At 62.1% G+C, this 57,083-nt stretch carries 50 protein-coding genes and 1 pseudogene (1 of these 51 only partly in view); 24 read left to right on the forward strand and 27 right to left on the reverse strand.

The window, feature by feature from the left end; translation table 11 throughout:
• Together QCE88_RS28685 and QCE88_RS28690 are read left to right on the forward strand one after the other, a co-directional pair.
• On the forward strand, nt 1-221 hold the end of the coding sequence (locus tag QCE88_RS28685) for an MlaD family protein (RefSeq protein ID WP_309908263.1). The gene continues 1,384 nt to the left of window position 1, outside the view; only the last 221 of its 1,605 coding nucleotides appear in the window; the start codon falls outside the window, past its left edge; its stop codon occupies nt 219-221.
• On the forward strand, nt 218-805 hold the full coding sequence (locus tag QCE88_RS28690; protein WP_309908264.1) for a PqiC family protein: 588 nt from the start codon (nt 218-220) through the stop codon (nt 803-805). Before QCE88_RS28685 ends, QCE88_RS28690 begins: the two co-directional genes overlap by 4 nt.
• On the opposite strand, the gene QCE88_RS28695 is transcribed toward QCE88_RS28690, so the two are convergent.
• The 3 genes from QCE88_RS28695 to QCE88_RS28705 all read right to left on the reverse strand — a co-directional run bounded on the left by QCE88_RS28695 (nt 799) and on the right by QCE88_RS28705 (nt 3,951).
• Nucleotides 799-1,278 (reverse strand): hypothetical protein, encoded by a 480-nt coding sequence (locus tag QCE88_RS28695; RefSeq protein ID WP_309908265.1) that lies wholly within the window; start codon nt 1,276-1,278, stop codon nt 799-801. The genes QCE88_RS28690 and QCE88_RS28695 overlap by 7 nt on opposite strands.
• A 142-nt stretch (nt 1,279-1,420) precedes the next feature.
• Nucleotides 1,421-2,653, reverse strand: a complete 1,233-nt coding sequence (locus QCE88_RS28700) for a Zn-dependent hydrolase (RefSeq protein WP_309908797.1) — start codon at nt 2,651-2,653, stop codon at nt 1,421-1,423.
• Entirely contained in the window at nt 2,653-3,951 is a 1,299-nt protein-coding gene (locus tag QCE88_RS28705) for an L-fuconate dehydratase (RefSeq protein ID WP_309908266.1), read from the reverse strand. Before QCE88_RS28705 ends, QCE88_RS28700 begins: the two co-directional genes overlap by 1 nt.
• A gap of 195 nt (nt 3,952-4,146) precedes the next feature.
• Between QCE88_RS28705 and QCE88_RS28710 the strand changes: the two genes are divergently transcribed.
• The 4 genes from QCE88_RS28710 to QCE88_RS28725 are packed head-to-tail and all read left to right on the forward strand — an operon-like array spanning nt 4,147 to nt 8,530.
• The gene (locus QCE88_RS28710; protein ID WP_309908267.1) at nt 4,147-4,908 is read left to right on the forward strand and encodes a GntR family transcriptional regulator; all 762 of its coding nucleotides are present in this window, start codon (nt 4,147-4,149) and stop codon (nt 4,906-4,908) included.
• Nucleotides 4,909-4,966: 58 nt separating this feature from the next.
• Nucleotides 4,967-6,481, forward strand: coding sequence for a sugar ABC transporter ATP-binding protein (locus QCE88_RS28715; RefSeq protein WP_309908268.1), 1,515 nt, complete (start codon nt 4,967-4,969; stop codon nt 6,479-6,481).
• Between the two features lie 19 nt (nt 6,482-6,500).
• A complete protein-coding gene (locus QCE88_RS28720) occupies nt 6,501-7,529 on the forward strand; it encodes an ABC transporter permease (RefSeq protein ID WP_309908269.1) in 1,029 nt (342 codons plus the stop codon).
• A gap of 59 nt (nt 7,530-7,588) precedes the next feature.
• A complete protein-coding gene (locus QCE88_RS28725; protein WP_309908270.1) occupies nt 7,589-8,530 on the forward strand; it encodes an ABC transporter substrate-binding protein in 942 nt (313 codons plus the stop codon).
• Between the two features lie 180 nt (nt 8,531-8,710).
• Here the strand turns inward: QCE88_RS28725 and QCE88_RS28730 are convergent, their stop codons facing one another.
• Genes QCE88_RS28730 through QCE88_RS28745 form a run of 4 tightly spaced genes read right to left on the reverse strand, consistent with a single transcriptional unit; the run spans nt 8,711 to nt 15,479 of the window.
• Nucleotides 8,711-9,553 carry a hypothetical protein gene (locus tag QCE88_RS28730; RefSeq protein WP_309908271.1) on the reverse strand — a complete coding sequence of 281 codons (843 nt, stop codon included), beginning with the start codon at nt 9,551-9,553 and terminating at the stop codon, nt 8,711-8,713.
• 40 nt (nt 9,554-9,593) lie between these two features.
• The gene (locus QCE88_RS28735; protein ID WP_309908272.1) at nt 9,594-10,931 is read right to left on the reverse strand and encodes a hypothetical protein; all 1,338 of its coding nucleotides are present in this window, start codon (nt 10,929-10,931) and stop codon (nt 9,594-9,596) included.
• 34 nt (nt 10,932-10,965) lie between these two features.
• Nucleotides 10,966-12,651, reverse strand: coding sequence for a CHAT domain-containing protein (locus QCE88_RS28740; protein WP_309908273.1), 1,686 nt, complete (start codon nt 12,649-12,651; stop codon nt 10,966-10,968).
• On the reverse strand, nt 12,648-15,479 hold the full coding sequence (locus QCE88_RS28745) for a PAS domain-containing protein (RefSeq protein ID WP_309908274.1): 2,832 nt from the start codon (nt 15,477-15,479) through the stop codon (nt 12,648-12,650). Before QCE88_RS28745 ends, QCE88_RS28740 begins: the two co-directional genes overlap by 4 nt.
• A gap of 491 nt (nt 15,480-15,970) precedes the next feature.
• On the opposite strand from QCE88_RS28745, the gene QCE88_RS28750 reads away from it, so the two are divergent.
• The 5 genes from QCE88_RS28750 (at nt 15,971) to QCE88_RS28770 (ending at nt 20,745) form a co-directional block, all read left to right on the forward strand.
• Nucleotides 15,971-17,038: a DUF3616 domain-containing protein gene (locus QCE88_RS28750; RefSeq protein WP_309908275.1), complete on the forward strand. Its 1,068-nt coding sequence runs from the start codon at nt 15,971-15,973 to the stop codon at nt 17,036-17,038.
• A 103-nt stretch (nt 17,039-17,141) separates the two neighbouring features.
• Complete coding sequence (locus QCE88_RS28755; protein WP_309908276.1) at nt 17,142-17,801, forward strand: glycoside hydrolase domain-containing protein; 660 nt, start codon at nt 17,142-17,144, stop codon at nt 17,799-17,801.
• Nucleotides 17,802-17,870: 69 nt separating this feature from the next.
• Complete coding sequence (locus QCE88_RS28760) at nt 17,871-18,761, forward strand: hypothetical protein (RefSeq protein ID WP_309908277.1); 891 nt, start codon at nt 17,871-17,873, stop codon at nt 18,759-18,761.
• A gap of 4 nt (nt 18,762-18,765) precedes the next feature.
• Nucleotides 18,766-19,587 (forward strand): peptidoglycan recognition family protein, encoded by an 822-nt coding sequence (locus tag QCE88_RS28765; protein ID WP_309908278.1) that lies wholly within the window; start codon nt 18,766-18,768, stop codon nt 19,585-19,587.
• 198 nt (nt 19,588-19,785) lie between these two features.
• The gene (locus tag QCE88_RS28770) at nt 19,786-20,745 is read left to right on the forward strand and encodes a hypothetical protein (protein WP_309908279.1); all 960 of its coding nucleotides are present in this window, start codon (nt 19,786-19,788) and stop codon (nt 20,743-20,745) included.
• 122 nt (nt 20,746-20,867) lie between these two features.
• On the opposite strand, the pseudogene QCE88_RS28775 reads toward QCE88_RS28770, so the two are convergent.
• The 4 genes and pseudogenes from QCE88_RS28775 to QCE88_RS28790 all read right to left on the reverse strand — a co-directional run.
• Nucleotides 20,868-20,963, reverse strand: a pseudogene (locus QCE88_RS28775) (DNA-binding response regulator); the annotation flags it as partial.
• A 3-nt stretch (nt 20,964-20,966) separates the two neighbouring features.
• A complete protein-coding gene (locus tag QCE88_RS28780) occupies nt 20,967-22,364 on the reverse strand; it encodes a class II fumarate hydratase (RefSeq protein ID WP_309908280.1) in 1,398 nt (465 codons plus the stop codon).
• 56 nt (nt 22,365-22,420) lie between these two features.
• A complete protein-coding gene (locus QCE88_RS28785; protein ID WP_309908281.1) occupies nt 22,421-23,833 on the reverse strand; it encodes a cation:dicarboxylate symporter family transporter in 1,413 nt (470 codons plus the stop codon).
• 31 nt (nt 23,834-23,864) lie between these two features.
• Nucleotides 23,865-25,235 (reverse strand): adenylosuccinate lyase family protein, encoded by a 1,371-nt coding sequence (locus QCE88_RS28790; RefSeq protein ID WP_309908282.1) that lies wholly within the window; start codon nt 25,233-25,235, stop codon nt 23,865-23,867.
• A gap of 151 nt (nt 25,236-25,386) precedes the next feature.
• Here QCE88_RS28790 and QCE88_RS28795 point away from each other — a divergent pair, with 151 nt between their 5' ends.
• Together QCE88_RS28795 and QCE88_RS28800 are read left to right on the forward strand one after the other, a co-directional pair.
• Entirely contained in the window at nt 25,387-26,121 is a 735-nt protein-coding gene (locus QCE88_RS28795) for a GntR family transcriptional regulator (protein ID WP_309908284.1), read from the forward strand.
• Nucleotides 26,122-26,264: 143 nt separating this feature from the next.
• On the forward strand, nt 26,265-26,999 hold the full coding sequence (locus tag QCE88_RS28800) for a hypothetical protein (protein WP_309908285.1): 735 nt from the start codon (nt 26,265-26,267) through the stop codon (nt 26,997-26,999).
• A gap of 22 nt (nt 27,000-27,021) precedes the next feature.
• Here the strand turns inward: QCE88_RS28800 and garD are convergent, their stop codons facing one another.
• Nucleotides 27,022-28,614: a galactarate dehydratase gene (gene garD / locus QCE88_RS28805; RefSeq protein ID WP_309908286.1), complete on the reverse strand. Its 1,593-nt coding sequence runs from the start codon at nt 28,612-28,614 to the stop codon at nt 27,022-27,024.
• Nucleotides 28,615-28,816: 202 nt separating this feature from the next.
• On the opposite strand from garD, the gene kdgD reads away from it, so the two are divergent.
• Nucleotides 28,817-29,734, forward strand: coding sequence for a 5-dehydro-4-deoxyglucarate dehydratase (gene kdgD / locus QCE88_RS28810; RefSeq protein WP_309908287.1), 918 nt, complete (start codon nt 28,817-28,819; stop codon nt 29,732-29,734).
• Nucleotides 29,735-29,881: 147 nt separating this feature from the next.
• Nucleotides 29,882-31,234, forward strand: a complete 1,353-nt coding sequence (locus QCE88_RS28815) for an MFS transporter (protein WP_309908288.1) — start codon at nt 29,882-29,884, stop codon at nt 31,232-31,234.
• A 54-nt stretch (nt 31,235-31,288) separates the two neighbouring features.
• Here QCE88_RS28815 and QCE88_RS28820 read toward each other — a convergent pair whose 3' ends face one another.
• The gene (locus QCE88_RS28820; RefSeq protein ID WP_309908289.1) at nt 31,289-31,621 is read right to left on the reverse strand and encodes a DUF2322 family protein; all 333 of its coding nucleotides are present in this window, start codon (nt 31,619-31,621) and stop codon (nt 31,289-31,291) included.
• Between the two features lie 134 nt (nt 31,622-31,755).
• Between QCE88_RS28820 and QCE88_RS28825 the strand changes: the two genes are divergently transcribed.
• The gene (locus QCE88_RS28825; RefSeq protein WP_409018234.1) at nt 31,756-32,298 is read left to right on the forward strand and encodes a hemerythrin domain-containing protein; all 543 of its coding nucleotides are present in this window, start codon (nt 31,756-31,758) and stop codon (nt 32,296-32,298) included.
• Between the two features lie 48 nt (nt 32,299-32,346).
• On the opposite strand, the gene QCE88_RS28830 is transcribed toward QCE88_RS28825, so the two are convergent.
• Nucleotides 32,347-32,523 carry a DUF2934 domain-containing protein gene (locus tag QCE88_RS28830; protein WP_309908291.1) on the reverse strand — a complete coding sequence of 59 codons (177 nt, stop codon included), beginning with the start codon at nt 32,521-32,523 and terminating at the stop codon, nt 32,347-32,349.
• A gap of 171 nt (nt 32,524-32,694) precedes the next feature.
• Here QCE88_RS28830 and QCE88_RS28835 point away from each other — a divergent pair, with 171 nt between their 5' ends.
• The 6 genes from QCE88_RS28835 (at nt 32,695) to QCE88_RS28860 (ending at nt 38,460) form a co-directional block, all read left to right on the forward strand.
• Nucleotides 32,695-33,108, forward strand: a complete 414-nt coding sequence (locus tag QCE88_RS28835) for a DUF3597 domain-containing protein (RefSeq protein WP_309908292.1) — start codon at nt 32,695-32,697, stop codon at nt 33,106-33,108.
• 119 nt (nt 33,109-33,227) lie between these two features.
• Entirely contained in the window at nt 33,228-35,507 is a 2,280-nt protein-coding gene (locus tag QCE88_RS28840; RefSeq protein WP_309908294.1) for an FdhF/YdeP family oxidoreductase, read from the forward strand.
• A 14-nt stretch (nt 35,508-35,521) separates the two neighbouring features.
• Nucleotides 35,522-36,580, forward strand: a complete 1,059-nt coding sequence (locus QCE88_RS28845) for an FUSC family protein (protein WP_309908295.1) — start codon at nt 35,522-35,524, stop codon at nt 36,578-36,580.
• Between the two features lie 54 nt (nt 36,581-36,634).
• Nucleotides 36,635-37,303, forward strand: a complete 669-nt coding sequence (locus QCE88_RS28850) for an HAD family hydrolase (RefSeq protein WP_309908296.1) — start codon at nt 36,635-36,637, stop codon at nt 37,301-37,303.
• Between the two features lie 78 nt (nt 37,304-37,381).
• Complete coding sequence (locus QCE88_RS28855; protein ID WP_309908297.1) at nt 37,382-37,846, forward strand: GNAT family N-acetyltransferase; 465 nt, start codon at nt 37,382-37,384, stop codon at nt 37,844-37,846.
• A complete protein-coding gene (locus QCE88_RS28860; RefSeq protein ID WP_309908298.1) occupies nt 37,843-38,460 on the forward strand; it encodes an NAD(P)H-dependent oxidoreductase in 618 nt (205 codons plus the stop codon). The genes QCE88_RS28855 and QCE88_RS28860 overlap by 4 nt, the downstream gene beginning before the upstream one ends.
• 2 nt (nt 38,461-38,462) lie before the next feature.
• On the opposite strand, the gene QCE88_RS28865 is transcribed toward QCE88_RS28860, so the two are convergent.
• A complete protein-coding gene (locus QCE88_RS28865; RefSeq protein WP_309908300.1) occupies nt 38,463-39,929 on the reverse strand; it encodes a PLP-dependent aminotransferase family protein in 1,467 nt (488 codons plus the stop codon).
• Nucleotides 39,930-40,032: 103 nt separating this feature from the next.
• On the opposite strand from QCE88_RS28865, the gene QCE88_RS28870 reads away from it, so the two are divergent.
• Entirely contained in the window at nt 40,033-40,800 is a 768-nt protein-coding gene (locus QCE88_RS28870) for an NAD(P)H-binding protein (RefSeq protein WP_309908301.1), read from the forward strand.
• Between the two features lie 5 nt (nt 40,801-40,805).
• Here QCE88_RS28870 and QCE88_RS28875 read toward each other — a convergent pair whose 3' ends face one another.
• From QCE88_RS28875 to QCE88_RS28930, 12 genes are all read right to left on the reverse strand, one after another.
• A complete protein-coding gene (locus tag QCE88_RS28875) occupies nt 40,806-41,912 on the reverse strand; it encodes a porin (protein WP_309908303.1) in 1,107 nt (368 codons plus the stop codon).
• Between the two features lie 120 nt (nt 41,913-42,032).
• Nucleotides 42,033-43,385: an MFS transporter gene (locus QCE88_RS28880; RefSeq protein WP_309908305.1), complete on the reverse strand. Its 1,353-nt coding sequence runs from the start codon at nt 43,383-43,385 to the stop codon at nt 42,033-42,035.
• 19 nt (nt 43,386-43,404) lie between these two features.
• On the reverse strand, nt 43,405-44,640 hold the full coding sequence (locus QCE88_RS28885) for a LysR family transcriptional regulator (protein ID WP_309908307.1): 1,236 nt from the start codon (nt 44,638-44,640) through the stop codon (nt 43,405-43,407).
• Nucleotides 44,641-44,657: 17 nt separating this feature from the next.
• Nucleotides 44,658-45,431 (reverse strand): SDR family NAD(P)-dependent oxidoreductase, encoded by a 774-nt coding sequence (locus tag QCE88_RS28890; RefSeq protein WP_309908309.1) that lies wholly within the window; start codon nt 45,429-45,431, stop codon nt 44,658-44,660.
• A 32-nt stretch (nt 45,432-45,463) separates the two neighbouring features.
• Nucleotides 45,464-46,789 (reverse strand): Rieske 2Fe-2S domain-containing protein, encoded by a 1,326-nt coding sequence (locus QCE88_RS28895; RefSeq protein WP_309908311.1) that lies wholly within the window; start codon nt 46,787-46,789, stop codon nt 45,464-45,466.
• 156 nt (nt 46,790-46,945) lie between these two features.
• The gene (locus QCE88_RS28900) at nt 46,946-48,610 is read right to left on the reverse strand and encodes a GMC family oxidoreductase N-terminal domain-containing protein (protein ID WP_309908800.1); all 1,665 of its coding nucleotides are present in this window, start codon (nt 48,608-48,610) and stop codon (nt 46,946-46,948) included.
• Between the two features lie 42 nt (nt 48,611-48,652).
• Nucleotides 48,653-50,161, reverse strand: coding sequence for an aldehyde dehydrogenase (locus QCE88_RS28905; protein WP_309908313.1), 1,509 nt, complete (start codon nt 50,159-50,161; stop codon nt 48,653-48,655).
• A 59-nt stretch (nt 50,162-50,220) separates the two neighbouring features.
• The gene (locus QCE88_RS28910; protein ID WP_309908315.1) at nt 50,221-51,480 is read right to left on the reverse strand and encodes an MFS transporter; all 1,260 of its coding nucleotides are present in this window, start codon (nt 51,478-51,480) and stop codon (nt 50,221-50,223) included.
• A gap of 36 nt (nt 51,481-51,516) precedes the next feature.
• The gene (locus QCE88_RS28915) at nt 51,517-52,635 is read right to left on the reverse strand and encodes a porin (protein ID WP_309908316.1); all 1,119 of its coding nucleotides are present in this window, start codon (nt 52,633-52,635) and stop codon (nt 51,517-51,519) included.
• A 100-nt stretch (nt 52,636-52,735) separates the two neighbouring features.
• Nucleotides 52,736-54,061, reverse strand: coding sequence for a Rieske 2Fe-2S domain-containing protein (locus QCE88_RS28920; protein WP_309908318.1), 1,326 nt, complete (start codon nt 54,059-54,061; stop codon nt 52,736-52,738).
• 38 nt (nt 54,062-54,099) lie between these two features.
• Nucleotides 54,100-54,531, reverse strand: coding sequence for a hemerythrin domain-containing protein (locus QCE88_RS28925; RefSeq protein ID WP_309908320.1), 432 nt, complete (start codon nt 54,529-54,531; stop codon nt 54,100-54,102).
• Nucleotides 54,532-54,567: 36 nt separating this feature from the next.
• Entirely contained in the window at nt 54,568-55,602 is a 1,035-nt protein-coding gene (locus tag QCE88_RS28930; RefSeq protein ID WP_309908340.1) for an aromatic ring-hydroxylating dioxygenase subunit alpha, read from the reverse strand.
• 220 nt (nt 55,603-55,822) lie between these two features.
• Between QCE88_RS28930 and QCE88_RS28935 the strand changes: the two genes are divergently transcribed.
• On the forward strand, nt 55,823-57,055 hold the full coding sequence (locus QCE88_RS28935; protein WP_309908342.1) for a LysR family transcriptional regulator: 1,233 nt from the start codon (nt 55,823-55,825) through the stop codon (nt 57,053-57,055).
• Nucleotides 57,056-57,083: the final 28 nt, after the last annotated feature.

Here is a 57,083-nt window from a genome sequence, read left to right on the forward strand (position 1 = left end):
ATACGGATGTGCTGCCGCAAGCGGCAGCGACGCTCAATGCCGCCCGCAGCGCGCTCGATGCCGCGCACGCCACGCTTAGCCCGGATTCAGGCTTGCAGCAGGACACGGCCGAAGCAGTCCGCGAACTGACGCGCACGGCGGCCTCGTTCCGCAATCTCGCCGATTATCTTCAGCAACATCCTGAAGCGCTGCTGCGCGGCAAGCCGGAGGAGAAAAAATGATGCCGCGCGTTCTCATGGTGCTTGCGGTCGCGGTGGTCTGCGCAGGATGCGCGTCGCCGCGTGCGAGCTTCTATCGACTGAGTCCGGATGCGGCTTCGGCCACGGCGGGCGCAAGTCCGATTCAGCAGGCGGTGATCGTCGGTCCGGTGACGGTGCCCGAACTCGTCGACCGCCCGCAGATCGTCACGCGCAGCACGAACAACGAAATCGCGATCAACGAATATGCGCGCTGGGGTGAACCCTTGAAGAGCGGCATCGCGGATGCCATTGCCGGCAATCTCGGCCTGATGCTCGGCTCGGACCGTGTCGCTGTGGCGTCGCGCGCAGCGGCCGATGCGCGGGCGTGGCGCGTGCGCGTCGATATCCAGCAGTTCGAATCCGTGCCTGGCGAAGCGGTCGTGATCGACGCGCGCTGGTCCGTGCGCCGCGACAACGACGGCAGCACTGCAAGCAATGCCAGTGGCCGCACATTCGTGCGCGAACCGGTGAACGGCGGCGACACCGACGCGCTGATCGCCGCGCATGACCGTGCGCTGGCACAAGTGAGCCGGGATATCGCGGCGGCCATCCGCAACAGTCACTGAATCGTGTAGCCGCGTCCCTGCATGCACGCCGACCACGCGCGATAGTACGTCGACATCGCGCCCTGACTTTGCGATTGCGCGTTTGCCTGCTCGGCGCGCTTCGCCTGACGCGCACGCGCGCCGCCCGCCATCGTGCCCGCTACCGCGCCGGCGGCTGCGCCCTTGCCTGCATCGCCCGCGATGGCGCCAATGGCCGCACCACCCGCCGCTCCACGCGCCGCGCCTCCGAGACGCTGGCCGCCGTGCCCGGCTTGTGCGCTCTGCGAGCTTTGCGCGCCGGTCGTGGCGGGATTGGCCGGATCCACGCCCGTGTTGCTCTTTGCCCAGCTATAGCAGGCGCCGTCGTCGCTCTGCTGCTTCTGCGCGCTCTGCCCCTTGGCGGGATAGGCGATCGGCTTGCTCTGGGCGATGACATCGAGCGCGATCATGACCAGCACGATCGCGCAGCACGTCCGTACGTTCCTTGCTCTCATGGCGACTCCTTGCGTGAGTGGCGGAGGCTCGATGGTCTGTCAGGATGGGATGGATTGAACGGCGCGGCGGGTCGTGCGCGCCTGTGTGTTGTTGAACTGATAGTGCCGTGCGCCGCCCATGTCAATGGGCGACGCAGTGAGGTCAGCGCGCCATGCCGCGCGGTATGTGCACTGCTGCATGAGCGGCCACTTCGCAGCCCAGCACGAGATCCGCCTCGGACGTGTCTTCGATGAAATCGTGACTGACGCCGCCGATGCTCGGCACGAACAGCATGCACGCCGGAAGATGCGGCGCGATCACCTGCGCATCGTGCGACGCACCGCTCGGCATGGCCTCCCAACGCCCGGGCGCGAGCGCTTCGGCGGCATCGGCGAGTTGCGCTTGAAGCGCTGCATCCATCGTCACGGGATCTTCGGGCGGTTCGGTATCGAGGAATTCGACTTTTACTTTTTCCTTTGCGTTGAAGTCGCTTATTAGCGCAGCGAGTGCAGCTTCCATCGCGTGCAGACGAGCCAGGCTCGCATCGCGGAATTGCAGCGACAAGTCAGCGCAGCCGGGCACGATGCTGAACGATCCGGGATCGAGATCGATGCGGCCCACTGTCCACACGGTATCGGCATCGGCGAGTTGCCGGAACGCTTCGTCCATGCGCCCGATGAAGGCCACCAGTGCGGCGCCCGCGTCGCGGCGGATCGACATCGGCGTGGTGCCCGCATGGTTGCGCTGTCCGGTAAAGCGCAGCCTGAGTTCGCGAATACCGACGATGGTCGTCACCACGCCAATCGACTTGCCATGCGCCTCCAGTCGACCGCCCTGCTCGATATGCGGTTCCAGGTAGGCGCTGTGGCGCGTCTTGTTGAGCTGCACGCGTGGCCGGCCTGCGAGTCCCGCCTGTTCGATTGCATCGCGCAGCAGCAGGCCGTCGCGGTTGCGCGCGTGGTCGAGTGCATCGTCGATAGAGGCACCCACGAAACTGCGGCTGCCCAGAAAGCCCGAAAAGCTGCCTTCTTCGTCCATCCATGACGCGACATCCAGCGCGAGATGACGCGTGCTGTCGCATTCGGCCAGCGCCCGCACGATCTCCAGCCCGTAGATCACGCCGAGCGCGCCGTCGAGCCAGCCGCCGGTGGGCTGCGTGTCCGTGTGCGAGCCGATCAACAGCGCCGGGCCCGGATTGCGTGATTGCCCGAAGACGTTGCCGACGCCGTCGATGGTCGCGGACAGCCCCGCTTCCTCCATACGCCGCGCGAGCCAGCGCCGTGCGTCCATATCGATTGGCGACAGCGCCAGACGCACAACGCCCGTTCCCGTCGCGCCGAAGCTGCGCAGCCGTTCGAGATCGTCGATCAGCCGCTTGCCATTGATCTTCGGCATCAGCTTTGCCATGCGGCGCCGTCCGGATAGCGATGATGCGCGAGCGACTCCGCGTGCATCTCGATGCTATAGCCCGGACGCTGCGGCGGCATGTAGCGGCCGTTACGGATTACGACAGGATCGAGAAAATGCTCGTGCAGATGATCGACATATTCGAGTACGCGGTTTTCCAGCGAGCCCGACACGCAGATGTAATCGAACAGCGAAATGTGCTGCACGTATTCGCACAGTCCCACGCCGCCCGCATGCGGGCAGACGGGCACGCCGAACTTCGCCGCCATCAGCAGCACGACGATCACTTCGTTCAGTCCGCCGAGACGGCAACTGTCCACCTGACAGAAATCGATGGCCTGCGCCTGCAACAATTGCTTGAACAGCACGCGGTTCTGGCAGTGCTCACCCGTTGCCACACCGATGGAACCCAGCCGCCGACGAATCGACGCGTGGCCAAGGACATCGTCGGGACTTGTGGGTTCTTCGATCCACCATGGGTCGAACTCCGCTAGACGTCGCATGTTCGCCACGGCTTCATCGACTTCCCAGACCTGGTTTGCATCCATCATCAGCTTCGAACCGGGACCGATCTCTTCACGCAGGATGCGTGCGCGCCGCACGTCTTCTTCGAGATTGCCGCCGACCTTCTGCTTGAAATGCGTCCAGCCCTGCGCGACGCCTTCGCGCGCGAGGCGGCGAATCTTGTCGTCGTCATAGCCGAGCCAGCCCGCCGATGTCGTGTACCCCGGATAGCCTTGTTCAAGCATCTCCTTCTCGCGCTGGCCGCGCGTCTTTTCATGGCGTCGCAGCAACGCAATGGCTTCGTAAGGCGTGATGGCGTCCGTCACGTAACGGAAGTCGAGACAGCGCACGAGCTGTTCCGGTGTCATGTCCACCAGCAGCTTCCACACGGGCTTGCCTTCCGCCTTCGCCCACAGGTCCCATGCAGCGTTCACGACCGCAGCGGTGGCGAGATGGATCGCGCCCTTGTCCGGACCGATCCAGCGCAACTGACTGTCCGATGTGAACGCGCGCCAGAACGCACCCATGTCCGACGTGATCTCCTCCAGCGTCTTGCCGACGATCAACGGCGCAAGCGCCTGCACCGCCGCCACGCAGATCTCGTTGCCGCGTCCGATGGTGAACGTGAGACCGTGACCCATCAGGCCCTGGGGCGCATCGGTGGCGAGCGTGACATAGGTGGCCGAGTAGTCCGGCGCGGCGTTCATGGCGTCGGAGCCATCGAGTGAACGCGATGTGGGAAAGCGGATGTCCTGAACGGACAGGCCGGTGATCGTAGTCATCTGAAAGCGCTCCTGAGCGAAGACCTGAACGAAGACGAAGCGGAGGAACCGGATTGAAGCTGCGGGAAAACACCATGTATCGTGCGCCGAATCACCCGCTTTCCCAAACTGAGAGATGCACCATGACTTCGATCATGTCTTAGCGGGTTTATACGCATTCGGCACGCGTTGACAAGGCTGCTCCGGCTTCCTAGCATGCTAGCATCTTCATCGCAAAGCAAGCATGCCGTGAGTACTTCCTCCGATACCGCGAGCGTCATCAGCAATCCCTACGATGCCTTGCACAAGATCAAGAGCGGCGACCGGGGCAGCCTCACCGACGCCGTCGAGGCCGCGTTGCGTGAAGCCATCGTGACGCTTGCGCTGGAGCCCGGCTTGATGATCGACAAGCTCGCGGTCTGCGACCGCATGGGCGTGTCGCGCTTTCCGGTATCCGCCGCGCTGGCGCGCCTCGAACATGCGGGGCTCGTCGAAGTCCTGCCGCAGCGCGGCACGCGGGTGAAGCCCATCGCGCTGGAAGATATCCGTCAGCATCTGTTCATTCGCAGCGCGCTCGAAGTCGAGACCGTGCGCGGTGTCGCGAAGCTGCGCGACAGCGCCGTGCTCGATGCCCTCGCGCTCAATCTCGATCAACAGCGCAGCACGATTGGAAACGGCGAGCGTCTCGCGTTTCATGAACTGGACCTTGCTTTTCACGAGATCCTGCTCGACGCCATCAAGCTGCCGCGCGTAAAGGAAATCGTCGCGGTATCGCGCAGTGCGCTGGATCGCGCGCGGCAGTTGCTGGCGAGTCCCGAGCGTGTTGCGCATACGTTCGCCGAACACGAGCGCATCTTCGAAGCTGTTCGCAGCGGCAAGGCTGAAGCCGCCGGGCGGGCCATGCATGACCATCTGGATCAGGTGGTGGCCGAACTGCGGCGTTCGGCAGCGGAACGGCCGGACCTGTTCGCGCCGTGAGCCTGCATGAGCGCCGCCCTCGACGATGCCAACCGGAACAGGACCCGAAGCCATTCCCATGACACCCCCGCTCATATCGGTCAGCAAGCTCTGCAAGCGCTTTCCCGGCGTGCGCGCGCTGCACGAGGTTCAGTTCGATCTCAAGCCAGGCGAAGTCCACGCGTTGATGGGCGAGAACGGCGCAGGCAAGTCGACGCTCATGAAGATTCTCGCAGGCGTCTACACGCGCGATTCCGGCGACATGTTGCTCGACGGCCAGCCGGTCGAGTTCACGAGTCCGCGCGAGGCGCAGGCGCTGGGCATCGGCATCATTCATCAGGAACTGCAACTGATGAATCACCTGAGCGTCGCGCAGAACATCTTCATCGGGCGTGAGCCGCGCAAGTGTCTCGGCCTGCTGCTCGACGAAGACACGCTCAATGCCGCCGCGCGCGAGATCCTTGCGCGCATGCATGTGAAGCTCGATCCGCGCACGATCGTGGACACGCTCACCGTCGCGAGTCAGCAGATGGTGGAGATTGCCAAGGCGCTGTCGTTCGATTCGCGCGTGCTCATCATGGACGAGCCGACCTCCGCGCTCAACGATGCCGAGATTGCCGAACTGTTCCGCATCATTCGCGAGCTGAAGGCGCATGGCGTGGGCATCGTCTATATCTCGCACAAGATGGACGAGCTCAAGCAGATCTCCGACCGCGTCACCGTGATGCGTGACGGCGAATATGTCGCCACGGTTCACACGGCGGAGACGAGTGTGGATACGATCATCGGCATGATGGTCGGGCGCACGCTCACGGATCTGACCTCGTTCCTCGGCGGATCGGATCAGGGCGAGGTCGCACTCGAAGTGAAGCATCTGAACGCGGGGCCGCTGGTGCGCGACGTGAGCTTCACACTGCGCCGCGGCGAGATTCTCGGCTTCGCGGGCCTGATGGGCGCGGGGCGCACCGAGGTCGCGCGGGCGGTGTTCGGCGCGGATCCGATCCAGTCCGGCGAGATTGTCGTGAAGGGCGTGCCGGCGGCCATCAGGAAGCCGAGCGATGCCGTGCGGCGCGGCATCGGCTATCTCTCGGAAGACCGCAAGCGCTTTGGCCTCGCGACGGGCATGGACGTGGAATCGAACATCGTCATGTCCAATCTCGGCAAGTTTCTCAGCGGACGCGTGTTCCTGCGCCGCTCGAAGATCCGCAAGACCGCCGCGCATTTCATTCGCCTGCTCGCGATCCGCACGCCCTCGCCCACGCAACCGGTGCGGCTGCTCTCGGGCGGCAACCAGCAAAAAATTGTTATCGCGAAGTGGCTTGAACGCGATTGCGACGTGCTGTTTTTTGACGAGCCGACACGCGGTATCGATGTCGGCGCGAAGAGTGAAATCTACAAGCTGCTGCGGTCGCTGGCGCAACAGGGCAAGGCGATCGTGATGATCTCGTCGGAACTGCCGGAAATCCTGCGCATGAGCGACCGCATCGTCGTGATGTGCGAGGGGCGCATCACTGGCGAACTGTCTTCGGGCGACGCGACGCAAGAACGCATCATGGAACTCGCGACGCGGCGCGAATCTTTGCAAGCGGCGTGAGCCGCAAAGGGTCGATCACATGACACAACCAACGGATAGCGCCGCGCTCGCCAGCGAGGGACGCACAAGCAGCCTGCGCGCGCGGGTCTTCACACCCACGGCGCTGCAAAAGCTGCTGGCGTTCGCCAGCCTGATCCTGTTGCTGGTTTTCTTCAGCTTCGCGTCGCCCGCCTTCATGCAGATGGACAACATCCTCGGCATTCTCCAGGCAACGGCAGTGAACGGCGTGCTGGCCATTGCGGCCACCTTTGTCATCATCACGGGCGGCATCGATCTCTCGGTGGGCACGCTGATGACCTTCACCGCCGTGATCTGCGGCGTGTTCCTCACGTACTGGCACATGCCGATGGCCATCGGCGTGATTGCGGCCATCATCACTGGCGCGATCTGCGGCACGGTGTCCGGCACGCTGACCGCGAAGATGAAGATTCCGCCGTTCATCGCGACGCTCGGCATGATGATGCTGCTGAAGGGGCTTTCGCTGGTGGTGTCGTCGGACAAGCCGATCTACTTCACCGACACCGAGAACTTCTACATGATCTCGCAGGACTCGCTGATCGGCTATTTTCTGCCGAGCGTGCCGATTCCCAATGCAGTGCTGATCCTGTTCTTTCTCGCCATTGTCAGTTCGATCACGTTGAATCGCACTGCGCTGGGACGCTATACGTTTGCGCTCGGCAGCAACGAGGAAGCCGTGCGCTTGTCCGGCGTGAACGTGGACCGCTGGAAGATCGCCATCTATGGGCTAGGCGGCGCCATTTGCGGCATTGCGGGGCTGCTCATCGCGTCGCGGCTGAATTCGGCGCAACCGGCGTTGGGCCAAGGTTATGAACTCGATGCCATCGCCGCCGTGGTGATTGGCGGAACCTCGCTTTCCGGAGGCTCGGGGACGATTCTGGGAACCATCATCGGCGCGTTCATCATGAGCGTGCTGACCAATGGCTTGCGCATCATGTCCGTCGCCCAGGAATGGCAGATCGTGGTGACGGGCCTCATCATCATTCTCGCGGTGTACGCGGATATCTTGCGGCGCAGGAAAAGCAGCTGAACTTTAATTGCCTGTCAGACCAACAAAGGGAAGCATCGAACCCAAGGAGGAGACTTACCATGCTGAAAAGAACCATCACCGGAGTGCTGGCGGGCGTATTTGCCTTGGCTGGAACGGTTGGCGTCGCGCAGGCGGACGAGCCGTACATTCCGCTTATTTCCAAAGGATTCCAGCATCAGTTCTGGCAAGCCGTGAAGGCGGGCGCGGAGCAGTCGGCGAAGGAACAGAAAGTCCGGATCACGTTCGAAGGACCGGAAACGGAAGCGATGGTCGACAAGCAGATCGATATGCTTTCGGCGGCGCTCGCGAAGAAACCGCAGGCTATCGGCATTGCGGCGCTCGATAGCAAGGCCGCGCTTCCGTTGCTCAAGCGCGCGCAGAACAACAAGATTCCGATCATCGCGTTCGACTCGGGCGTGGATAGCGATATTCCGTTGACTACTTGCTCAACGGATAACCTGGCGGCTGCGGCGCTTGCTGCGGACAAGATGGCCGAGGCGATCGGGAATGCGGGGGACGTTGGGGTGATCGTGCACGATCAGACGAGCCGCACGGGGATTGATCGGCGGGATGGGTTTCTGAATCAGATGAAGGCCAAGCATCCTGGGATCAAGATCGTTTCCGTTCAATACGGTGGAGGCGATCACTTGAAATCCGCTGAGATCGCTAAAGCCATGATTCAGGCCAATCCGAATATCAAAGGCTTGTTTGGGGCGAATGAAGGGTCGGCAGAAGGCGCGGCAATCGGCGTGAAGGAGTCGGGCAAGAAGCTCGTGCTGATCGGCTATGACTCCGGCAAGGAGCAGAAGGAAGACATCATGTCCGGGTTGATGTATGGGGCGATTACGCAGAATCCTGTTGGGATCGGCAAGTGCGTCGTGGATTCGGCCGTCAAGGCGATGAAGGGGGAGAAGCTGCCCAAGACGGTCGATACCGGGTTTTATTGGTACGACAAGGGGAATATGAACGATCCGAAGATCAAGGCGGTTTTGTATGATTGAGTTGGGTTGATCGTAGTCGGTCGTGCCGAGGGAACGCATCGGGGCCGACTGGGCTGATGAGATGGCCATCTCCACCCTGCAGGCGAGTCACGCTGCAGGGTGCTTTTCCTTCAAAAAAAGCATCGACAACACCTTGGCGCTCGACAGCGAGCACGCCTCGCTCCGGCTGCGTGGGCGGGCTCAATGTCCGTCGGAAGACCAATGAGGGGGATCGCCCGCGAACATGGCCTTCACCACGCCAAAGGTCTTGCCCACCTTCACGAGCTTGCGATTGGTACCGTCGCGCGGGCCGGAGTCGATCGTCACGCGTGTGCCATCGCCATCTACCAACGTGAGCGTGCCGGCCCAATAAATGGTCATATCGATTGCCTTGTGTTCGGTGTGCCGGCTATGCAGCGCCGGCTCCTTCGCGATGTCATAGGCATCGACCATGGCCTGTGCCGCTCTCTTCGACGCCGCCGGGTCGCCATGATCCCACACGATATCCACGCCTGACTGGGCAGGTACATCCTTCGGTTTCACCTCATCATGCGCGAGCGCGTAGGCATAATGCATCAGATACGCGCGTTCAAGCGGACGATATGTCGACGACACCTTGACGGTCGCGTGGCCGTCCTGCATCGACTTGATGAACGCGTCCACGCCGGTCTTGAAGGTACGTTCCAACTCCGCCGTGGATCGGCTGTCGGGAAAGCGCTTCACCCACTCGGGGCCGCTCAACTGCGGAAGAGTCAACGCGTCGGCGTCCAGGCCGTGGACGGACGCGAGTTGCCGAAGTATGGAATGTCTGACGCCCGCGAGTGTCGCCTGCTGGTTCGAAAGGCCCTTGCGTTGCATGAGGTCGTCGACGACACCCAGGCTCTCCAGAAGCGATTTTGAATCGACGCCTGCTCCAGGGCGCACCACGTCGATCCCGGAGGAGCGCTTCCGTGCGCCGGCACCACCAGCGCCATCGAGCGCGTTCGCCCCTGCGATTCCCGCCTGCACAGGGGCCGCGTTTGCGATCCGCTTGCTGGTGGCCATGATGATCTCCAATGCTCGCCCGTTTTCCCATACCTGCCGTCTACTCGATTCGCGATGACAGGTTTGCAATGACGAGGTCGGTTGATACTCTCGCCAGCAGATCGGAATCGATCTCGGCGCCATCGAGCGCGACCCTGACCCGGTTCGATCTTGCTGACAAGGCTTCGCTGGAAAGCAACGGTGTCTGCGTCGCGGCGGGCAGGTCCTCGTTGCCCATCATGCTGGCGGCGCTAGCGTCCAGCGTATCGCGCAGAACTCGCGGCGCATCGGACTCTTGCGACAAACGCAGCAGATAGCTCGCCGAACTCTCAGTGGCCGTAGAGCCCTTGAGCACGCCCGCTTCCTTCAACCTTCTGGTCCAGCGGGCGATCTCCTCGATATAGCCGACGATCATGCTCAGGCGATCCGACTCGATCAGGTCGTCAGACCGCGCGATCGCTTCGAACAGCTTCTTTCTGGGCTCGTCGGCGGCAACCAGGCTGCCTCCTGCAAGCGCCGCTTTCACTTCTTCCCACAGCGCATTGAACGGCAGGCGCGAGTCGATCGTGAAGACATCTTCGCATTGCGTCTTGCGATACTCGTACGCAACAAGCAAATAGTCGGCATCGTCGATCGTCGACACATCGGTGTCGTCGTGACGAACCTTGACGATGCCATTCTGAACAGTCAGTTCACCCGACACCCCCGGCAATGCCCCGGCGAAAATCTGATAGCCGCTCTTCCTCAACGCATTGCCGTCATACATGCCGAAGCGCGTGCTGACATCGTCGAGGCCAAGTACGTTGCCCAGCCGCTTGGCCATGTCCACACCTGACCGGGCGACCAGTCCGGCAGCCGGACCGCCGATCGTTCCCGCCGCATCCGACACGAGATCGAGCATGCCGCGCAACGGCCCGGTATTGCTGATTCGGCATAGCGCCGTGTACATGCTCACGCCACCCGACAGGAAGGGCGCATCCTGTACGATGTACTGATTGGAGAACTCTATGCGCTGCGCACCCCCCGGCACTGCCGGCTTGTCCTTGCCGCCGCCCTCTTCCGCCTCGGACAACTTCTTGCGTACTTCGTCGTAACTGACAATGTAAGGCACGTCACGGACGGAGTGCCCATACTGGTAGCGCAGAAAGCAGCTGCACATTGGGAGATAAGTCGAAAGATAGCTACCGATTTCCGCGAGCCTCACCTCGACGATTCTGACGCTGAAGTAACACTTGTTCGGTTCGAACACGTCGCCGCTCAACGCCGCATACTGAGGATCCGTTTCAGGGTCGGCCCGGATGATCTCGCTCCTGAAATTCCTTGGACGCCACGCTGGCGAGCCCAACGAATCGTGGGTCTTGTCACTGGCGCCCAACAGCCTTGCAACGAATCTCAGCATGTCAGCCTCCCAAGGCAAGCCTGCAACGACGCACTCATTCGTTCTCTACGGCGACCGCCGAAGCCCACAGCGGCATTCCGGAAAAAGCAGCCTTGGCGTTCTGGCAAGCGTCGCGATACGCCTCGCCAATCGAGTGCGACTCTGAATGGATGTCCCGCAGGTACACCTCGTAAAAGCGATCGAAGAACCGCTTGCACCCGGCAGCATCCACGTCCCAGCGAAAACCGAGCACGGCCTTCGCTCCGCCTCGAATCGTCTGGATCGCCGTCTGCACCGACGCGCCGCGACAAGAGGACAAGACCACGAGTTCGCAGCCCCCGGCCTGTACCCACTTTCCCAGTTCCGTAGCGGATATCGTGTACGCGGTCTTGTTCTCGCCAGGAAGGACAAGATAAGTGCTGCCGTCTTCCAGTCGCGTGGAATGCCCGGAAAAATGCAGAATCTCGAAGCGGCCCGTCTCCAGGAGGTGGCGTATTGCCTTCGCCAGTTCAAGCCCGGTTCTCGCGTTCGGTCCGCCGACGACGATAGGCCTCTTCAGCAATTTGTACTTGCTGCCTTTCGCGATGTGCTTCAGCAAGTCCAGTTCGTCATCGATATTCTTGAGTGGAGCAAGGTATTGTTCCTCGGTGCGCTCACCCGTCGTGTCATAGACGAACTTTACGTTGCCTTGTGCATTCGCCCGAACGAACAATACGCGCGGTGCGCGCCCCTGCAGATAGAACTTGTGCGGCTCGCGACGATAAATCTGCGCCAGACGGACCCGCCGCGCCATCGGAACCAGCGTGCAAAGGAACGTTTCCGCAGAGTCCAGGTTGGGACTTGCCAATTCGAAGGGCAAAACAAACAGCTTGGTATCGTCCGGATGATCGCCGTTGATCTCGAAGCGCAACTCGACTGCGACCTGCTGCATGTCGGTCATCGGCTTTGCAGCCGGAGGCGGCATGGTCTTGAGCATGGCCGCGATATGCGGGCCGATCGAATCATTGATCAAAACGTCGAACAGTTGATATCCAATCAGGTTCAGAGTTGACTTCCAGTCCGGCTGCAAGTCCCCGCCCCTATACGGATTGAATGCGCCGACGCTCTGGATCAGAAACGGAATGTGTTGCTTGTTGATATAAGGTTTCGCATCGGTGCAAAACTCTCCATACTCGGTCTTGAACCGGTAAGTGGCGGAATCCTGGCCCACATCGATCGTGATGCGACGCTTCACCCGCCGCTTTCCTGACACGAGATTCTCAAGCGCGTCACGGAACTCGCTGCTCGCGTCGTGTGCAAGATCGGGACGAGTCGAGAACAGGACGACATTGCGGCGGCTGAGCACCGCAAGCTCGAGCTTCTCGATCATCGTCGAGCTCAACACCATGACCGGGATCATTGGCGCCGCCGTCTCCAGCCAGTTGAGAAAGTGGCTGGCTGCCACACCGAGGCCGCTGTCCGTCGTACCCGCCTCGAAGTTCACCGTGCCGTCGACAATGATCAAAAGCGGTGCAGGACGTGCTTCACTGACGCCCTTCAGGTCCTCTTCCGCCGCATTCGTCGAGGATCGACGCTGCCGTTGCGCTCTGAAGATCTTCTGCAAAAGGGCCGGCGTCTCGTCTGTGACCGGAAGGACCGCAAAGAAGAGATCGAGCAGATCCGGCACGACATCCCGGTTGGTCACGACAAGGATCCGATCGAACCGGGGAACCGGGTCCAACGCCTGCACAATCTGGTTCATGGCTGGCCTCCGGCCCCAACGAGCGGAAGCTCGATGACGAACCACTTAACGATGGGAAGCGCGCCGGACCGCGTGGTATCCGGCGGCTCCCTGTCCAGCTTGCCATCGTGCGCATGGATGACATCCTCGATCGCCTCGAGTGACAGACTTACATCGCCGGTTGCAAGGCGCGACGCATTCCACAGCGGATCCTCCGGATCCGGACTGCCTTGTGATCCACCCTCTGAGACTGCTTCGTTCAGCGCGAACCTGGAGATCGCCCGTCCGCTGTCAGCCGCGATGTCGACGATCACCTTCGCGTTCTCCGCCGAACGGATGCGCAGCAGATAGCCGACGATCGACCGCATGACAAACGCAAGCCGGCCTTCATCGCCTTTCACGAGCAAAGCTTGCGGCGTCGAGGAAGTAAGCTCGATGCGCGACCGGTCTCGTTCCGGGAGCACGCCAACGATGTCCCTCAGACACCGGGGCAGATTAACCATGTCGCTCGTTCTCCTCGGTTCTTCCCGTATCGACAGCCCCTCCGCCAGTCGCTCGAACGTGATGTCCGCCTTGCAGATCTCCGAGACCAGACGTTCGGTCACCGAGCCAGGACCGCTGATCCGGCCCAGGGCGTCGCCCGATGCCTTGAGCAGTTGCGGTAGCTGCCGCGCGAGTGTCGAGGCGAGCGTCAGCGGCGCGCGTGTCTCCTGAGCCACCTCCGCGACGACCGAGCGCAGGAACCGCAAGTCCCGGGACCAATCCTCCTCGCGCAAATCCGTCAGCAACCAGATCTCGACGTCGAAGGCTTCCTTGAGGTCGTAGCGCGACGCCTGCACGGCACGCCGCCTGCTGCCGTCGCTTTTGAGCTCCAGGCGTTGCTTCTTCCGTACGGTTCTGCGCGCAAGGACATCGAGTGTGTTCTGATCGGTGTCGGACAAATACTGATTCAGGAAGATCGACTCGCTTTCCGCCGGACGGAGATTCTTCTCACCAAGTATCACGCCTGCGATGGGATTCATCTCGATGATGGAACCATCAAAGCCCGTGATGACGATGCCCTGCTCCGATGTCTTCAGCAACACCTTCTTCATCTGTACGAGCATCTGCGCGGTGAGTCCCTCTTCGATGATCGAGATGATGTCGACGATCTCATCGTGATCGGGGCCGCGAAAGGCATGAGCCGCCCGGGATTCCACATCGATCACCCAGCGCGTGCGCTTGTTCAGTCGGAGGGGAATGGTCATCGCCGAACGAAATGACTGATTCAGCGTGATGTAGTCGTACTGCTCCACATCCGGATTGCCGATCTCATCCACCACGAGAATCTTCGACTCCTTGAGCGTCCGGGCCAGCATGCCATCCGAGATGGGCTGCCGGAAATCGGGCTTGAGCGAAAAGCTGGCGTCGGGCGGCTGCTGGCTGACCAATTTGAAAAGCTCTTCGTGCCGGTTCACCCTGAGCAGACCAACATATTCCCAATGAAAGTGCTCGGCAATCCGGGTCACGATGGAAACCGCTTTCTCGGGAAGCGGCGTGGCCGACGCCAGAGACTGCTTGATTTCTTCCGCGAATGCTGTCTGTTCGTCTCGCATCTCCTGTTCGAAGCGCAGCAGGACGGGTTCGAGATCGAGTTCCCTGAGCTTCTTCAAATCCACTTCGTCGTACTTTCCCGCATGCTTCGAACATAGCGTTAGCGATGACGTGATCTTGCTCGATCCGAACGCAGGCAGTGTCACAGCGGAAGCGATGCCGTATCGCCGATAGCTTTTTACGATTTCGCTGTCACGCAGGACCTCATCACCCTGAGTGAACTCGTCCACGCTCGGAACCCACGTCTTCCCACTCGAAAGCCACGCCTCTGACCAGTGCGGCAAATCCATCCAGCGCGCAGGCCACAATTCGTCCTTGGGAGGCCTGATGCCTTTTTCTCCCGACTCGATTTCGACGGCTTTGAAGAGAAACGGATCGTGCGCGTAGACGCCGAGTATGGCGTGATCAAATTCAAACAAGCGCGCCAATTGCTGCACGACAGACGCGAATCTTTCTTGCCACTTCACGCGCGCGCCGTGTTCGCTGCCATGATCTGGTGAACTCGGCGCGATCATGATTCTGCGGATGCGGTCGCGCGCCAGATCAAGCGTAGTGAGCTTTATGACGGCCAGGACACCGAGCAGCCTGCGATCGGGCATCATGTCCGGCGTCAGAATCAGGCGTACGTCCCGCCACGGAGCGTCGACCGGCGCTTTGATCGTCACGTCGAGCGGCACGGCCGTCCTTTCCGTTTCGCAGCGCTGAAGCCCGTTCTCGATCGCACTTCGGTCGTCGTCCTCGAACATGTCGGTGAGCCGCTTGCCAATCAGACTGCCGGAGGTTGGACCCAGCGTCTGTTGCGCTTCGTCATTGGCGAAGCGAACGATACTGTCCGTCACCCGCAAAATCGTGTACGGCGTGGACTCGAAACGCTGCAACTCGCCTGCGCGGAACGGCGTGCCGTCCACGATCGCCACCAGCATCGCATCATTCCAATCCTTTACCCGATATAGGGGATGCAGGATCAATGGAACGATCTCACCCGTTGCCGATTCGCACGACCCGCATATCGGCTCACTGCGATCCGTGTCGAACAGCGTGGATCGATCCACGCCGAACACGGGCAGCGCCGCGTTGCTACGGGCGTGCTCGCCAATCAGACCGGTCAGGGCGTCATTCTGTTCGACGATGCGTCCGTCCCGATTGACCGCGACGAACGGCATATTCGACTTGAGTAGCTGGGTAGCCAAGACCGCATCGCACGATTGTGGCGGAGCATACGGCGTCCGCTCTGCGCGTCCAGTATCCAAGCCCATGTCTTCTCCCGATACGATCGGCACTTCCAACGGCAAGCCGGCTGTTATTCGAGTAAGAGTCACCGGATCACAACTTCAGTCGCGCGTATTGAAAGTGGATCGTTGCTGCCAAGCTCTATGGCCAGGCCGACTGAATGGATTCGCGAAGTATAGTCATTGAACAAGCGCTTATCGGACAAAGATCTGGACGGAAGTGACTGTCTGCACGCGGCATCTCGTCAAGAGAAGCGTGTGGTCGAGCCAGCGACAACGCTTTGATTGAGCGTGTTTATGGTCCGCGTCATGCAATGCTCAATCATTGCCGCTTCGGATATAAGAATGTGCCGGACCAGAAGGTCGCCTTTCAGCTCAGGCACGCTCGTCTGACGATTGACGGATCTTGCACTTCGCAAGGTCCTTTCCTAGATTGAGATGAATCGCATAACCAAGGTTCTTGAAAACCAGCACGACGCATAAATCATCCTTCGCACCCGCACCAAAAGGCCAAGAACATGAACGACTCGACCATGGCTTCGCCCATCAGGCATCTGCGTCTCTACTTCCAGGACGAGAACGCGAAGATTCCACAGAGTCTTTCGGCAGTCGAACAGATCGGACGATCGCTATGGCTGGCAGGCGACGAATCGCGCTCGGTAGAACGGCTAGTGGGAATGGACGAAGCAAACTTCAAAGATCATAGGAGCTTCGATCTGCTCCAGTACTTTCCGATGCTAGTCACGCAGGACGACGAAATCGATCTGGAAGGCCTGTGCTGGGACAAGACATCCAGCCGTCTCTGGCTAACCGGCTCTCATAGCTGGCGCCGCAAGCAGCCCAAGCCGGATTCCACAGACGAAGAGGCGTTCAGAAAACTCAGGACTGTGGATCGGCAGATCAATCGCTATTTGCTCGGATCGATCCAGCTCGAACCGGAGACGGCGCACCCGGACATCTGGGCGCCCGTGGCCGATAGCGGGCGCGCATTGCGTTTTTCCGAGAAAGGAAACGCGCTCACGGATCACCTCAGGGACGACCCCCTCTTCAAGCCCTTCATGAATATCCCGTCGAAAGACAATGGCTTCGATGTCGAAGGTATCGCCGTGAAGGACGGGAATGTCATGATCGGCCTGCGCGGGCCTGTATTACGTGGTTGGGCCAGCATTCTGCACTGTCGCTTCGAGTCTGGAGCGCAGCATGAGCTGATACCGCTGTCGCTGGGTACACGCCCGTACCTCCACCACATCCTCGATCTGGATGGACTCGGAGTGCGCGATCTCTGCGTCATCGACGACGACTTGCTGATTCTCGCAGGCCCGACCATGTCGCTCGACGGTCCCATGCGCGTCTTCCGATGGCATGATCCGTTCGGCCTCACCCACGACACGCATGTCGACGGCGCACGGCTCGAACGGCTTTTCGCCGTGCCGTGGGGCGAGCGTCTGGATCATGCAGAAGGCATCACGGTCTTCGAGCGCGACGATCGACCACCGCGCCTCCTGGTCGTCTACGACAGCCCCGACCCGGGCCGTCTGCACGGCGGAAGTTTCTTCGAGGCTGATCTGTTTCGCTTGCCTGAATGAGTTCACGCAGGCGCGACGTCTCTCGATACCTTGTCGAAGACACCGCTGACGAATCGGTTCAGGTATGTTCTTGCCGGTCCACGGCATCAAGAGGAGAGAACTCATGGCGACTTCGATTGGGAGCGTAACGGATGCGACGCCCGGCGCGCATGGTTTCGATTGCAATGTGCCGCTGACGGCGGCGACCGCAAAGGCGATGCGTCAGAAGGGGTTCGATTTCTGCGTGCGTTATCTTTCGCGACTCGCACCTGAGGGCGGCGGCGATCTCTCGAGCGCGGAGAGCAAGGCGATTCTCTCCGGCGGACTTGGGCTGATGGCGGTTCAGCACGTATCGCGGCCGCATTGGGTACCGAATGCCACGCTGGGTGAACAGTTTGGCGCGGGCGCCGCCGCAAACGCGCAGGCCATCGGTTTGCCGCAAGGTCTCATCCTGTGGCTCGATCTCGAAGGCATCAAGGACGGTGTGGCGGCGGGCGACGTCATCGCGTATTGCAACGCCTGGTTCGAAAAGGTGGAAGGCGCGCATTACAAGACCGGCGTATACGTCGGTGCGAACTGCATTTTGTCAGGCGAAGAACTGTTCTTCCGACTGACGACACAGCACTACTGGCGCTCTGGCAGCCACGTTCCCGATATTCCGCAACGCGGGTATCAGATGGTGCAGTTCATTTCGCCAACGCCGGACGTCGTGAACGGCATCGCCATTGACCGTAACGTCACCATGACCGATTCGTTCGGCGGCATGGTCAACTGGATCAAATGAAACAAAGATCTCTTCGATCGAAACCGCCGCTGAATCAAGCTGAGATCGTTGGGCGTCAGGGAGGCTTACGTGAACAAAGAGCCAAAACGATGGGGTGGCAACAAATGCACTTTTTTCTTGTGCGTCACGGTGGTGCTCACGATCCTGATTCCCGACCTGATGATCGTCCATAAGATCGGCGCCGGCCTGGACGCGAATCATAGATCCCTGACAGCGTGGATCATCGATATCGCGCTGCTGCTCTTCTTCTGCGCTGTCTGCGGCAAGGGTACCAGCGGGCGGCTCACAGGCGTGCTGATCGACAGCCGCAATGTCATGTCGCTCTCGCGCATGCAAATGCTGGTCTGGACACTGCTCTTCATTGCGACACTGATCGTCGGCCTGATGATCAATATCGAAGCCAACAGCGCGGAACCCGCGAAAGACATCCATATTCAGTGGGAACTCGTGACGTTGATGGGAATCAGCATCACGTCGCTGGTCGGATCTCCGCTTATCCTGAGTACAAAGAAGGAGCAGACGCCCGACGCCGGCTCGCTGGATACCATGCTGTTCGATCTCAAGGATCAGCCTGGCGCGACGCATGACGGGAAGATAGCGACCAACGCCACTCCCGCCGATGCGCGATGGTCTGATATGTTCACGGGCGAGGAAGTCGGCAATGCCGCCAACGTCGATCTCTCTCGAGTGCAGCTGTTTTATTTCACGGTGATCGTGGCGCTGGTGTACGCCGTCATGATCGGCAGCGAGCTCACGCGGTTGACTGAAAATCAGCCTTTCGAAGAATTCCCCGCCTTCCCGCAGATGTTGCTGGCGCTCATTGCCGTGAGTCACGCCGGCTACCTGACCGCGAAGACATTCCCGCACACGAAGTCCGCAGACGGCACGTCGGCCGACACGGACGCCGACGGAGCGGATACGACGCCGCCCGCAAACCCGTCTGCCAATGCCGTGGGGTGAAACGATGAGCCTTTCGCCGGAGTACACCATCGAGCAAGCCTATCTCACGCGGCCTTCGAAGCGACGCTCCGGTGAATTCATCAATCCCGGCGTGAAATTCGTGGTCGCCCATGACACAGGCAATCCCGGATCCACCGCGCGGGCCAACGTGAGCTATTACCAGAACTCGCGCAATGAGAAGAGTGCATCCGCACACATCTTCGTCGACGACAAGTCCATCGTAGAGTGCATCCCCGCCATGACCGGCGACCAGCCGGAAAAGGCGTGGCATGTGCTCTATGGCGTGCCGACGGACAACCGCCTGTTCGGCTTCGATGCGAATGACGCCGCAATCGGCGTGGAATATTGCTACGGCCCGAAGATCGACGCCGATGAAGCGTATCGCCGTTATGTCTGGGTGATCGCAAGCATTCTCCTGCGCTTCAGGCTGCCTTCGGACAAGGTTGTCGGACATCACTTCCTCGATCCGCATCGGAAGACCGATCCTGTCTCCGGCCTTGCGCGCAGCCGCCGCACCTATGACCAGTTACTTCGGGATATCGCCACAAAGCACGCCGCCCTCGCCGAAGGCACAGGCCCATTCGCTACGAACGCCGGCGAGACGCCCTTCTCGGCAACCGGCGGCAAGGCCGAGGTGCAGACAAGCGTGAACGTCCGCCTCAAGGATCCCACCCGTCTTGCTGCAGTGGTACGAACGCTCAGGCCGGGCGAGCAGGTGAGCTATACCGCGGTCGTGGACAGCGGTGAGGCGGTCAATGGCAACGCACGCTGGTTGCAGGACGTCGATGGCAACTTCCTCTGGAGCGGCGCCGTGAAGGCAGTCTGAGGGCCGGCGTCGCATCTTGATGACGGCATGACGGATGATGCGGCAAGCGATTCATCAAAACGTCAGCCACGACCCGCGTTTCCGCCGCCTCATCGCCGTTCGCTTCCACCTTGCCGTTGCGTTTTAAAAATCAGATTTCGTGCCTCAGGGATCTGGCACTCGCGAACTTTACGGATCGATCTCAACGCGGAGGTCATCATGCGACGGGCGATTTGTCTGGCGGCCTGCGGGTGCTTGGCATTTCTTTCAGCAACTCAGACGCTCTACGCGCAAAGCTCTGCGACTGCGCCCTCCGTGGCGGCATCGCAGGCGGTTGCTTCAACGACTGGCGCCGTACCCGCAACGACCGCTTCCGCTGCCTCAGCGGCTTCCGCTTACGACAACTGTGCAAACGCCTCGGGCAACTGCGCACGGACGACGGTCAATGCTTTGACACTCGGAAAGACAGCGGCGGGAACCGAGGTCAATCTGCATGTGATCAACGACGTCCGCGCGTTGCAGGACAGCTCTGCGGACGACATCCTGGTCAAGCTGGGGAAGGAGTTCCTGTGGCCACTTACTTTGATCATCGTGTTGATGACCATCATCAGCACGACCATCTCCTACGTTGCGGGAGAGCGAACCGCCAGTGCCGCTCGCGTCAACCTGCTCGCTACGTGTCAGAGAAGTTATTCGGACATTGCCTCTGAGTTGTTCGATCTTCACCTTGCCTACAAGAAGCAAAAAGACGTAGGACCGGTTTCGCTCGAATGGATCGAGGAAATGCAGTTCAAAGCGCGGAAGGTGCTTACCCGGTTATGGAGCCTTCAGCACGCGCAGTATCTCTATTTCGAAGAAGGTCTCATCAAGCCCAAAGTGTTCAAGAGCTGGCTTGAATTCAGGCACATGGAATACCGCTCGACCAATCGATACAACTTCGAGGGTGTCACGTTCCGCGAGACGTGGGAGGAATACCGATCCTATCTGCGCAGCACGAGCCGCTTCCGCGAACTGATGGAAGCGGCAATGGAAACTGACAAACCCGATCAGGCCGGCGATCCGCATGGTGCCTGCATCGCCGCCATGATGAAATATTTGACGCTCCATCATCCACGTCTCTCGACACGGTTGAAGTGGCGTCTATACGCGTGGTGGAAGAATCGAGCGAAGGCGCAGTGACGGATCTCGGCGCTCGGGGCAGAAGCGATGTCATGCAAACGACGATACACTCCTGCCGTGGTCCGCCGTGGTCTGACGCATCGCCGCGCAGTTCCACCCGCAATCTCCGCGACATCCCGGCGTAATGTCCAGCCAAGCCTCTGCACATTGCAGATCAAATCATGGCCGAAGCGCTTTCTCATTCCGTGGATCAGGACATCTAGCGCATTGCTTTCCACTCTTTACCACGTTCCCCTGGCGAGCACCGCAGGATCGACCAGCCGGTCATACTCTTCACCGTCGAGAAAACCAAGCGCAAGCGCGGCGGCTCGCGGTGTCACGCCGTCGCGCAACGCCGTCGCCGTGATCTGTGCGACGCGATCGTAACCGAGGATCGGATTCAGGGCCGTGATGGCAAGCAGTGACCGGTCGACATTGGCCGCGAGCCGCTCCCGATCCACTTCGATCCCGCACACGCAGCGCTTTGCGAACACGCGGACGGAATCAGCGAGCACGCGCAACGACTGCAGCAGGTTGTAGACGAGCACCGGTTTGGCAACATTCAGTTCGAAGTTGCCCGAAGCGTTGGCCAGGGTGATCGTCTGGTGATTGCCGATAACCTGGAAACACGCCTGCACGAGCACTTCCGCAATCGTGGGATTGCGCTTGCCCGGCATGATCGAGGAAGTCAGCCCGTCATCGGGAAGGCGCAATTCGCCGAGTCCACAGCGCGGACCGGAAGCGAGCAAGCGAATGTCGTTCGCGATCTTCAGCAGCGATGTCGCGATGGTGTTCAATGCGCCCGATAGCTCGACCAGCGCGTCGTGTGCCGCCATGCCTTCGAATTTGTGCGGGCTGGGAACGAACGGCAAACCGGTCGCCTGCGCGAGCGTCGCACAGAAGAAGCCGTCGAAACCCGCGGGCGCGTTCAGGCCCGTGCCGGCGGCGGTCCCGCCTTGCGGCAGAATCAGGAGACGAGGCAAGGCATCGTCGATACGGGCGAGCGCGTTCGACACCTGGAGCGCGAAGGTGCCGAACGTCTGGCCCATGGTCATCGGCACGGCGTCCATCAGATGGGTCCGCGCGACTTTCACGACGTCGTCGAAGGCGTGACTGCGTTCCGCCAGCGCCGCGCGGAGCTCGTCCAGCGCGGGGCGCAAGCGTTCGTTCATCTCGATCGCGGCCGCGACGTGCATGACCGTCGGAAAGCTGTCGTTCGACGATTGCGACCGGTTGACGTGATCGTTCGGATGCACCGGCGCCTTGGTCCCGAGCGGCTGTCCAAGCAACTCGTTCGCGCGGTTCGCGATGACCTCGTTGGCGTTCATGTTCGTCTGCGTGCCGGAGCCCGTCTGCCAGATCGTCAACGGAAAATGGTCGTCCCATCGGCCTTCGCGTAGTTCGGTCGCGGCCTTTTCGATGGCCGAGGCAAGCTCCGGCGCCAGTGCGCCGCACTGCACGTTCGCGCGCGCGGCCGCGTACTTGTGCAAGCCGAACGCACGTATCAGGACTGCCGGGAAGCGCTCTTCACCGATCTCGAACAGACCGAGGGCACGCTGCGTCTGCGCGCCCCAGTATCGATCCGACGGGATCTCGACGGGACCAAAGGCGTCATGTTCGATTCGCGAGTGTGTGGTCATGGCAGATTGCGGCATCGAGTGATGGGTTGAACGCAGCATGAAGACGTCAAAGCAGATCAGGGCGTGTTCCGCACGCCTTCGAGCCGAATGCCGTGAGGATGCGGATTCGCGTCGTTCGTGTCTTCGGGCAGGAGATTGCCGTCGGCGAGATACGCGTCGGCCTGCGCGGTATCGGGGAAGCGTTCGGGATACAGATGCCGCTCTGCGATGGTCTCATCGAAGGTCCGAGACCACTTGGCGATCACGACCGTCGCCAGACTGTTGCCGATGGTATTGCAGGTCGCGATGGCCATCGACATGAAGCGGTATACGCCGAAGATCAGCGCGAGTCCTTCGACTGGAAGAATGCCCGTCGACGTGACCGTGGCCGCAAAGACGACGAACGAGCCGCCCGACACCGTCGCCGCGCCCTTTGACGTCAGCAACATCAGCAGCAGAATGCCGATCTGATGATCCAGCGTGATGGGCACGCCATACGCATGTGCGATGAACATCACGCCCATCGACATGAAGATCGACGTGCCGTCCAGATTGAACGCATAGCCGGTCGGCAACACGAGTCCGACGGTTTGCTTCGCGCAGCCGAGCCGTTCGAGCTTGATCAGAAGACGCGGCAGCGCGCTCTCCGAAGAAGCGGTGCCGAGCACGATGAAGATTTCGTCCTTGATATAGCGCAGAAAGCGCCACAGACTGAAACCCGCAAGCTTTGCGATCACGCCCATCACCACGACGATGAACAGCACGATCACCGCATAGAAGCTCAGCACGAGTTGCGCGAGTGCGACCAGAACAGCCGTGCCGTTGCTGCCCACCGAGAAGGCGATCGCGCCGAGCGTGCCGAGCGGTGCGAGCTTCATCACGAGGTTGATGAACGAGAAGAGCACTTCGGAGATGAGATCGAGCCCTTCGTTGATACGCACGCGGCGGCGTTCCGGAATGGCGAGAATGCCGATGCCGACCATCACCGCGAGCACGACGACTTGCAGCAGCTCGCCTTTCGCGAACGCGCCGATGAAGTTGTCCGGCACGATATGCATGACGAACTCGGTGAAGCCTTGCGGCGCCGCCTTGGCTGCGCTCGGCGGCACGGCGCCAACCGTGACCGACGTCATCGCCTTGCCCGTCTGCAGCAGATTGCCCGCGAGCAGGCCGACGGCGAGCGCGATCGTCGAGACGACTTCAAAGTAGACGATCGAGCGCCAGCCTACGCGGCCCGCGCTCTTCACGTCGCCCGCCGAAGCGATGCCATGCACGATCGTGAGAAACACCAGCGGCGCGACGCCTGCCTTGATGAGCGCGAGAAAGATATCGCCGAGCACCTTGAGCTGGGCGCCGAACTTCGGAAACAGCAAGCCGACCACAATGCCGATGACGAGCGCCAGCAGCACCTGCATGCCGAGCTTCCGATACCAGGGCAGTGTCTTCTTCGCGGCGACGGTGGCGTCGGGCGACGGGTGTTCTTGATGCATCGCGTGCTCCTCCATGTGCTTATGGTCGCGTTCAGACTTCGCTCGACAGCGCGATGGCCCGATCCACCATCTGCGGCGCGAGGCCGAGATAGTTCGCGGGATCGGTCATGCGGTCGATGGCCGCGCGGTCGAAATGCTGCGTCACGTCGGGCAGCGCGGCGAGCGCGTCCGCGAGCGTGCCGCCGTGCTCGTTGACCGTGCGGCATGCGTCGTACACGATGTCGTGCGCCTGCTGGCGTCCGGTGTGCGGCGCCATGCTCATCATCACCGCTTCCGCGACGATCAGCCCACGGCTGATGCCGAGGTTGTGCTTCATGCGCGCTTCATCGACGATCAGACCGCCCAGCGCGAACTTGGCCTGATGCAGCGCGCCCGAGGTGAGGATGAAGCTTTCGGGAATCGCGATCCACTCGGCGTGCCACGGGCCGGTGGCGCGCTCGAAGTCCTGGACCATTGCATCGATCATCAGACCCGCGTGCTGGCGCACCGCCTTCGCCGCCGCGAGCATCAGTTCGCTCGAAATGGGATTGCGCTTCTGCGGCATGGTGCTGCTCGCGCCGCGTCCCTTCACGAACGGCTCGTAGACTTCCGCGAACTCGGTGGACGCCATGATCATGATGTCGAGCGCAATCTTCCCAAGCGATCCCGTAACCAGCGCGAGCAGGTTCACGGCCTCGGCGAAACCGTCGCGCGCGACGTGCCAGGTCGTGACCGGCACGCCGAGCTTCAGTTCTTCGGCAAGCGCCTTCTGCACGGCAAAGCCCTGGTCGCCGAGCGATGCCAGCGTGCCCGCCGCGCCCGCGAATTCGACGACGGCCACGCGTTCGCGCATCTGCGCCAGGCGCGCCTGATGTCGGTCGAACATCGCGAGCCAGATCGCGACCTTGTAGCCGAACGTCACGGGCAAAGCCTGTTGCAAGTGCGTGCGGCCGGCCATCGGCGTGTCGCGATGCTTCTTCGCCAGATCAGCGAGAATCGCGCGCAGTTCGCGGATATCGCCGTCGATCGAATCGAGCGCGTCGCGCACTTGCAGCGCGACCGCCGTGTCCATGATGTCCTGCGTCGTTGCGCCCCAGTGCACGTAGCGGCCCGCGTCGCCGCACATCGCGACGAGTTGATGCACCAGCGGCAGGATCGGATAGCCGACGATGTCGGTCTCTTCGCGCATGTGATCGAAGTCGATGCGCTCGATCGTCGACTCGCGCGCGATCACATCGGCGGCTTCGGCAGGAATCACGCCGACGCGCGCTTCCGCTTTCGCCAACGCAACCTCGACGTCGATGTAGCGTTGGATCAGTGCGTGATCGGAGAAGATCGCGCGCATCTTGGCGGTGCCGAAGGCGTCGCGGAACAGGATGGAATCGACCACGGTGCTGGCCATCGGAACGGCGGCTTTTGTCATGACAACCTCGGGAATTCGAACGAAACGGGCGGACAGCGGGAAGCTTCCCCTTAAATAAGTCCGGACATATTCAGATTAATATGTTCGAACATGTTCGGGCAAGCTATGATTTACCCCTAGCAGACCCAACACGACCTTTTCGAATAACGAGATGAGCAACCGACCTCACTTCGCGGACATCGCGCGCGAACTCACCGAAGCCATCGCTGCGGGGCGCTATCCCGTCGGGAGCGTTTTGCCGACCGAGCTGGAGTTGCGGGATCACTACCGCACGAGCCGTCATACGGTGCGCGCCGCCTTGCACGAACTTCAGCAGCTGGGTCTGGTTTCGCGTCGCAAGAACGCGGGAACGCGCGTCGAGTCATCGCGCCCGAGGAACGAGTTCCGTCCGACGCTGGCCTCGGTAGACGATCTGGCCCAGTTCGGTTCCGAGCATCTGCGGCTCGTTCAGTCCACGGAGGTCGTCGCCGCGGACCGCCATCTCGCCGGGACGCTTCAATGCGATGAAGGGACGCCGTTCCTGCGCATCTCGAGCTTGCGGATCGAGGGAGGAACAAGCCGGGCGCCGGTCGGATGGACGGACGTGTACATCGCGCCCGAGCATGCGGACGTGGCGGATCTCGCACGCGAACAACCCGACAGGCTGATCAGCGACTTGATCGAGGAACGTTACGGGCACAGCATCGCGGAAATCCGGCAAGGGATTCAGGCGGTGCTGGTGTCGGAAGAAATGGCCAAGCGCCTGCGTGTGGAGGCCGGAACGGCGGCGCTCGAAATCGTTCGGCGCTATCTGGACTCGGCGGGCAAGAGTTTCGAGACATCGGTCAGCATTCACCCCGCCGAGAGATTTTCAGTCGCGATGCGGCTCAAGCGCTCGAATAGCTGACGCAGTTCTTCATCGTTCGCAGGTTCGCGAATCGGCGAGGCGGTCCTGTCCAGCGCAACTGCGGTCGCACCGCCGCCGGTGGAAGGCTTGTCCAATTCGGATACTGGCCGTTTGGGTATGAACGCGCTGAGCAGGTCGTTACGGTGCTAACGCGACGCTGCCACAGTCAGCAATCCGCCAACCGTGCGCAACGCGCTGATGGTGGCCTCTTCCCCGCGTTCACGCTTCTGGTGTTGCGACAGCGATGGCTGCGCATTGCCACTGTCGCCCTGTTCATCGCCGGCATTGCGCTGATGTCATGCGCGTCGCTGAATCAGGGCGCCCAGAACGGACCGCTCGATATCGCCAACGAAGCGACCCTCTTTCCGCTGCTGCGTTGTCTGTGTGAATTTGGAATCGGCATGGCGGTCTATGTCGCGGCGAAAGATGCACGCATTGCGAAGGCGTGCTCCGGCAAGCGGGTATCGGTGTTCATCGTAATCGCGCTGTTCGCCTGCCTGCTGACGCCGGGAACAGATGTGATCGTGGTGCTCGCGACGCCTTTCGTCATCGTCATTGCGGCGACTTCCAAAAGAGCGCCCGTCAGCAGATTCCTGGGCTCTGCGCCGGCATTTTTTCTCGGCGAAATCTCGTACGCGATGTACTTGCTCCACTCGCAGTTCTTGCGGATCTATCGGCTCGGACCGCTGCTTCTCGAACGGCATCACATGCCGCACGCGCTTGCGCTGGTGATCACCATCGCCGCGTTGTTCGGCAGCCTGATCAGCGCGAGCTACCTGGCGTTTCGCTATCTGGAGGTACCGGCGCGCAATGCGATCCGCCGGCTCGAAAGCAGATTGCAACCGCGCGTGGCGAGTGCGGTCGCAGTTCAGTCCTGAATAGCGAAGCGCCTACGGAAAATCAGGTCACCGGCGCCGGATTGAACAACACCAGGGCGTTATGCAGCTTGAGCGCCTCGGCCTTGGTCTGCTTCTTTCCGCTGCCGACATCGAGCATCAGCCGGAACAGTTCCCAGCCCACGTCCGCGATCGTTGCCTCGCCGGTCGCGATGGTGCCCGCGTTCACGTCCATCAGATCATGCCAGCGGCGCGCCAGATCCGAGCGCGTCGCGACCTTCAGCACCGGCACTTCAGCCAGGCTGTAAGGCGTGCCGCGTCCGGTCGTGAAGACATGCAAATTGATGCCCGAAGCCAGTTGCAACGTGCCGCAGATAAAGTCGCTCGCGGGCGTCGCCGCGTAGATCAGCCCCTTCTGCTTGACCTTCTCCCCGGGAGACAGCACGCCGGAGATCGTCGAACTGCCGGACTTCACGATGGACCCCATCGCCTTCTCGACGATGTTCGACAACCCGCCCTTCTTGTTCCCCGGCGTCGTATTCGCGCTCCGATCCGCCCCGCCGCGCTTCAGATAATCGTCGTACCACTGCATCTCGCGGATGATCGCCTGCGCCACCTCGCCGTTCGCCGCGCGCGCTGTCAATTGCGCGACGCCATCGCGCACTTCGGTGACTTCGGAGAACATCACCGTCGCGCCCGCGCGTACCAGCAGATCCGTCGCGAAACCCACTGCGGGATTCGCCGTCAGCCCGGAAAACGCATCGCTGCCGCCGCACTGCACGCCCACCACAAGATCCGCCGCCGGACACGTCTCGCGACGCCGATTGTCCAGCCGCTTCAGATGCGTTTCCGCCATGCGCATGATCGAGTCGATCATCGACTGGAAGCCCACATGCTCCTCGTCCTGCAACACGACCGTGCCGCCGTTGCCGTCGAGCGTGTTGTCGCCGATATCAGCCACGTCTTCCGTTTGCGCCGAAGCCGCCGCGATGGGAATCGTGCCCGCCGGCATCAGCCGCTCCGGCTGCAGCTTCTCGCAGCCGAGGCTCACCATCATCACTTCGCCGCCGAAGTTCGGATTCAGCGCGATGTTGCGCACCGTGCGGATCGGCACCATGGCGTCCGGCGCGTCGATGGCCACGCCGCATCCATAGGTGTGACCGAGGCTCACGACATCGTCGACGTTCGGGTATTTCGGCAGCAGTTCCGCCTTGATGCGCGTCACGGCGTGCTGCACGACGTCCGCCACGCACTGCACGGTCGTCGTAATAGCGAGGATGTTGCGCGTGCCGACCGACCCGTCCGCATTGCGATAACCCTCGAAGGTGAAGCCTTCGAGCGGCGACTCGTCCGGCGCCTTGATGGTGGCGATGGGCAGGTCGTGCAGTTCGGGGGGCGTCGGCATGCGCGTGACGTGCTCGTTCACCCAGCTTCCCTTCGGCAGGAACCGCGTCGCGTAGCCGATCACGACGTTGTAGCGGATCACCGCATCGCCTTCCGCGAGGTCCTTCAGCGAAAGCTTGTGGCCCTGCGGCACGCGCTCGCGCAGCACGAGACCATCGGCGAACGTGGCGCCTTCGCCCAGGCCACCGTCGTTGACGACGATCGCGACGTTGTCGTCCGGATGCACACGGATATAAAGAGGGGACTGATTCATTCTGACGATTCCTTCAGCGGAACATGCCGCGCACAGCGGGCGGCGAGGAGTTATGTCATCCTACAACATAGCGCCTCCCGGTGGATAAGTATTTACCCTATTCCTTGATTCCATTGCGTTAAATTCATTGTTTGCCGTCATTTCATGTTGTACGATGACCTATAAGCTCGGCAACCGCCGGTCGCTGCTAACGGACATTCTCATGACGACTCCGCAAGAACTGAAGCACATCGTTTCCGAAGGCCTGCTCTCCTTCCCCGTCACCGACTTCGACAGCCAGGGCAACTTCCGCGCCGACACCTACGCTGAGCGCCTCGAATGGCTGGCTCCGTACGGTGCGTCCGCGCTGTTCGTCGCGGGCGGCACGGGCGAGTTCTTCTCGCTGACGCAACCCGAATACTCGCAGATCGTGAAGACGGCCACCGAAGTGTGCCGCGGCAAGGTGCCCATTCTGGCGGGCGCGGGCGGTCCGACCCGCACGGCCATCGCTTTTGCGCAGGAAGCCGAGAAGCAAGGCGCGCAGGGCATCCTGCTGATGCCGCACTATCTGACGGAAGCGTCGCAGGACGGCATTCGCGCGCACGCCGAGGAGGTGTGCCGCGCCGTGCCGAACATGGGCGTCATCATCTATAACCGCGCCAACTCGAAGCTCAACGCGGACATGCTGGAGCAACTGGCGGAGCGCTGCCCGAACCTGATCGGCTTCAAGGACGGCGTCGGCGAAATCGAGAACATGGTCACCATCCGCCGCCGTCTGGGCGAGCGCTTCTCGTACCTCGGCGGCCTGCCGACGGCTGAAGTCTACGCAGCCGCGTACAAGGCGCTGGGCGTGCCGGTGTACTCGTCGGCGGTGTTCAACTTCATTCCGAAGACGGCGATGGAGTTCTATCGCGCCATCGCCGCCGACGACCACGCGACCACCGGCCGCCTGATCGACGAATTCTTCCTGCCGTACCTGAAGATCCGCAATCGCAAGGCGGGCTATGCCGTGTCGATCGTCAAGGCCGGCGCGAAGCTGGTCGGCCACGACGCGGGCCCGGTCCGCGCGCCGCTGACGGACCTCACGGGCGAGGAAGTGGAGCAACTCGACGCGCTCATCAAGAAGCTCGGCGCGCAGTAACTCGACGTTGCGCCACAAGCAGACAGGCGAAGCGCGCCATGCCCGGACGCTTCGCCGACGAGGGCCGCGCGAGCGGCCCTCCTTGCATCAGCACGCCAGACACCGCGCAGCACCCACGCAGTACCCAATCGAAGCAAGGGGACGTTCATGTCGATGAGCCGCGCCGCGAATCCCGCGGACCTCATGAAGCGCAGCAAGACGCGCTATCTGATTCTGTTGCTGATCTTCGTGATCACGACCTTCAACTACGCCGACCGCGCGACCCTCTCGGTCACCGGCTCGGCGATGCGCGCCGAATTCGGCTTCGACGCCATCCGCATGGGCTATATCTTCTCGGCCTTCAGTTGGGCGTACGTGCTGTCGCAGCTTCCGGCCGGCTGGCTGCTCGACCGCTTCGGCGCGCGGCGCGTGTATGCGGCGAGCATTTTCCTGTGGTCACTGTTCACGCTGCTGCAAAGCTCCATCGGCTTGCTGGGCAGCGCGGCGACCGCCGTCACCGCGCTGTTCGCGCTGCGCTTCATGATGGGCGCGGCTGAAGCGCCCGCCTTCCCGGCCAATGCAAAAGTGGTCGCCAGCTGGTTCCCGACGAAGGAGCGCGGCACGGCATCGGCGATTTTCAACTCGGCGCAGTATTTCGCGGCCGTCGTCTTCACGCCGTTGATGGCCTGGCTCACGCACGCATTCGGCTGGCATCACGTCTATATCGTGATGGGCATCGCCGGCCTGGTGCTCGCGCTGACGTGGCTTTCCGTCATGAAAAATCCGGCGGATCATCCGCGCGTGAACCGGCAGGAACTCGACTACATCGAGGAAGGCGGCGGGCTGGTGCGCGGTCATCAGCGCAGATCGACGGGCGGCGCCGCCAGCGCCGGGCAGATTGGCTGGCCGGTCGTCAAGCAACTGATGACCAACCGGATGCTGCTGGGCGTCTATCTCGCGCAGTATTGCATCAACGTGCTGACGTACTTCTTCCTGACGTGGTTTCCGATCTACCTCGTCCAGGCGCGTCACATGACGATCCTGAAGGCGGGCTTCGTCGCGTCGTTGCCAGCCATCTGCGGGTTCGCGGGCGGTGTGCTCGGCGGTGTCATCTCGGATGCGCTGCTGCGCCGCGGCACGTCGCTGACGGTGGCGCGCAAGCTGCCGATCGTTTCCGGCATGCTGCTGTCGTCGTGCATCATCGGCTGCAATTACGTGGATACGGACTGGCTCGTGGTCGCGTTGATGTCGCTGGCGTTCTTCGGCAAGGGTATCGGGGCGCTGGGCTGGGCCGTGGTGGCGGATACGTCGCCGAAGGAAGCCATCGGGCTGTCGGGATCGATCTTCAACATGTTCGGCAACGTCGCGGGCATCGTGACGCCGATCGTGATCGGCTATCTCGTCGCCGAGACCGGCTCGTTCAACGGCGCGCTGGCTTTCGTCGGCGTCAATGCGCTGGTGACCGTGTTCAGCTATCTCGTGATCGTGAAGGACATCAGGCGCGTGGAATTGAAGATGTGAGGTTGTTCAGGCGCCAAGCCCGTTCTGTTCGCGACAGAACGGGCTTTTGTCTTTTCAGGCCGTGCGAATCACGTCGATGCGCAATGCCTCGCCGCCTTCGACAATCGCAAGCAGACGATCCACATTGGGATGCGCGCCGGGACGGCTGCGCGCGTCGGCGGTGTGTTCGCCGAACACGGCGAGCGCGTGCTCGGCGGCGCGGGCGTCGAGCGTGCCGAACGCCTGCTGCACGTAGTGATACACCGCCAGCGAGCCCTGTTTGCCCGGCTTGTTCTCGATACTCGCGACCACCTTGCCCGCGCCGTCCACGAGATCGAGGCGTTCGATGCCGTCGATGGCAGGCAGTTTGGCGAGGTTGTCCTTGAATACGTTGCTCGGTTGAATCACGGAAAGCACTCCACGTTGAGGGTCAAAGGCTAAGGCGCCGTATCTTAGCCGATCGTCGGGCGGGCGCTATCGTATCCGCTTGTCAGGTCCGCGCTTTGCTCGATAGCGAGACCCCTCAATAATCGGAGAACACCATGTCCCGCGATACCCAAATGAGTTCCGGCACGACCGCATCGGTCAAAACGGCGCGCAACGTCGACGCGACGAAGCTGCTCACCGAGGACCACCGCGCTGTACAGAAACTGTTCGATGCTTTCGAGAAGGCAGACGACAACGATCTGGAGGCAAAGGGCACGCTGGTCAGGCGCGCGTGCGAGGAATTGACGGTTCACGCGATGATCGAGGAAGAACTCCTGTATCCGGCTGCGCAGAAGGCACTGCCCGAGGACGAGAGGCCCGACGTCGAGGAGGCCTACGTGGAGCACTTCCTGGTGAAGGTGCTGATCGAAAAGTTCGCCACGCTGAAGCCTGGTCAGACAGGTTTCGACGCAACCTTCAAGGTGCTGAGCGAGATGGTGAAGCACCACATTGAGGAAGAGGAGTCGGAACTGTTTCCGAACCTGCGCAAATCCGGCGCCGACCTCGAAGAACTTGGCGGCAAGATGATGAAGCGCAAGGAGGCGCTTGAAGCGAAGATTCCGAAGGACGCCGGCGACAACACGATGCGCCTGCACTGACCCCGCGATGCGCGTTCCGGTCCTCTCGAAAGAGGACCGGCTTCGCCGCTACTTCCCGGCAGGGGACACGGCAGGCGTGACCACCGACCCCTGCGCGTCTTCCTCCTGCAAAGAAGTCTTCGCCTGCTGCCAGAATTCCTCGGCGCGGCCATCAGGACTGCCTTCGCGCTCCCAGATTTCATAGGCGCGGCGACGAATCCGGTCCTGCTCTTTCTGATCTTCCATGACAGTCTCCCAGTGACACGATGACGAGTCCGCCTGGCGCTTGCCCGGGCGTTCCGAATGCTCACTCGCACGAGCAACCTCCGTGCCTCGGAGCGTGCAATTGCGCAGGCGAATCCGGCATGTTGCTTGCGCGAATGAAAGCCCCAATCGTCTGTTCAAACAGGAGGCGTCATGAGCATTTTTTCTTCGATCATGGGCAAGATCTTTGGTCATCACGACAGCGCTGGCGCACCGCAACCCGCTTCAGCTACGCCGCCGTCCGGCGCCACCGCAGGCGCTGCCCCTGCGCCCGCCGCTTCCGCCCCGGCGCAGTCCGCGCCGGCACAGCAACCCATCGACGTCGAGGCCGTGCTCACGCAAATGCAGTCGAGCCACAGCGAGCAACTCAACTGGCGCACGTCGATTGTCGATCTGATGAAACTGCTTGGCCTCGACAGCAGCCTCGCCGCGCGCAAGGAACTGGCAGGCGAACTGCACTACAACGGCAACACCGAAGACTCCGCCGCGATGAACATGTGGCTGCACAAGCAAGTGATGCAGAAGCTGGCTGAAAACGGCGGCAAGGTGCCGGACGACCTGAAATAGGCATCGTAGCCCGGGCGGGTGCGCGCGGTGATCTGGCGCCGCCGCCTCGCCGCGCATCCGACGAATGGAACGCTCATTGCTGTTGTAGCCATTACCCGTTCCACGCTTCGGATTTCACCATGAAAGTCACCGACAAACCGTCCAGCTATCCCTTCGCATCCGGCGGATGGGGCTCGCTCAAGGCCGTAACCCAGATCGTCACGAAAGAGAAAGTAGCCCTGAAAGACGGCCCCATTCTGCTCAAGCAGAACAAGCCCGACGGTTTCGCCTGCGTCAGTTGCTCGTGGGCTAAACCGGCCCATCCTCACACTTTCGAATTCTGCGAAAGCGGCGCGAAGGCCACGGCCTGGGATACGACATCGAAGCGGATCACGCCCGATTTCTTCGCACATCACACGGTGACGGAACTGCTCGACTGGCACGATCACGATCTGGAAGAAGCCGGCCGGCTCACCGCGCCGATGAAGTACGACCACGCCACCGACAAGTACATCGAGATCAGTTGGAAACAGGCCTTCGACGAAATCGGCCAGGAAATGCGCACGCTCGATCCGCACAGCGTCGTGTTCTATACGTCGGGCCGGGCATCGCTTGAAACGGCCTATATGTTCCAGCTGTTCGCGCGCATGTACGGCTGCAACAACCTGCCCGACAGTTCGAACATGTGTCACGAAAGCACCAGCGTGGGACTGACGGAAGCGATTGGCGTGGGCGTCGGCACCATCGTGCTCGACGACTTCGAGAAGACCGACCTGATGTTCTTCTTCGGCCAGAACGTCGGCACCAACAGTCCGCGCATGCTGCATCAGCTACAGGACGCCCGCAAGCGCGGCGTGCCGATCATCACGTTCAATCCGCTGCGCGAGCCGGGCCTCGTGTCCTTCGCGAATCCGCAGTCGCCCGTGCAGATGCTGACGCCCGCCGAGACGCGCATCAGTACGCAATACCATCAACTGAAAAACGGCGGCGACACGGCCGCGATTCTCGGTATTTGCAAGGCCGTCATCGAAGCAGACGACCGCGCATTGACCGAAGGCCGGCCGCGCAAGATCGACGTCGAGTTCATCGAGCGGCACACGACGGGCTTCGACGACTTCGCCGCTCATGCACGCCGAACGGAATGGCGCGATATCGAACGCGTGAGCGGCCTGCCGCGCACCGCCCTGCTCGAAGCCGCCGACGAATACATGCATGCCAATGCGGTGCTCGCACACTTCGGCATGGGACTGACGCAGCATCGGCTGGGCGTGCAGAACGTGCGCATGGTGTGCAACCTGCTGCTCCTGCGCGGCAACATCGGCAAGCCGGGCGCGGGGCCTTCGCCGATTCGCGGGCATTCGAACGTGCAGGGACAGCGGACCGTCGGCGTGACGGAGAAGCCGGAACTGGCGCCGCTGGATCAACTCGCGAAGCAGTTTTCCTTCGAGCCGCCGCGCGACAAAGGCATGAACACGGTGGAGGCCTTTGAAGCCATGCTCGAAGGCAAGGTCAGCGCCGTGTTCAATCTGGGCGGCAATCTCGTGCGCTCCGTGCCGGACCGCAGTCGCACCGAGCCCGCCTGGAGCACGCTGCACCTCACGGTGAACGTGGCGACCAAGCTCAACCGCAGCCACCTCGTGCATGGTGCGAACGCGTATCTTCTGCCGTGCCTGAGCCGCATCGAAATCGATCGGCAGGCCAGCGGCGAACAGGCGGTCTCGATGGAAGACAGCACCGGATGCATGCACGGCTCGCGCGGCGTGACCGAACCGGCCAGCGACGACGCGCGCTCGGAGCCGTTCATCGTGGCAGGCATCGCGAAGGCGGCGCTCGGGCCGCGTTCCACGGTGGACTGGGACGCCTGGCGCGACGATTACGCCATCGTGCGTGACGAGATTGCCACGACTTATCCCGACATCTTCCATGACTTCAATGCGCGCATGTGGCAACCGGGTGGATTCCATCGGCCGTTGCCGGCGCGTGAGCGCGTCTGGAAGACGAAATCCGGCAAGGCCGGCTTTCTCGTGCCTGAGTCATTGGGCGAGGATCCGGACATGCCGGAGACCACGCCCGATGCGCTGCGCCTGATGACCCTGCGCAGCGACAGCCAGTTCAACACGACCATCTACAGTCTCGACGACCGCTTCAGGGGCGTGAAGGACACGCGCATGGTGATCCTGATGAGTCAAGCCGACATGGCGAAACGCGAGTTGCGCGAAGGTCAGGAGATCACCTTGCAGACGCTCTCGAACGACGGCTTCGACCGCAGGCTCGGCGGGCTGACCGTGAAGGCGTATGACATTCCGGAGGGCTGCATCGGGGGATATTTTCCGGAGTGCAATGTGCTGCTGCCGCTGTGGCATTACGCGAAGGAAAGCAAGGTGCCGGGCGCGAAGTCCATTCCGGTGCGCATCGTCTGACAGCCCGAGCCCGCGTGAAAGCAAAGGTCAGACGGCGCATCGGCCGCTTCGACGCGTTGCGCATGTGCGTGCAGTCGCTCATCGCGAGCGGACTGGCCTATGGCTGCATGCAGTTCATCGCGTCATCGAACCTGACGTGGGGCGTCTTTGCGAGCCTCTTCACGCTGCAAGTGAATTTCGACCGCAGCCTGAAACATGGCGTTGGTCAGATGATCGGCGCGGCAGTGGGAACGGCAGTCGGCCTCGCGGCACTGCACTTCTTTCCCGGCGCCGATGCAACGCTGCCGCGCCTCGCAATCGCCACGCTCGTCACCTGCCTCGGCGCGACGCTCTTCCCCACCACGAACTACAGCATCGTCGTGGCTGCGGCGTTGGCGCTCGAACCATCGATGAGCATCGACGGGGCCTTCTCGCGCGCGGAAGCCATCGTGCTGGGGTCGGCTATCGGCATTGCGGTGTCGGTGAGCGTGTGGCCGCAACTGGCCCGCTCGCGCGCGTTCGACATCATGGCCGAGTTGCTCGACGACTGCCGCGCCCTGCTCGCCACGCTGCCGATCCTTCATCCGGCCGAAGACCGGCAGACCGTCGACGCATTGCATGAACGCTTCCTGCGCCATCTCGTCGATGCCCGCGCAGTCTGCTCGGAGACGCGTGTACGCGCCCGTTTCGCAACGGGTCCCACGCTTGATGCCGCGCTCAACGCCTTCGAGACGCTGTGGCACGGACTGGTGCTGCTTGATCGCGCCGGGCAGGTGCAGGAGGGATTGTCAGCGTCCGAGCGGGAATCGTCGGCCGGGCAGATCCGCACCGTGAGCGAGTGCGCCGGCGCCTATCTGGAAGCGCTCGCCGGATGGTTGCGCGACGCTCACGCACAACCGCCAACCGAACGTTTTCTCACGCCGCTTCACGACGCCTCGGCGGCCATCAAGGCGAGCTTCTCGAACATCATTGCGACCTGCCCGCCGGATTCGCCGCGCGTGCAGCGACTCTCCACGCTGACGTTCGCGCTGGAGCAGATCGAGTCGAATCTCGCGAACATCGGCCGGGTGCTCGAGACGCGCTTCCATCCTTGACGTAAGACGGCATGCAACATGCTCGCGTCAATACCGACACTGAAAGGAGAAATCATGTTACGCGCCGCCATCTTCGACATAGACGGAACCCTGGTTGATTCCGTGGACCTGCATGCGTTGGCATGGCACGAGGCATTCGCGCACTTCGGCCACGATGTCGGTATCGATGCAGCGCGCAGCCAGATCGGCAAAGGCGGCGACAAGCTGTTGCCCGTGTTTCTTTCCGAGGACCAGATCCGCGATCATGGCGAAGCGCTCGAAGCGTGGCGCGGCAAGCATTTCAAGGCACGTTACCTGTCGCTCGTGCGGCCATTCTCGGCGGTGCCGGAACTGTTGCAGCGGCTGAGCGATCAGGGAACGAAGCTCGCCGTGGGATCGTCGGCGAAGAAGGACGAACTCGAGGTCTATCTCGACATCGCGCGCGTGGCGAACCGCTTCGACGTCACCGTGTCGTCCGAAGACGTGGAAAGCTCGAAGCCCGATCCCGATGTGTTCCAGACCGCGCTGCGCAAGCTCGGCGTGCAGGCCGATGAAGCCATTGCCATCGGCGACTCGCCTTACGATGCCCAGGCTGCCGGGCGAACGGGCGTGCGCACAATCGGCGTGCTGGCGGGCGGCTTCTCGGAGGCATCGCTGAGAGAAGCTGGCTGCATCGACGTCTATACTGGACCTGCAGGCTTGCTGGCCAGATTCGATGCCTCGCCGCTCAAAGCAATGGACTAGTCCTTTGCCCGATTCTTGGCCCTTCTGACTGAGTCATCGAGCCGGTATCGTGTGAGTCATGCAACGTGGAGAACACGCATGGACACGACAATCGATTTCCGGCATCTCGATTCACCTGATGAATGGACTCGCGCCTTTCCGGTCATGAAGGAACTGCGCCCGCATTTGACCGACGCCGCTGCGTTCGCCACGCGCATGCAGGCTCAACGCGAAGAGCGCTACCGCCTGCTTGCCGCCTGCGAAGCCAATGGCACAATTCTCGGTCTCGCTGGCTATCGCTTGCAGACGAACACGCTGTACGGCCGCTTCCTCTATGTCGACGATCTCGTCGTCACCGCGCGGCTGCAACGCAGCGGCGTCGGCGCGCAATTGATCGATCAGGTGCGCGACATTGCGCGCCGTTCGGATTGCGCGCATCTTGTGCTCGATACGGGCCTGCATATGGCGCTCGCGCAGCGCTTCTATTTCCGCAACGGTCTGCTCGCGCGCGGCATGCATTTCGTCGAGCCCCTGCACTCCACCTACGAGGAGGCCGCGCAATGAAAGTGCTGTTCATCAACGCGAGCCCGCACAGCGAAGCGAGCCACGGCTACCGGCTGGCGCTCGACATGATCGGCAAGCTGGGCAGGCGTGCGCGCGTGCAAATCGTCGAGCGCGATCTCGCCGCGCAGCCGCTGCCGCCGGTCACGGTCGACTACGCGCGCGCCATCACCTCGCGCGAGCCGGAGATGCGCCACTTCGACGTCTCCGAAGAGCTGATACGCGAAGTCGAAACCACCGACGTGCTCATCATCAACACGCCGATGCACAACTTCACAGTACCCGCCGCGCTCAAGCTGTGGATCGATTACGTGCTGCGCATTCATCGCACCTTCGCGTCCACGCCGGAGGGCAAGGTCGGGCTGATGCGCGACCGGCCGGCTTTCGTGATCGTCGGATCGGGTGGGCATCACAGCGGCGAGCTTGCGTTGCAGCAGGATTTCCTGACGCCTTACCTGCGCTATGCGCTGGGTTGCATCGGCGTGACGAGCGTGCATTTCCTGTTGCTGCAAGGTCTCGTGCGCGGCGACGAGGCCGTGACGGAAGCACTGAACGCGGCGCGCGACGAATTCGAGCAACACGCGCTGTTCACGTCCGACAGCGCCGTCACTCACTAAGCTCAACCGTCATACGCGCGCCGCAGCAGGCGCGCGAGCCGAGCCGCTTCGGCTTCGTCGGCGACGTTCGCGAACCCCAGCACCACGCCGCGCAACATGCGCTTCGTGCGTGCGCCGATATGCCACGCCGACAGCGCACTCACGCCCACTCCCGCCTCCTGGGCGCGGGCGACGATGGCGAGGTCATCGACGGGACCGGTGCGGCCGCTGTTGAACAGCATCACGAGATGCATGCCGCCCGCGGGCCGCTCGATGTGCACCTTGTCGCCAAACGCCTTCTCCAGCGCCCGCGCGCAGACCTCGCGGCGCTCCGCATAAAGTGCGCGCATGCGCTTCAGGTGCCGCGCGAAATGCCCTTGCGCGATGAAGTCCGCGACCGCCGCCTGCAACAGGTAAGGCGGTCCGGCGTTCATGCTCGTGGTGAGCTGCGCGAAGCATGCAATGGCCCGTTCGGGCGCCACTACATAGGACAGCCGCAGACCGGGAAACAGCACCTTGCTGAAGGTGCCGCAATAGATCACGCGATCGTCGACATCGAGACTCTTCAGCGCAGGCAACGGCCGCCCGGCATAGCGGAACTCGCTGTCGTAGTCGTCCTCGATGATCCAGCTGCCCGCCCTTCCCGCCCATTCAAGCAGCTTCATGCGGCGTGCCAGCGAAAGCGTGGCGCCGAGCGGACTCTGATGCGAAGGCGTCACGATGGCAAAGCGCGCGTGCGGAGCAAGCGCCTGTCCGGCATCGACATCGAGCCCGTCGCGATCCACCGGCACGGGCGCGAGCTTCAGCCCCGCCTGATCGAGGAAATCGCGCGCCAGAAAATAGCCGGGTTCCTCGAACCAGGCACTGTCGTCGGGTTTGGCGAGACTGCGCAGGATGAGTTCGAGCGACGCGCGATAGCCGCTCGTCACGAAGACCTGTTCCGGCGCACACTCCACGCCGCGCGACAGGCCCAGATACGTCGCGATGCGTTCGCGCAGCGGTCCGAAGCCGGCCGGGTCGGGATACGTGAGCGAAGCGAGATCCACGCTGCGCGCCCGATGCGCGATGATGCGGCTCCACACCTTGCGCGGAAACGCATCGAGCGCGGGCAATCCGGGACGCAGCGGCCGTGCTTCGTGACCGGGCCCGGCTGCGGGCGCCGGCTTCACGCGCGGCACGCCAGTGCGTTCGCGCCCCCGGCGCGCGGCCGGCTTCAGCACCGATGCCGGCAACGACGACGACACGAAGGTGCCTGCCGCGCCGCGCATCTGCAGATAGCCTTCGTCGACGAGAATGTCGTAGGCCATTTCCACCGTGCCGCGCGCCGTGTTCAGCTGCGTGGCGAGACCGCGCAGCGCGGGCACGCGGTCGCCGGGTTTCAGGTGACCCGCTGCAATCGCGGCCTTGAAGCGCTCGCAGATCTGCAAGTAGACCGGCAGCGCATGGCGCCGGTCGATGTCGATCTTCAGCGCCTGTTCCGGGTTCGGCATGGCAAGGTCCTTGGACTAGTCCGATCGTTGATTCTTGTCCCTTCTGGCTAAGACATGATTGTCACACAATGACTTCACTTTCACGAACCAAACGAGGTGTGTCATGAAGATCGTCGTCATCGGTGGGACCGGGCTGATCGGGGCGAAGACCGTGGCCTTGCTGCGCGAGAAGGGTCATGAAGCCATCGCTGCATCGCCGAGCACGGGCGTCAACGCCATCACCGGCGCGGGCCTCGCCGACGCGCTGCGCGGCGCGCACGTCGTGATCGACGTGACCAATCCGCCGACGCACGACCGTGAAGCCGTCACCGCCTTCTTCCGCGACGCCACGCGCAACCTGCTTCAGGCCGAACGCGATGCGAGCGTGCAGCATCATGTCGTGCTGTCGATCGTCGGTGTGGACCGGATGGAGGGCAATGCGTACTACGCGGCGAAATGCGTGCAGGAAGCGTTGATCGCGGAATCGGGCGTGCCCTATTCCATCGTGCGCGCCACGCAGTTCTTCGAGTTCCTGGGCACCATTGCCGACCTGAGCACCGTCGACGGCACCGCGCGCCTCTCGCCGCATCAGTTCCAGCCCATCGCCGCCGACGACGTCACGGCCATCATCTCGGAGATCGCACTGGGCGCGCCGCTCGGCGGCATCGTGGATATCGCCGGTCCCGAGCAGGGTGCGATGCATGCGTTCATCGGCACTTACCTGCGCGCCGTGCGCGATGGCCGCCGGGTCATCGCCGATGACAAGGCCACCTACTTCGGCGGCGTGATGAAAGAGCGTTCGCTCGTGCCGATGGGCGCAGCGCGGCACGGCCGCACGAGTCTTGGCGCCTGGCTGGACCGCGCCCGCCTGAAGCCGCTCGCCACCGCCTGAAGCATCTAGAAGATGTGCATCATGCCGACATACGCGCCGGTCTGCGATTCGCCCGCGAGCGGGCTGGTCGGGCTGGACGCGTCGCGCGGCGTCGCGAAAACGGAGAACGTGCCGTTCGCGCTGTTGCGCACGTAGGCCACCGTGCCGTACAGGAACGTGCGCTTGGTGAAGTTGTAGGTGGTGCCGAGCGCGTAGAGGGTGGCATGGCTCGCGGGATCGTGCGCCGCGTCGCCGCTGCCCGCGCCGACGTGGATATAAAAGCCCGCCGCCGTGACCGCCCAGGCGGGCGTCGCCTGATAGGTGGCGCCGAGCCAGTAGTGATCGGCGCTGTCGGCCACGCCCGCCGGCGAGTCGGGCGCGGCGTAGTGCGTGTAGGCCGCCTGCACCTTCCACTTGTCCACTTTCACATTCGCGCCGACGAAGTATTCCCGCGATGCCTGGAAGATGTTGTCGAGCTTGCCGTCCTGGCTGCGGAGTTCGTCATAGATGCCGCGCAGGTCGAGCAGCGTCGAGTGGTAGCTCAGCATGATGCCTTCCGAGCGGCCGAACTCGCCCGGCGCACCGCGATTGAACGCACCCGGCTGGTTGCCGAACGCATATTGCCCCTGCACGTCGATGCCATGGAACACCGGGCTGTGGTACTCGACGTTATTGCTGGACTGCTGCCAGTTGCGGCCCCGCACCAGTGACGCCGACGACACTGCCTCCTGGACGAACGGGTCGAATTCCCAGACGCCGTCGCTGTCGATGAAGAGATTACGGCCCGCCTGTATTTGCCCCCATGTCTTCGAATTCAGGCCGGCATAGGCGCGGCGTGACCAGAGGCGCCCGCCGCCGGTCGTGCCGTTCATGATCTGTATGGCGGTTTCCAGGTCGAAGACCGCGCTCAGGCCGCCGCCCAGATCTTCGTTGCCTTTCAAGCCCCACATGCTGGTGCCCCAGTCGCCGCCCTCCGCGCTCCAGCGCGAGGTGTTGCCATTGGCGCCGTTGGCAATGTGGTTCAGGTATTCGATGCCGCCGTCGATGCGGCCGTACATCGTGACGGTGGACTGGGCGAAGGCGGTGGAGGCTAACAGGAGGAGCGGTGTCGTGATCCAGACGTACGGTTTCATGAGCGATGCGTCTCCGTTCGAATTCTGTCCCTGGGTGCAGCGAGGAAACGGTTCACGCGAACATAGCACTATCTGGAGAATAGGGTTGAATTTGGTGCGGGATCATGCCTGGCCTGCGGCTCAGACACCATCCCGCTGCACCTCGATGGCGGGCACACGGTCGCCGGCCGTATATCTCGCCGACATCACCGCGATGGACACGCTGCCCAGCACCATCGGCACGGTCATCGCATAGAAGATGTGCGCGGGAAGCCAGCCGTGTTGCATGAGCAACCCGGGAAGCAACGGCCCGACAACCGCGCCGCTACGTCCGATGCCAAGCACCCAGCCGAGGCCCGCTGAACGAAGCATGGGCGGATAGAATCTGACCGCCAGCGCCGACACCCCTTTCTGCAATCCGCTGACGCAATAACCAAGACAGAATGCCGCGGGCGCGATCAGCAGCAGACCGGACGACAGCACCACGCCCAGAACCAGCACGAACGCAGCGCCCGCCACGAAATAGAGCATCACCACGCGCGCGTTGCCAAAGCGGTCCATCAGGAAACCGGTTACCACCGCTGCCATGCCGCCGATGTTGGCAAGCGTCGAAACCAGAATGGCGTCTTGCTGGGCAGCGCCTGTTTTCACGAGTATCAGCGGCATCCAGCTCAATGCGAAGAAATAGACCACCGCGTTGAGGCTGAGCGCGGCCCACAGCATCAGCGTGCCGAGAAGCCGGTCTTCCTTGAACAGATCGACCAGCGTGCCGCGCGAGATCTTCTGGAACGCGACATTCGCCGGCACCGGATCCTCACGTTCTGCGGGATAGAGTTTTCTGAAGACGTCGCGCGCGCGTTCGCGTCCGCGGCGTGCGCCGCTCAGCAGAAAATTCAGCGACTCGGGGCACAGCAGGCAGACCATCAACGCGATCAGAATGGGCGCGCATCCTCCGACGATCAACGTACCGCGCCATCCCCATCGCGGCAGAATGAGCCATGCCAGCGCGCCGGCCGACAGGATGCCGGACGTGGTGCCGAGGTACAGCGTCGACACCACCGCCGAGCGATGGCGCGCAGGAAAGTACTCGGCGACCAGCGCGAGCGTCGGTGGCACTACACCACCCAGCGTGAGCCCGACAGCGATACGCAGGACGATCAGCGACGTCGCTGTCTGGGCGAAGACAGTCGCCAGGTTGAGCGCGCCCATGCCGACCAGGCACACTGCCACGAGATTGCGCAAGCCGACTCGCGAAGCGAGCGGCGCAAGCGCGAGAAAGCCGACCAGCATCCCGACATAGCCCGCTGACAGCACACTGCCCTGACGCGTCGCATCGATATGCCATTCCGCGACGATCTGCGGCATCAGATAGGCAATGATCTGAAGGTCGAAGCCTTCGCACAGCAACACCAGCATGCCTATGGCGGCAATCATCACCTGGAATCGGCCTATCGGACGCTGGTCTATCAGCGCACTCCAGCTTGTCTCGGCCATCGTGTCTCCTCTTATCTGTTCAGGTCGGTCGTGCGAACGCCGATTCCCGATGCTCCATCGCAATCGGCGCCGCGCCGCCGTGCCGCGCGACGTCGGCGATCATCTGGATGAAACGTTGTTCTATAGCGGTGGGTTGCCAACTCCTGCGCGTGATGACCCCGACCGGACTCGTCGAATCCGTCAAGCCGCTGCCCACGCGCGCCAGGCGCTTCATCTGCAACGGAAGCTCGACCTGTCTCGGTGAAGCGAGCGTCAGAAACGGTCCTTGCGAGAGCAGATTGATCACGATCATCACTGACTCGCACTCGACCGGCGCGGCAGGCTTCGGCCCGTTTGCAAACATGCTTTCCCATTGCTGACGCAACGGCGTGCGCGGCGGCCCCACGATCCACGGATAACGCGCCAGCGCCTCGATGGAAGGACTCACTTCGCGCGCGAGCGGGTGATGGCTGCCGCACAGGATCGCCACTTCGTCGTCGGCGAAACGTTGCTGCGTGAGTTCCGGCAATTCCTCGTCTCGCACGGTGCCGACGATCAGATCGATCACGCCGTCCTGAAGCTGATCGACCAGATCGTGCCATTCCCCTTCTGCTACCGAGAACCTGACGCGCTCGTATTGAGCCGTCATGTGCGTGATGGCGGTCGGCAGGATGAAGGGCCTCGCAATGGGCAGCGCGCCAATCGAAACCGGAACGACCGTTCCGTCGCCGCCGAGTTCGCTGATCATCGCGCGCAGTTCCTTCAGTGCAAGCCGGAACGCGCGCGCCACGCGCCGGCCCGTGAAGCTCAGCAGCGTGCCCGTGCTGCGACGCTCGACGAGCGGCTTGTCGAGCCGGCCTTCGAGCTCGCCTATGGCCCGATGAACGGTCGACGGCGGAAGCCCCGAAATCAGCGACGCCGACGCGAAACTCCGTGCATCGGACAAGGCGAGCAGCGCTTGGACATGATGCATCGATAGCCCACGCGTCGAACGTGTGGCCTCGCCACCGATCCAGCGGCCGACATCGTCGAGATGAGTCAGCGCCGCACGCACGCGCTTGAGCGCCTGCGCGCCCGTCGCGGTGGCGCTCACGCCCTCGACATGACGGTCGAACAGCACACAGGCAAGCTGCCTTTCGACTTTCGCGACGGCCTGCGTGAGGGCCGATTGCGACAGACAGGCAACCCGCGCGCCAGCCGAAATACTCCCGCCGTCCTGCACGTCCAGCAGCGCGCGCAGGTGCCGCAGATTCAGCTCATAAGGCATCTGGATCATGAGCAGGCCGGGCGCGGCTAGGACCGCATGAACAGACCGCCGTTCACATCGATCGTCGTCCCGACGATAAAGCCGCTCTGCTCGGACGCCAGCAGCACGACGGCCTCGGCGATCTCATCCGGCTCGGCAAAGCGGCCAACGGGCACTTGCTTGCTGATTTCATCGAGCATGTGAGCCAGCCGCTCCTTCGCGCTCGCGACAGGGCCAGGAGAAACGGCATTGACGGTGACGCCCGTTCCCGCCAGCTTGCGGGCGAAATAGCGCGTCAGCGTCGCCGCGCCGCCCTTGGCTGCAGCATAGTGAGGCGACGCCACCGTGCCCCCGTTATGCGATGCCAGCGAAGTCACGTTGACAATGCGCCCGTAGCCTTTCTGCACCATCGGCTTCGACAGCACCTGGCAACTGAGAAACACACTGCGCATGTTGATCGCGACGATGTCGTCGAACTCTTCGGGTGTGATGTCGTCGATCGGCGTGCGCTTCGCATAGCCCGCGTTGTTGACGACAATGTCCAACTTCCCCCAGCACTCTTCGGCCACGGCCAGCGCCTGTTCGAAGTCCGCTTTCTCGCGCACGTCGAGCTTCAGCGCGACGGCTGTCGCGGCGGTGCTATCCAGGCTGCGCGCGACGGATTCCGCCAGCTCCACCGCCGTATCCGAAACGATCACCGTGGCGCCGCGTGCGTGCAGCATGCGGGCAATCGCCTCGCCGATGCCGCGCGCCGCGCCCGTGACCAGCGCGACGCGTCCGTCGAAGCGCGCGCCTTGCGCGGTCTGTGCAGATGTCTCCATGCTGTTCCTCTTCATTGTGGTTCGGGTTGCACTCAATGACTGTCTTCCTGCACCGGCTCGCCGGCGGGCCAGCGCTGCGCCTTTGCCAGTTCTCCGGCATAGGCATCGCCGAAGGTGACCGACGGCTCCGCCCAGAATGCGCCCGACCGTGCGCCGAAATAGACGGCCGGCGTCGTCGATCCAGGCGCTTCCGTCACGCCGTTCCTGCTCGCCTCGAGTGCCTTCAGCAGCCGGCGGCGCACGAAGGCGATCATCTGGTCAGTGGGCGCGAGGGTTTCGTAACTGTGGTCCTGGATCGGACCCATGCTTTCCGTGATGGACTGGTCCTGCATGGACGGGTTGTCGATTCCGGTGAAATGCACCATCTCGCGTTGCGCGTCGCGGTCGATGCCCCAGTCGTTGTGGATGCCGTCCACCGGCAGCCAGCGGTCGAACCAGCCGGTTCCGTTGGGCTTGCGACGAATCTTCTCGTACATGGGTTCGCCGTTTTTCAGCTTCGTCGTGAAGAAGGGATTGCCTTCGTCCACGCCGCCCGTGATGTCGAACAACATGACGTGCTCGTCATCCATCGGCACCCAGGCGCGTGCAATGGCTCGCGTCGCAAACAGGATGTTCGGCGTCATGGTCCAGAACGGGAACATGAATTGACCGGCACGCCATGAAAGGCTGCCGTCGTCGTCCTGGCGATAGGCGCCATACGTTGCACCCCATTCCGCGTTCTGCACGCGATATTCGGGCGCACGGTTCAGGACGGTCGGCCTCAATGGTGAGTCCTTCGGCAAGTCGTCGGGCTGTAGCGCGCCCACATGGAGAAAGCCGACATGACTCGTATCGATATCGCCTTCCAGCGCCTGCAGCCAGTTGCACTGGCGCTGCAAACACCAGATCTTGCTACCGGGAATCATGTTCGCTTCGATCTCCGGCAAGGGCGGCGGATTGCCCTGGTTCGCGCCCATATAAACCCAGACCAGGCCGTTGCGCTCCGCCGTCCGATAGGCCCGCGCATGAACCTTGTCCTTGAAATCCATGTGCGACGGAACGCTCGGCATGTCGACGCAGTTGCCATTCACATCGAACTTCCAGCCGTGATACACGCAACGAATGCCGTTCTCTTCGTTGCGCCCGAGGAAGAGCGACGCGCAGCGATGCGGGCAGCGATGATCGATAATGCCGACGCGCGAAGCAGTGTCACGGAAGGCCAGCAGCTTCTCGCCGAGGATCATCAGCCTGACCGGGTCGCCGTCCGTTTCGATCTCGCTCGAAAGCACGGCGGGCAACCAGTATTGCCGCATGAACGTGCCCATGGGGGTCCCTGGCCCGACACGGAAGAGGTCGGAGAGCTCGACTTTGCTCATCATGAATCTGTCCTTTTTATGCTGTCGTGTTGTGGAGAAACGGGCGCCTTGTCGGTCACCCGTGCAACGAGCAAAGTTTAAGTTCGCTGGAGACGCAGCCTTATTGGAACGATGGCGACGGTATTAGCGCAGTGGAACGCGCAGTGCGTTCCGGTCGACTCAAGTGACTGAATTGGCTTGGGATGGGCATTGGTGCGCGGGTTTCCCCCGAGCAGCATTGCGCGCCGCGTCCTGGATGATCATCTCGGACGCGCGCTCGGCGATCATGATGGTGGGCGCGTTCGTATTGCCGGCAATGATGTGAGGCATGACCGAAGCATCGGCGACACGCAGATTGGCCACGCCCCACACGCGCAAGGAGAGATCGACCGCCGAACAATCCGGCGCAGGTCCCATTCGGCAACTCGACGTGGGGTGGAAGTTGGTCGTGCAGTTCTTTCGCACGAACTGTTCGATTTCACGATCGTCGGTCAGGCGCGGAGACACATTGCGCACGATCTTCTTCAACGACGGCGCGTCAAAGAAGCTCAAGCCCAGCTTGAACGCCTTCACCTGCATGGCGAGGTCACCCGCCGCAGACAGGTAGTTGCCTTTCAATCGCGCCTTGTCGCTCGCTTTCGGTCCGCTGAGCAGCACCTCCCCGCGCGATTCCGGATATTGATGGCCGATCTTGAGCGCCATGCCGTCGGTAATCTCTTTGGGACTATTGTTCCCTTCTCGCTTTGCCTCATAAAACGGAAAGACGAAAAGCTGGGTGTCGAGTCTGCCGTCGCCATTGATGTCGAAATAGCCGCCGCCTTCGAGGACATTGGAGGACACCACGCCGTGCTGATTGAACGTCAGCCATTCGAGACCATTCGCGACTTTGGTCAGACCGACGCCCTCGCGCAGGAAACTGCGAATCCCCGGCGTCTCGGCCGTGATCGAGACCGTCACATGATCCTGAAAATTCTGTCCGACGTGTCTGTTGTCGGCCACCCCCGCGATCCCGAACTCGGCAAGATGATCTGCAGGTCCGATACCCGAAAGCATCAGGAGCTTCGGCGTCTCGATCGCGCCCGCCGTCACGACGACTTCACGGTGTGCGGTCGCGTCGATCGTCGCATTGCCCTTGAGGGTGTAGCTGACTCCTCGGGCCACGCCGCCTTCGACCCGTATCCGCTCTGCAATCGCCCCGGTCACGACGGTCAGCAAGGGATTCTTCATGACGCGTTGCAGGAAGGCGCGTGCCGTGCTGCCTCGCTTTCCTTCGTGAATCGTGCGCTGCCAGAAACCGACGCCTTCCTGCCCGGTCGCGCCGCTCATGTCCGTGAGATAGGGATACCCGAGTTCCTGACCGGCCTTCAGATAAGCCATGGTCAAAGGATGGCGATAGCGATGCTCTGAGACCCACAGATTGCCCTCCGTACCGTGTCTCGGGCCGCTGACCACTTCGTTGCCTTCCGAGCGCACGAAGTACGGCAGCACATCGTCATGGCTCCAACCCGTACAGCCATGGACGCGTTCCCAGTCATCGTAGTCGTGAGCGGAACCCCGCACGTACACCATGCCGTTGATGGAACTGCCGCCGCCCAGCACCCGGCCCTGATGGATATGGATCGACGGTACGTCGGATCCCGGTTCGGCTTCACTCAAATAATTCCAAGAGTGCCGCTGAGCGTTGCGCATGCCTGCCGGCATGTGGATATAGATGTCCTTGTCAGGCGGACCCGCTTCCAGAAGCAGCACGGAATAGCCCGCTTCAACGAGTCGCGTAGCCACGACACAACCCGATGAGCCACCGCCGACAACGATATAGTCGTATGCATTTGCCATGCTCGTCATTCCACTAATCTTGTGTGCACTTTTCAAATGGAACACATCGCATCAGCGCCGGGGCCGATGCGACGGTAGTCCGTCGAGAAGAACAGTCTTCGTTTCCAGATAAGGCATCAGGCCTTCGACACCGCCTTCACGGCCGATCCCCGACTGCTTGAATCCACCGAATGCAATGCCGAAGTCGTTGCGAAACGCGTTGTGTGCAACGGTGCCCGTCCGGACCTGTCGAGCGACGGCGTAGGCCCGGTCGATGTCATTCGTGAATACCGCGCCGCTGAGTCCGTAGGGAGAATCGTTGGCGATCCGGACCGCGTGCTCCTCGCTATCGGCGGGAATCACGGCCAGCACCGGACCAAAGATTTCTTCCTGTGCCAGCGCAGAGGCGTTGCTGACGTTGCCGAACACGGTCGGCTCCAGATAGAACCCGCGCGGCAGATGCGCCGGGCGCTTGCCGCCCGTTGCAAGCGTGAAGCCGTCCGCCACACCCTGCGCAATGTACTTCTCGATCCGGTCTCTCTGGCGACTCGTGGCAACCGGTCCCATCCGGGTCTCGCGGTCGAACGGGTCGCCGATCTTCACGGCCGCGTAAGCCGCCGCAAGTGCGTCGAGCAGTCGGTCATGATGCTTCCTGGAAACGACAATGCGAGTCAGGCTCGCGCAGACTTGCGTCGTCATCTGACAGGACGCGGACGCAAGCGCTTTCGCCGCGACCTCCACGTCGTAATCATCCAGAACGATGGCGGCTGATTTGCCGCCGAGCTCGAGCGTATAGCGTCCTACTCGCTGAGCCATGACGCCGCCGATGTGCTTGCCCACCGCACTCGAACCCGTGAACGTGATCTTGTCGACGCCGGGATTCTGCACCAGGGCATCCGATGCTTCGCGATCCGCGGTCACCACATTGATGACGCCGGGCGGAATGCCGGCTTCCGCTGCGGCCTCCGCCACGATCAGCGCCATTCCGGGTGCCTCGGGCGAGGACTTCACAATGACCGTACAGCCCGCAATCAGCGCGGGCGCCAGCTTGTACGCAATGATCATGGCGGGCGCATTCCACGGAATGATTGCGCCCACCACGCCTACCGGCTCGCGAATCAGCAAGCCATTGCCGATGCCCGAACTCGTCGCGCGCTCTTCTTCAAAAGCGAACGTCTCGCCCAGATCCGCGTAGAAGTGGTAGATGCCGGGAACGCGTGCCATGAAGGCTTCGGCAACCGCGTGCGTGACGCCCATCTCGTTCGGCCAGATAGCCGCCATGTCAGGCACGCGGTCTTTCAACCGGTCAGCCAGCGCACGCATGAATCCCGCTCGTTCGGCGTGAGACATGCGCGGCCACGGCCCGTTGTCGAACGCGCGGCGTGCGGCAGACACAGCGCGGTCAATATCCTCTTTTCCCGCTTCCGCGACGCGCACATAAACCTCTTCGGTGTGCGGCGAGATGACCGATAGCTGCGTTCCGGTGGAAGGCGCGACCCATTGCCCGTCGATGTATAACGTGTCGGCGTGCTTCAGGGGCGCGCGAATCGTCGCCGGGTTTCCTCGATTTTCGGAGAGCATGAAAGATACCTCTGGTCCAACATTCAATGATAGAAACGACGTCGACTGACCTTCCGTTGCTAATGGGTCGATACCGTGCCGCCGATCTCGTCGTCGCGCGCTTGCTGGTGTGCGGGCGGGTAAAGGTAGGGGCCGAGTCGAGCGACGGCAACCGCCGCAATCGCCACGAGCCCGATAAAGCTATAAGCGGCGGGCGTATAGGTATGCATCACGTCGAAGCATCGGTTGAGGATGTAGATCCCGGCCGCTCCACCCCAGGCGAACGTCAACCAGATAGCGCCCGTCACCGATCCAAACGAGTAGATCGAGAAGTAACGACTCACCAGGAAGGTCAACAAGTCCCCTTCCGCGCCGAGTCCCAAGCCGAGCAGCACGGCTCCGCAGGTGAGCAGTGTCGGGTTATCGCTCTCTGCGACCATACCCATGCCAATGGCGGTCAAGACAAAGATCGCAGCAGTGCAGTAGGGAGCGAAGAACTTGTCCAGGAACACGCCTGAACACAAGCGTGAACAGATCGAACTGATGCTTGCAGCGGACATGATTCCCGCTGCGACCAGCGGCGTGATGCCGCGGTCGAGCATCATCGGCGTCAGTTGCGAAAGCATGCCGTAGGTCGCGAAGGAGATGCAGAAGATCGAGAACGCCAGCAGCCAGAACTGCTTGCTGCTGCGGAGTATTGTCCGCAGCGGGACCGTGGTCTTCGCTGCGGCCTTCCGCTCGTGCAGTCGCTTCTCGTCGAAGCCCTCCGGCAAGCGCACGAAGATCGCCAGCGCCAGCAGGGGAATCACCGCCGCTGCAATGCCCACGCCGATATAACCGGTGCGCCAGCCGTAATGCGAAAGCAGATAGTTCGCGTAGAACGGCATGATCGCGCCACCGAGGCCCGTGCCCGCATTGATGAGCCCGAGCACCCAGCCCCGGGATCGGTCGAACCATGCGGACACGACCAGCGCATACGGCATGATGGTCGCCGCCGCTGCAGCAAAGCCGATGACGGCAAAGGTCAGGAAATAGGCTGTCTTGCTCGGTGGCAACGCCGATACCGCAGCAAGCGAGAGCCCGAACAGCGAGATCATCGCCATCGTCACGCGCTTGACGCCCCAGCGGTCCATGGCAATGCCGAGGAACACCGTGCCGACACCATTCATGAGCGAAAAGACGGTCAGTCCCAGCGAGACCGTGGCCCGCGACCATCCGAATTCGACACTGATGGGCTTTGCAAAAATGCTGAACACATAAACGGCAATGACCCCGCCGCCCGTGGCGGCACCGAGTGCCCCTGCCACGGCAGTCCACCAACGATTGATGTTTCGTTTCACCGTGCACTACTCCTTTGAGAGAAGGCGAGTTGTGGTTCAGAAGAAGTGGCGCACACCCATGCTGATCTCCGCCTGTCCGACACCGGGCGCCGGCATGGCAGGCACGATGCTCGACGACGACACCGAGTAGACCGCATTCTTCCCGCTGTTATGCAGATAGCCGACCAGGCAATAGACAGCGGTTCGCTTCGACAGGTTGTAGTTGACCCGTGCCTCGCCCAGCGTGCCATTGGCGTCCTGATCGTGATTGCGTATATGCGATACCTGCGCGTCGAAGTTCCACGCGCCGTAGGGAAGAGAGGCGCCAAGGTAAGTCAGATCCGTATGGATCTTCTGAACATCACCCGAGATTTCTCGATGAATCCAGCCGCCCGCCACCTTGACCGAGCCGAGCAGAAAATAGCCGTTGGCCTGGTAGCGGCGGTCAGTTGCACTTGCACTGGAGAACGCCACGCCGGTGAGGCCCGGAATCACATTGATTGCCGTGGCGCCGGCACCACCGCGTTGTTCGTCGAAGATCAGCCCGATACCCCAGCGCGGATCGTCGTACTTGACCATCGCCGTAATGGCTCGGCACGAACGCATGTCGCCCGGCAACTGGCCGCCGCAGTTGCCGGCCGGTTGCGTATCGCGGCCGAACGAGTAGCTCGCACCCACCGTCACGTTGGAAAAGGTCCCCTTGTATTCGATGCTGTTGTCGGACCGTGCAGCCGACAGATAGCCATCGAACGAACCCATGCTGATATCCGCCGGGCCGATCACATCGGCGTTACCCATGCCCCAAATGGTCATGTTCATGTGACGGCCGAGCGTGACCTGCCCCCAGCCGCCGCTGAATCCGACGAACGACTGGCGTCCGAAGAGCCGGCCGTTCTGCAAGGACGTACCCGTTCCCGGCGCGAAGCCGGACTCCAGCGTGAACACCGCCTTGAGTCCGCCTCCGAGATCTTCCGAGCCCCGCAAGCCCCAGCGTGACGGCAGATCGCCCGCGCTGATGCTTGGAAAGCGAGTCAGCGTGCCGCCTGCTGGAGTCGCGTGCGTGATGAATTCGAGGCCGGTATCGACGACTCCGTAAAGCGTCACGCTCGATTGCGCAAGAACGGGCTGGGCAGCGCCGAGCGCAAGAAGCGCGGCGGCCGCCTTCAGTTGTTTCATGCTGTCTCCTCCATTGTTTTATATTTCTCGGCGACAAGATTGCTATGCCGGAATCATTTTCTTTTCAGGCGTCTAGTTGGCGACGCGTTCACCTGTCGCTTCAAGTCGCGCAGTGGTCGACCTGCTCTGCCTCGTTCACACCGCTCCAGCGAACCGCAGTTTTCAGTTGCGCGGCGTAAGCCGCTTCAAACTGCACGTTCGGGTCGTGCAGGAACGATCCGGCGCGCGCACCGAAGAAGATCTCCGGATCCCGTGCACCCGGCGGCAGAACATCTTTTTCGCGCATGGCGTCCACCGCCTGAATGAGGCGACGACGCGTCCGTGCGATCATCTGATCGGTAGGCGCCAGATGTTCGTAGCTGTGATCGACGATCGGCCCCATGCTTTCGGTCACGGCCTGATCCTGCATCGTGATGTTCGCGATGCCGGTGTATTGCGTGCCATGACGCTGCGATTCCCGGTCGATGCCCCAGTCGTTGCGGCTGTCGTCGACACAGCGCCAGCGGCCGAACCAGTCGGTGGTCCGCGGCGCATATTCGAACGGCGCAAACAAGGGCTCGCCCGTCTTCAGGGTCGACGAGTACGCCGGGTTGCCCTCATCCACGCCACACGTGATGTCGAACAGCATCGAGTGTTCGTCGTCCATCGGCACCCATGCACGCGCGATTGCACGGCTCGCGAAGCGATTGTTGGGCGTCTGGGTCCAGAACGGAAACATGAAATGGGCGACCCGCCAGGAACGGGCGCCGTCGTCGTTCGGACGATACCCGCCGTACATCGTGCCCCATTCCGTGTTCGACACGGCGTACTCGGGCGCGCGATTCAGGATCGTCGGACGCATCGGATGACCCTCGTCGAGATCGTCGATCGTCAAGGAGCCGACGTGAAGAAAGCCCACGTGCGAGGTATCGATGTCGCCTTCGAGCGCCTGCATCCAGTTGCAGTCGCGTTGCAGGCACCAGATCTCGCTGTCCTCGACCAGATTGGCCTCGATCATCGGCAGCGCAGGCGGATTGTCCTGGTCTTCACCCATATAGACCCAGATCAGCCCATTGCGCTCGGCCGTGCGATACGCCTTGGCATGGACCTTTTCCTTGAAACTCTGATGCGGCGGCACGCTCGGCATATCGACGCAGTTGCCGCTAACGTCGAATTTCCAGCCGTGGTACACGCAGCGAATGCCGCTTTCCTCGTTGCGCCCGAGAAACAGCGACGCGCAGCGATGAGGACAGCGGTGATCCAGAATGCCCACGCGTCCTTCGCTGTCACGAAAGCCGAGCAATTTCTCGCCGAGTATCATCAGGCGGACCGGATCGCCATCCGGTTTCAACTCGCTCGATTTTGCGGCGGGCACCCAGTACTGGCGCATCAGTGTGCCCATCGGCGTGCCCGGTCCAACACGAGTCAGATCTGCAAGAGTCGTCACTTCATATCCTTGACTTCAGTAACAAAATTCATCGGCTGTCAGAGCGCGGTGCGCTCGAACTGAAGACGCCGGAATACGACGGGTTTGCCGCCGTGCTGACGCTTCACCAGCCAGTGAGCCAACGCGGAATCCAGATGGGTGGCATGACCAGGAAACCATTCCGCCAAGGCCTCCGCGAACCGTCGAACATGAAAGCGGTCGCCTTCGTCGACGAGTTTCCGAATGTCTGTTGCCGAGCGCATCACGGCTGCGTGTTCGTCGACGTGACAGGCACGCGGAGGAAACTCAGTGGTTTCCATCAGCGTGTTTTCTTCGTCGAAATGCGCTCCGAGGTGCTCGATCAGGCGATCCAGCCGGTGCGGTATGTCGTCATCCGCGCACTGCTGCAAGTTGCCGACGCACTCCACGAACTCGCGATGCGTGTCGTCCATCGGCTCATAGCCGAGCACGTAGCCGTTGTCCCATTCCATCGTGGTTGTCCTTTTCACCGGTGCTGCCGTGTCGGCTCACTGAACGGCGGCTTCGCTCGCCTTCAGGCTGTCCAGCACCAGACGTGCTCGTGTCGCGGCGCCATCGCTCGCGATGCCGACGAAACGCATGTCTGGCGTGTCATTGATGCGCGCCTGCTGCGCCTCGAGCGCGCGTTCGTCTTCACAGATCGTCTCGTGGAACTGGTCGAACAACATCTCGGGCACGCCTGATGCAGCCGGCGCATTCGTGCAGATGGTCCAGATGTAGTGCGTCGTCGTGTCCGTTTCAGGCGTCACGCCATGAACATTCAGGAGCTGGAAGCCATTATCCCGACGCCCTTCGTACGCACCCGTTCCAACTTCGCAGGCGCCCGCGTTGACGCGCAGCACATTGCCTTTGATCGGTTCGTATTCGACCGTCTGCCAGCGATCGACATTGCCTTTGAAGCCACCGGCGCGGACGTAGGTTTTCGGCGGCACCGAATCCGGCATCCTGCGCTGCAGGGTCACTTTCGTGCCGTCGAAGCGTACGGAGGTATCGGCACTGAAGTGAGCCTGGGGATTGCCGCCGATCGTATTGGCGTGAATGTAGGCGACGTGCGTCAGGTCCAGGATGTTATCCACGAGCAGTTGCCAGTTCGACTTCACATGCATCGTGTAAGGACGCCAGCTCCACTGCGGGTCCACATGTTCCGGGTTGCCGAGGATGGCGGCCGGATCGGCCTTTGCCGGGTCGCCCATCCAGATCCAGATCAGTGCATCACGTTCGATGACGGGATAGGAACGAACGTTGGCGGCGGGCGGAATCCGGTCCTGACCCGGGATGCGCGAACACGCGCCAGCCGAGTTGAATTCCAGTCCGTGATACGGACATCGAATGATGTCGCCTTCCACATGGCCTTTGCTGAGCGGCATGGCCCGATGGCTGCAACGGTCCATCAATGCACTGATGACGCCCGACTCGGTACGGAACAGCACGACCGGTTCATTGAGAAAGACTCGGGCCAGGCACTTGCCCGGCGTGACGTCGGCCGAAAAGGCGGCGACGTACCACATGTTTCGCAGGAACATTTTTTGTCTCCATCGTCTCTTGCTTTGTTCTCAGGTGTTGCACGCTGAGTGGTGGGGAAGAGCAAGTTGGGGAATCTTAGATGGAGCCACGCGGAGCGTGATTCGAAGCACCCGATCGATATTCAAAAACCGACATCTTGTTTCGATCAGTGCTATAAACGGGCTATACAGCTAGCCGCTCGACATTGGAAATATGAACACTTCGGGAACGATTCAGCCCATGGAACTCGAAGCCATCAGCGTCTTTCAACTGAATTTGCGCCACCTTTACGCGTTGATGGCGATCGACGAACATCGCAGCATCAGCGCGGCGGCGACGGCCGTGGGCCTGAGCCAACCCGCATTGACTCAAGGCATCCTGAAACTGGAGAGCCAACTCGGGCTGGAGCTGTTCGAGCGTCGGTCCAACGGCATCGTGCCGACTTCCGCCGGCACGCTGATGCTGGAGCGCATTGCCGCCAGCATGGGGCATCTGAGCGCGGGCTGCCGCCTGGTCACGGGCGCGGACTTCGCACCCGAGCGGCGTCTCACCATGACGCAGTTGCGCGCATTTCTCGCGCTTGCGAAGACACGCAGCTTCGCCGCCGCGGCAAATGAACTCGGTTCGTCCCAGCCGGCCGTGCATCGCGCTGTGCGAGAACTCGAAGAGGCACTGGACCGCAAGCTCATCGAGCGGCGAACCCGGGGCGTTCACGTCACGTTTCATGGCGACCGCTTCGCACGGAGTTGCTGGCTTGCCATCAGGGAGCTGAAGGCGGCACTGTCGGAACTGGGCCTCGATCCCGAGAATCCCGTGCTGCTGATCGGCACCACTCCGCTTGCGCGCGCCTTTCTCGTTCCCGAAGTCATGTCCATGATGGTGGCCGAACAGTTTTCCGCCAACTTCCGCGTGCTGGAGGGCAGTTGGGCCGAGCTCGTCGAGTCGCTGCGCGACGGCGAAATCGATCTCATCGTGGGAGAGCAGCCCGAAACCAGCATGGCGGATCTCGCGTGCACACCGCTCTATACCGAAGCACCCGTCGTCGTCGCAGGTCATCAACATGAACTCGCGGGCAAGCGAAACCCGTCGCATCAGACGCTATCTTCGTATCCGTGGATCATCTCTCCCGAAGCTTCGCCGCTCCGCACCGAGTGGGAAGAACTGTTTGCGCGAAATCGTCCGCAGACGCCTGTGGAATGCGGCTCGATCATGATCATCGGCCGCATGCTCAGCAGCAGCAACATGCTGACGCTGGCCCTGCCCGACCAGGTCGCGCTTCAGATCCGCAGCGGACTGCTCACCCGCATCGGTGAACCGCTGGCCGCCAGTGCACTGACGATCGGCGTGACCATGCGGCAAAGCTGGCGTCTCACCGGCGCCCAGCGACGCTTCCTCGATCTCTTGCGCCAGGTCTCGCAGGATCTCGGCGTGCCGACCCGACGCAAGTCGATGATCGAATCAGCCTGGAACTGACGAAGCCGCACGGTCCCATGCACCGTGC

Origin of the sequence: Caballeronia sp. LZ035 (genome assembly GCF_031451175.1) — a bacterium.
Lineage (GTDB): Bacteria > Pseudomonadota > Gammaproteobacteria > Burkholderiales > Burkholderiaceae > Caballeronia.

What these genes read in the sequence shown, in the direction of transcription:
- QCE88_RS28690 (WP_309908264.1), top strand. Translation starts at nt 218, where the DNA reads ATGATGCCGCGCGTTCTCATGGTGCTTGCGGTCGCGGTGGTCTGCGCA.
- QCE88_RS28695 (WP_309908265.1), bottom strand. Translation starts at nt 1,278, where the DNA reads ATGAGAGCAAGGAACGTACGGACGTGCTGCGCGATCGTGCTGGTCATG.
- QCE88_RS28700 (WP_309908797.1), bottom strand. Translation starts at nt 2,653, where the DNA reads ATGCCGAAGATCAATGGCAAGCGGCTGATCGACGATCTCGAACGGCTG.
- QCE88_RS28705 (WP_309908266.1), bottom strand. Translation starts at nt 3,951, where the DNA reads ATGACTACGATCACCGGCCTGTCCGTTCAGGACATCCGCTTTCCCACA.
- QCE88_RS28710 (WP_309908267.1), top strand. Translation starts at nt 4,147, where the DNA reads ATGCTAGCATCTTCATCGCAAAGCAAGCATGCCGTGAGTACTTCCTCC.
- QCE88_RS28715 (WP_309908268.1), top strand. Translation starts at nt 4,967, where the DNA reads ATGACACCCCCGCTCATATCGGTCAGCAAGCTCTGCAAGCGCTTTCCC.
- QCE88_RS28720 (WP_309908269.1), top strand. Translation starts at nt 6,501, where the DNA reads ATGACACAACCAACGGATAGCGCCGCGCTCGCCAGCGAGGGACGCACA.
- QCE88_RS28725 (WP_309908270.1), top strand. Translation starts at nt 7,589, where the DNA reads ATGCTGAAAAGAACCATCACCGGAGTGCTGGCGGGCGTATTTGCCTTG.
- QCE88_RS28730 (WP_309908271.1), bottom strand. Translation starts at nt 9,553, where the DNA reads ATGGCCACCAGCAAGCGGATCGCAAACGCGGCCCCTGTGCAGGCGGGA.
- QCE88_RS28735 (WP_309908272.1), bottom strand. Translation starts at nt 10,931, where the DNA reads ATGCTGAGATTCGTTGCAAGGCTGTTGGGCGCCAGTGACAAGACCCAC.
- QCE88_RS28740 (WP_309908273.1), bottom strand. Translation starts at nt 12,651, where the DNA reads ATGAACCAGATTGTGCAGGCGTTGGACCCGGTTCCCCGGTTCGATCGG.
- QCE88_RS28745 (WP_309908274.1), bottom strand. Translation starts at nt 15,479, where the DNA reads ATGGGCTTGGATACTGGACGCGCAGAGCGGACGCCGTATGCTCCGCCA.
- QCE88_RS28750 (WP_309908275.1), top strand. Translation starts at nt 15,971, where the DNA reads ATGAACGACTCGACCATGGCTTCGCCCATCAGGCATCTGCGTCTCTAC.
- QCE88_RS28755 (WP_309908276.1), top strand. Translation starts at nt 17,142, where the DNA reads ATGGCGACTTCGATTGGGAGCGTAACGGATGCGACGCCCGGCGCGCAT.
- QCE88_RS28765 (WP_309908278.1), top strand. Translation starts at nt 18,766, where the DNA reads ATGAGCCTTTCGCCGGAGTACACCATCGAGCAAGCCTATCTCACGCGG.
- QCE88_RS28770 (WP_309908279.1), top strand. Translation starts at nt 19,786, where the DNA reads ATGCGACGGGCGATTTGTCTGGCGGCCTGCGGGTGCTTGGCATTTCTT.
- QCE88_RS28780 (WP_309908280.1), bottom strand. Translation starts at nt 22,364, where the DNA reads ATGACCACACACTCGCGAATCGAACATGACGCCTTTGGTCCCGTCGAG.
- QCE88_RS28785 (WP_309908281.1), bottom strand. Translation starts at nt 23,833, where the DNA reads ATGCATCAAGAACACCCGTCGCCCGACGCCACCGTCGCCGCGAAGAAG.
- QCE88_RS28790 (WP_309908282.1), bottom strand. Translation starts at nt 25,235, where the DNA reads ATGACAAAAGCCGCCGTTCCGATGGCCAGCACCGTGGTCGATTCCATC.
- QCE88_RS28795 (WP_309908284.1), top strand. Translation starts at nt 25,387, where the DNA reads ATGAGCAACCGACCTCACTTCGCGGACATCGCGCGCGAACTCACCGAA.
- garD (WP_309908286.1), bottom strand. Translation starts at nt 28,614, where the DNA reads ATGAATCAGTCCCCTCTTTATATCCGTGTGCATCCGGACGACAACGTC.
- kdgD (WP_309908287.1), top strand. Translation starts at nt 28,817, where the DNA reads ATGACGACTCCGCAAGAACTGAAGCACATCGTTTCCGAAGGCCTGCTC.
- QCE88_RS28815 (WP_309908288.1), top strand. Translation starts at nt 29,882, where the DNA reads ATGTCGATGAGCCGCGCCGCGAATCCCGCGGACCTCATGAAGCGCAGC.
- QCE88_RS28825 (WP_409018234.1), top strand. Translation starts at nt 31,756, where the DNA reads ATGTCCCGCGATACCCAAATGAGTTCCGGCACGACCGCATCGGTCAAA.
- QCE88_RS28830 (WP_309908291.1), bottom strand. Translation starts at nt 32,523, where the DNA reads ATGGAAGATCAGAAAGAGCAGGACCGGATTCGTCGCCGCGCCTATGAA.
- QCE88_RS28835 (WP_309908292.1), top strand. Translation starts at nt 32,695, where the DNA reads ATGAGCATTTTTTCTTCGATCATGGGCAAGATCTTTGGTCATCACGAC.
- QCE88_RS28840 (WP_309908294.1), top strand. Translation starts at nt 33,228, where the DNA reads ATGAAAGTCACCGACAAACCGTCCAGCTATCCCTTCGCATCCGGCGGA.
- QCE88_RS28850 (WP_309908296.1), top strand. Translation starts at nt 36,635, where the DNA reads ATGTTACGCGCCGCCATCTTCGACATAGACGGAACCCTGGTTGATTCC.
- QCE88_RS28855 (WP_309908297.1), top strand. Translation starts at nt 37,382, where the DNA reads ATGGACACGACAATCGATTTCCGGCATCTCGATTCACCTGATGAATGG.
- QCE88_RS28860 (WP_309908298.1), top strand. Translation starts at nt 37,843, where the DNA reads ATGAAAGTGCTGTTCATCAACGCGAGCCCGCACAGCGAAGCGAGCCAC.
- QCE88_RS28865 (WP_309908300.1), bottom strand. Translation starts at nt 39,929, where the DNA reads ATGCCGAACCCGGAACAGGCGCTGAAGATCGACATCGACCGGCGCCAT.
- QCE88_RS28870 (WP_309908301.1), top strand. Translation starts at nt 40,033, where the DNA reads ATGAAGATCGTCGTCATCGGTGGGACCGGGCTGATCGGGGCGAAGACC.
- QCE88_RS28875 (WP_309908303.1), bottom strand. Translation starts at nt 41,912, where the DNA reads ATGAAACCGTACGTCTGGATCACGACACCGCTCCTCCTGTTAGCCTCC.
- QCE88_RS28880 (WP_309908305.1), bottom strand. Translation starts at nt 43,385, where the DNA reads ATGGCCGAGACAAGCTGGAGTGCGCTGATAGACCAGCGTCCGATAGGC.
- QCE88_RS28885 (WP_309908307.1), bottom strand. Translation starts at nt 44,640, where the DNA reads ATGATCCAGATGCCTTATGAGCTGAATCTGCGGCACCTGCGCGCGCTG.
- QCE88_RS28890 (WP_309908309.1), bottom strand. Translation starts at nt 45,431, where the DNA reads ATGGAGACATCTGCACAGACCGCGCAAGGCGCGCGCTTCGACGGACGC.
- QCE88_RS28895 (WP_309908311.1), bottom strand. Translation starts at nt 46,789, where the DNA reads ATGATGAGCAAAGTCGAGCTCTCCGACCTCTTCCGTGTCGGGCCAGGG.
- QCE88_RS28900 (WP_309908800.1), bottom strand. Translation starts at nt 48,610, where the DNA reads ATGACGAGCATGGCAAATGCATACGACTATATCGTTGTCGGCGGTGGC.
- QCE88_RS28905 (WP_309908313.1), bottom strand. Translation starts at nt 50,161, where the DNA reads ATGCTCTCCGAAAATCGAGGAAACCCGGCGACGATTCGCGCGCCCCTG.
- QCE88_RS28915 (WP_309908316.1), bottom strand. Translation starts at nt 52,635, where the DNA reads ATGAAACAACTGAAGGCGGCCGCCGCGCTTCTTGCGCTCGGCGCTGCC.
- QCE88_RS28925 (WP_309908320.1), bottom strand. Translation starts at nt 54,531, where the DNA reads ATGGAATGGGACAACGGCTACGTGCTCGGCTATGAGCCGATGGACGAC.
- QCE88_RS28930 (WP_309908340.1), bottom strand. Translation starts at nt 55,602, where the DNA reads ATGTTCCTGCGAAACATGTGGTACGTCGCCGCCTTTTCGGCCGACGTC.
- QCE88_RS28935 (WP_309908342.1), top strand. Translation starts at nt 55,823, where the DNA reads ATGGAACTCGAAGCCATCAGCGTCTTTCAACTGAATTTGCGCCACCTT.